General features: G+C 69.8%; 42 protein-coding genes and 4 pseudogenes. 20 read left to right on the plus strand and 26 right to left on the minus strand.

Features of this window, described 5'->3' with window-relative positions; translation table 11 throughout:
* Nucleotides 1-160: 160 nt before the first annotated feature.
* The 3 genes and pseudogenes from ACF1B9_RS35370 to ACF1B9_RS35380 all read right to left on the minus strand — a co-directional run bounded on the left by ACF1B9_RS35370 (nt 161) and on the right by ACF1B9_RS35380 (nt 2,904).
* Nucleotides 161-1,881, minus strand: a pseudogene (locus tag ACF1B9_RS35370) (tyrosine-type recombinase/integrase).
* A gap of 47 nt (nt 1,882-1,928) precedes the next feature.
* Nucleotides 1,929-2,228, minus strand: a complete 300-nt coding sequence (locus ACF1B9_RS35375) for a helix-turn-helix domain-containing protein (RefSeq protein ID WP_391744871.1) — start codon at nt 2,226-2,228, stop codon at nt 1,929-1,931.
* 130 nt (nt 2,229-2,358) lie between these two features.
* On the minus strand, nt 2,359-2,904 hold the full coding sequence (locus tag ACF1B9_RS35380; protein WP_391744873.1) for a helix-turn-helix domain-containing protein: 546 nt from the start codon (nt 2,902-2,904) through the stop codon (nt 2,359-2,361).
* Between the two features lie 398 nt (nt 2,905-3,302).
* On the opposite strand from ACF1B9_RS35380, the pseudogene ACF1B9_RS35385 reads away from it, so the two are divergent.
* Nucleotides 3,303-4,415, plus strand: a pseudogene (locus ACF1B9_RS35385) (DnaB-like helicase N-terminal domain-containing protein); the annotation flags it as partial.
* 288 nt (nt 4,416-4,703) lie between these two features.
* Here the strand turns inward: ACF1B9_RS35385 and ACF1B9_RS35390 are convergent.
* Nucleotides 4,704-5,363, minus strand: coding sequence for an HAD family hydrolase (locus ACF1B9_RS35390; protein WP_391744947.1), 660 nt, complete (start codon nt 5,361-5,363; stop codon nt 4,704-4,706).
* Between the two features lie 524 nt (nt 5,364-5,887).
* On the opposite strand from ACF1B9_RS35390, the gene ACF1B9_RS35395 reads away from it, so the two are divergent.
* Nucleotides 5,888-6,352: a hypothetical protein gene (locus ACF1B9_RS35395; protein WP_391744875.1), complete on the plus strand. Its 465-nt coding sequence runs from the start codon at nt 5,888-5,890 to the stop codon at nt 6,350-6,352.
* Between the two features lies 1 nt (nt 6,353).
* Here the strand turns inward: ACF1B9_RS35395 and ACF1B9_RS35400 are convergent, their stop codons facing one another.
* Nucleotides 6,354-6,797 (minus strand): HIT family protein, encoded by a 444-nt coding sequence (locus tag ACF1B9_RS35400; RefSeq protein WP_391744877.1) that lies wholly within the window; start codon nt 6,795-6,797, stop codon nt 6,354-6,356.
* A gap of 92 nt (nt 6,798-6,889) precedes the next feature.
* Between ACF1B9_RS35400 and ACF1B9_RS35405 the strand changes: the two genes are divergently transcribed.
* A complete protein-coding gene (locus ACF1B9_RS35405; RefSeq protein WP_391744879.1) occupies nt 6,890-8,332 on the plus strand; it encodes a toll/interleukin-1 receptor domain-containing protein in 1,443 nt (480 codons plus the stop codon).
* 293 nt (nt 8,333-8,625) lie between these two features.
* Here the strand turns inward: ACF1B9_RS35405 and ACF1B9_RS35410 are convergent, their stop codons facing one another.
* Entirely contained in the window at nt 8,626-9,135 is a 510-nt protein-coding gene (locus ACF1B9_RS35410; protein ID WP_391744881.1) for a toll/interleukin-1 receptor domain-containing protein, read from the minus strand.
* Nucleotides 9,136-9,645: 510 nt separating this feature from the next.
* Between ACF1B9_RS35410 and ACF1B9_RS35415 the strand changes: the two are divergent.
* From ACF1B9_RS35415 to ACF1B9_RS35425, 3 genes and pseudogenes are all read left to right on the plus strand, one after another.
* Nucleotides 9,646-9,777: pseudogene (locus ACF1B9_RS35415) on the plus strand (VapC toxin family PIN domain ribonuclease); the annotation flags it as partial.
* A gap of 457 nt (nt 9,778-10,234) precedes the next feature.
* Nucleotides 10,235-10,450, plus strand: a complete 216-nt coding sequence (locus ACF1B9_RS35420) for a type II toxin-antitoxin system VapB family antitoxin (protein WP_391744883.1) — start codon at nt 10,235-10,237, stop codon at nt 10,448-10,450.
* Nucleotides 10,447-10,668: pseudogene (locus ACF1B9_RS35425) on the plus strand (VapC toxin family PIN domain ribonuclease); the annotation flags it as partial. The gene ACF1B9_RS35420 and the pseudogene ACF1B9_RS35425, both read left to right, overlap by 4 nt.
* Before the next feature lie 317 nt (nt 10,669-10,985).
* Here ACF1B9_RS35425 and ACF1B9_RS35430 read toward each other — a convergent pair.
* The gene (locus tag ACF1B9_RS35430; RefSeq protein WP_391744885.1) at nt 10,986-11,399 is read right to left on the minus strand and encodes a hypothetical protein; all 414 of its coding nucleotides are present in this window, start codon (nt 11,397-11,399) and stop codon (nt 10,986-10,988) included.
* Nucleotides 11,400-11,763: 364 nt separating this feature from the next.
* Here ACF1B9_RS35430 and ACF1B9_RS35435 point away from each other — a divergent pair, with 364 nt between their 5' ends.
* Nucleotides 11,764-12,657 (plus strand): phosphorothioated DNA-binding restriction endonuclease, encoded by an 894-nt coding sequence (locus ACF1B9_RS35435; RefSeq protein WP_391744887.1) that lies wholly within the window; start codon nt 11,764-11,766, stop codon nt 12,655-12,657.
* Nucleotides 12,658-12,760: 103 nt separating this feature from the next.
* On the opposite strand, the gene ACF1B9_RS35440 is transcribed toward ACF1B9_RS35435, so the two are convergent.
* The 4 genes from ACF1B9_RS35440 to uppS form a co-directional block, all read right to left on the minus strand.
* Nucleotides 12,761-13,120: a hypothetical protein gene (locus ACF1B9_RS35440; protein ID WP_391744889.1), complete on the minus strand. Its 360-nt coding sequence runs from the start codon at nt 13,118-13,120 to the stop codon at nt 12,761-12,763.
* A complete protein-coding gene (locus ACF1B9_RS35445) occupies nt 13,117-13,737 on the minus strand; it encodes a DUF6232 family protein (RefSeq protein ID WP_391744891.1) in 621 nt (206 codons plus the stop codon). Before ACF1B9_RS35445 ends, ACF1B9_RS35440 begins: the two co-directional genes overlap by 4 nt.
* A 135-nt stretch (nt 13,738-13,872) precedes the next feature.
* Nucleotides 13,873-15,288: an oxygenase MpaB family protein gene (locus tag ACF1B9_RS35450; protein WP_391744949.1), complete on the minus strand. Its 1,416-nt coding sequence runs from the start codon at nt 15,286-15,288 to the stop codon at nt 13,873-13,875.
* Nucleotides 15,289-15,386: 98 nt separating this feature from the next.
* Nucleotides 15,387-16,190: a polyprenyl diphosphate synthase gene (uppS, locus tag ACF1B9_RS35455; protein ID WP_391744893.1), complete on the minus strand. Its 804-nt coding sequence runs from the start codon at nt 16,188-16,190 to the stop codon at nt 15,387-15,389.
* A 487-nt stretch (nt 16,191-16,677) separates the two neighbouring features.
* On the opposite strand from uppS, the gene ACF1B9_RS35460 reads away from it, so the two are divergent.
* The 11 genes from ACF1B9_RS35460 to ACF1B9_RS35510 all read left to right on the plus strand — a co-directional run bounded on the left by ACF1B9_RS35460 (nt 16,678) and on the right by ACF1B9_RS35510 (nt 29,924).
* A complete protein-coding gene (locus tag ACF1B9_RS35460; protein WP_391744895.1) occupies nt 16,678-17,595 on the plus strand; it encodes a D-alanyl-D-alanine carboxypeptidase family protein in 918 nt (305 codons plus the stop codon).
* Nucleotides 17,592-18,578, plus strand: coding sequence for an endonuclease/exonuclease/phosphatase family protein (locus ACF1B9_RS35465; RefSeq protein ID WP_391744897.1), 987 nt, complete (start codon nt 17,592-17,594; stop codon nt 18,576-18,578). The genes ACF1B9_RS35460 and ACF1B9_RS35465 overlap by 4 nt, the downstream gene beginning before the upstream one ends.
* 80 nt (nt 18,579-18,658) lie before the next feature.
* The gene (cseB, locus tag ACF1B9_RS35470) at nt 18,659-19,471 is read left to right on the plus strand and encodes a two-component system response regulator CseB (protein ID WP_391744899.1); all 813 of its coding nucleotides are present in this window, start codon (nt 18,659-18,661) and stop codon (nt 19,469-19,471) included.
* Between the two features lie 11 nt (nt 19,472-19,482).
* The gene (locus tag ACF1B9_RS35475) at nt 19,483-20,823 is read left to right on the plus strand and encodes an ATP-binding protein (protein ID WP_391744901.1); all 1,341 of its coding nucleotides are present in this window, start codon (nt 19,483-19,485) and stop codon (nt 20,821-20,823) included.
* Between the two features lie 705 nt (nt 20,824-21,528).
* Nucleotides 21,529-22,497, plus strand: a complete 969-nt coding sequence (locus ACF1B9_RS35480; RefSeq protein WP_391744903.1) for a type II CAAX prenyl endopeptidase Rce1 family protein — start codon at nt 21,529-21,531, stop codon at nt 22,495-22,497.
* Between the two features lie 123 nt (nt 22,498-22,620).
* Nucleotides 22,621-22,899 carry a ferredoxin gene (locus tag ACF1B9_RS35485; protein ID WP_391744905.1) on the plus strand — a complete coding sequence of 93 codons (279 nt, stop codon included), beginning with the start codon at nt 22,621-22,623 and terminating at the stop codon, nt 22,897-22,899.
* Nucleotides 22,889-24,283: an NAD(P)/FAD-dependent oxidoreductase gene (locus ACF1B9_RS35490; protein ID WP_391744907.1), complete on the plus strand. Its 1,395-nt coding sequence runs from the start codon at nt 22,889-22,891 to the stop codon at nt 24,281-24,283. Before ACF1B9_RS35485 ends, ACF1B9_RS35490 begins: the two co-directional genes overlap by 11 nt.
* Nucleotides 24,284-24,329: 46 nt before the next feature.
* Nucleotides 24,330-25,565, plus strand: coding sequence for a cytochrome P450 (locus ACF1B9_RS35495; RefSeq protein WP_391744909.1), 1,236 nt, complete (start codon nt 24,330-24,332; stop codon nt 25,563-25,565).
* 112 nt (nt 25,566-25,677) lie between these two features.
* Nucleotides 25,678-27,381, plus strand: a complete 1,704-nt coding sequence (locus ACF1B9_RS35500) for a PucR family transcriptional regulator (RefSeq protein WP_391744911.1) — start codon at nt 25,678-25,680, stop codon at nt 27,379-27,381.
* 268 nt (nt 27,382-27,649) lie between these two features.
* Nucleotides 27,650-28,996: a diaminopimelate decarboxylase gene (locus ACF1B9_RS35505; protein WP_391744913.1), complete on the plus strand. Its 1,347-nt coding sequence runs from the start codon at nt 27,650-27,652 to the stop codon at nt 28,994-28,996.
* A 178-nt stretch (nt 28,997-29,174) separates the two neighbouring features.
* Nucleotides 29,175-29,924, plus strand: a complete 750-nt coding sequence (locus ACF1B9_RS35510; protein WP_391744915.1) for a TetR/AcrR family transcriptional regulator — start codon at nt 29,175-29,177, stop codon at nt 29,922-29,924.
* Nucleotides 29,925-29,931: 7 nt separating this feature from the next.
* Here the strand turns inward: ACF1B9_RS35510 and ACF1B9_RS35515 are convergent, their stop codons facing one another.
* The 13 genes from ACF1B9_RS35515 to ACF1B9_RS35575 all read right to left on the minus strand — a co-directional run bounded on the left by ACF1B9_RS35515 (nt 29,932) and on the right by ACF1B9_RS35575 (nt 42,274).
* On the minus strand, nt 29,932-30,810 hold the full coding sequence (locus tag ACF1B9_RS35515; protein ID WP_391744917.1) for an NADase-type glycan-binding domain-containing protein: 879 nt from the start codon (nt 30,808-30,810) through the stop codon (nt 29,932-29,934).
* A 305-nt stretch (nt 30,811-31,115) separates the two neighbouring features.
* Nucleotides 31,116-31,649 (minus strand): phage tail protein, encoded by a 534-nt coding sequence (locus ACF1B9_RS35520; protein WP_391744919.1) that lies wholly within the window; start codon nt 31,647-31,649, stop codon nt 31,116-31,118.
* A 5-nt stretch (nt 31,650-31,654) separates the two neighbouring features.
* A complete protein-coding gene (locus ACF1B9_RS35525) occupies nt 31,655-33,613 on the minus strand; it encodes a putative baseplate assembly protein (RefSeq protein ID WP_391744921.1) in 1,959 nt (652 codons plus the stop codon).
* Complete coding sequence (locus tag ACF1B9_RS35530; RefSeq protein WP_351081650.1) at nt 33,610-34,023, minus strand: GPW/gp25 family protein; 414 nt, start codon at nt 34,021-34,023, stop codon at nt 33,610-33,612. Before ACF1B9_RS35530 ends, ACF1B9_RS35525 begins: the two co-directional genes overlap by 4 nt.
* Before the next feature lie 6 nt (nt 34,024-34,029).
* Nucleotides 34,030-34,323, minus strand: coding sequence for a PAAR domain-containing protein (locus tag ACF1B9_RS35535; protein ID WP_351081652.1), 294 nt, complete (start codon nt 34,321-34,323; stop codon nt 34,030-34,032).
* Between the two features lie 37 nt (nt 34,324-34,360).
* On the minus strand, nt 34,361-36,397 hold the full coding sequence (locus ACF1B9_RS35540) for a VgrG-related protein (RefSeq protein WP_391744923.1): 2,037 nt from the start codon (nt 36,395-36,397) through the stop codon (nt 34,361-34,363).
* Nucleotides 36,397-37,203: a peptidase M23 gene (locus ACF1B9_RS35545; protein ID WP_391744925.1), complete on the minus strand. Its 807-nt coding sequence runs from the start codon at nt 37,201-37,203 to the stop codon at nt 36,397-36,399. The genes ACF1B9_RS35540 and ACF1B9_RS35545 overlap by 1 nt, the downstream gene beginning before the upstream one ends.
* Nucleotides 37,204-37,208: 5 nt before the next feature.
* Entirely contained in the window at nt 37,209-37,646 is a 438-nt protein-coding gene (locus tag ACF1B9_RS35550; RefSeq protein WP_351081658.1) for a phage tail protein, read from the minus strand.
* A 41-nt stretch (nt 37,647-37,687) separates the two neighbouring features.
* Nucleotides 37,688-39,523, minus strand: coding sequence for a hypothetical protein (locus ACF1B9_RS35555; RefSeq protein ID WP_391744927.1), 1,836 nt, complete (start codon nt 39,521-39,523; stop codon nt 37,688-37,690).
* Between the two features lie 29 nt (nt 39,524-39,552).
* Nucleotides 39,553-39,696: a DUF6760 family protein gene (locus ACF1B9_RS35560; RefSeq protein WP_093896703.1), complete on the minus strand. Its 144-nt coding sequence runs from the start codon at nt 39,694-39,696 to the stop codon at nt 39,553-39,555.
* Entirely contained in the window at nt 39,693-40,172 is a 480-nt protein-coding gene (locus ACF1B9_RS35565) for a hypothetical protein (protein ID WP_391744929.1), read from the minus strand. Before ACF1B9_RS35565 ends, ACF1B9_RS35560 begins: the two co-directional genes overlap by 4 nt.
* Complete coding sequence (locus ACF1B9_RS35570) at nt 40,172-40,615, minus strand: phage tail protein (protein ID WP_072488539.1); 444 nt, start codon at nt 40,613-40,615, stop codon at nt 40,172-40,174. Before ACF1B9_RS35570 ends, ACF1B9_RS35565 begins: the two co-directional genes overlap by 1 nt.
* Nucleotides 40,616-40,723: 108 nt before the next feature.
* Entirely contained in the window at nt 40,724-42,274 is a 1,551-nt protein-coding gene (locus ACF1B9_RS35575) for a phage tail sheath family protein (RefSeq protein WP_391744931.1), read from the minus strand.
* Nucleotides 42,275-42,606: 332 nt separating this feature from the next.
* Here ACF1B9_RS35575 and ACF1B9_RS35580 point away from each other — a divergent pair, with 332 nt between their 5' ends.
* Nucleotides 42,607-45,933 carry a hypothetical protein gene (locus ACF1B9_RS35580; protein WP_391795970.1) on the plus strand — a complete coding sequence of 1,109 codons (3,327 nt, stop codon included), beginning with the start codon at nt 42,607-42,609 and terminating at the stop codon, nt 45,931-45,933.
* 46 nt (nt 45,934-45,979) lie between these two features.
* The gene (locus ACF1B9_RS35585) at nt 45,980-46,642 is read left to right on the plus strand and encodes a hypothetical protein (RefSeq protein WP_391744935.1); all 663 of its coding nucleotides are present in this window, start codon (nt 45,980-45,982) and stop codon (nt 46,640-46,642) included.
* Nucleotides 46,643-47,334: 692 nt separating this feature from the next.
* Here ACF1B9_RS35585 and ACF1B9_RS35590 read toward each other — a convergent pair.
* Both ACF1B9_RS35590 and ACF1B9_RS35595 read right to left on the minus strand, forming a co-directional pair.
* On the minus strand, nt 47,335-47,571 hold the full coding sequence (locus tag ACF1B9_RS35590) for a DUF397 domain-containing protein (RefSeq protein ID WP_391744939.1): 237 nt from the start codon (nt 47,569-47,571) through the stop codon (nt 47,335-47,337).
* A complete protein-coding gene (locus ACF1B9_RS35595) occupies nt 47,568-47,876 on the minus strand; it encodes a Scr1 family TA system antitoxin-like transcriptional regulator (RefSeq protein WP_391744951.1) in 309 nt (102 codons plus the stop codon). Before ACF1B9_RS35595 ends, ACF1B9_RS35590 begins: the two co-directional genes overlap by 4 nt.
* Nucleotides 47,877-47,894 lie beyond the last annotated feature (18 nt).

Here is a 47,894-nt window from a genome sequence, read left to right on the forward strand (position 1 = left end):
GGGCGTCGGCCTATCCCCCCCCCCCCCCCCCGATGATGTTGGGGTGTATAACACGTGGGGGGTGGGGCCCCCCCCCGGGTACCCGGGGGGGGGGGGGGGGGGGGGGGCCCCCCCCCCCCCCACGCCTGCACTCCTGCCCAGAGGAAGGGCGCCAACGGCACTACCACTCGTCGGTGTCGCCGTACTTCCCTGGGTTCTGGGCGCGGTCCACAGCCTGTGCACACGCCTCAGCGAAGGCGGCCTCCACGGCCACCTCATCCGTACCGCGTGCGTTGGCCTCGACCTCCTGGCCCGTGCCAGGGAGCCGGACCGTACGCCAGACCGACGAGCGGCTGGTGTAGGCATCGGTCTCGAACTCCCAAGCCGGCACCGACCACCGATCGGGGAGTCCGGTCGTCCCGCGCTCCCCACCCGGGAGGAACAAGGCTCGGGCGTGGAAGACAACGGTCCGCTCCGGCATCTGGCAGCGCACTGCGCGCACGCCACCGGGTCCGTGGCGTTCCCAGCGCCCTCGATCCCACTCCTCGACCTCAGCCGTTCGATCCGGCCAGTCCTCGCTCCACTCGGCAACAACCTCGGCCGCGTGCTCGCGCTGCACGAAGGGCACCCTCCGCTCGCCGAGGCGGGCAACGTGGACCATCAGCTCCGCGAGTACTGGGCTGTGGTCGGCAGCGGACACGACTGCTCCGACGGCCTGGTCCAGATCGTTGGCCCAGAGCAGACCGCCGATCTTGTCAGCGGTGTCCTTGAGGACGCGGCTGGTCAGGTGCTGGTAGCGGCGGCGCATTCGGGCGGACTTGCCAGGTTCCCAGCCCATGATCGCGTCCACCACAGCATCGGAGACGCCGAGGATCAGCAGCACCGTCGCCGCGGTGTGGCGGGCGTCGTGGAGGCGGCCGTCGCGGACTCCCGCAGCTTTCAAGAGGTCCTTCCACTTGTGGAAGTCCGTGTTCGGGTTCAAGGGCTCACCTACGGGCGAGGTGAAGACGTACCCCTTCTCCGTCCAGAGGTCGCGAGCGAGAGCGCGCTCTCGGGCCTGCTCCTCCCGGTGCTGGCGGAGGAGTTCCATCAGTTCGTCCGGGGCGCCGATGGGCCGCTGCCCGGCGCGTGACTTCACATTCTTGGTCTCCCGCCGGACGTTGACCTTCTGTGGGCAGAAGCCGGGCTTGCGCCCGCAGCGGTCGCCACATCCGTGCTGGTAGCGGGGTCGCAAACGGCCTCGGCGGACACGGATCACACCGAGCTCGAAGTCCACGTCAGTCCACTGCATGCCGAGGACCTCGCCTTGTCGAAGGCCGAGTGCCAGGGCGATGACCCAGCGGGCTGTGTTGCGGTGCTTTCCGGCTTCCGCCAGGAGGCGCTGGACCTCTTCGACCGAATACGGCTCGACTTCGTCCTCTTCGAGGCGGGGGGCCTTCGCGATCGTGGCTGGGTTGCGGTGAGGTGGCCACGGCGCACGGCCTCGTTGAGGGCAGTGCGAATGGTGCGGTGGGTCTGGTGTGCGGTGCCGGCGGCGCTGCCGGTCTCCTGCATTTTCTTGTAGAAGCGCTCCAGGTGCTCAGGCTCCAGTTTCTCCAGGCGATGGGCACCAAGGCCGGGGATGAGGTGGTGATTCACTGCGACGCGGTAGCCGTCGATGGTGTTCTCGGAGACGTTCGGCGCGGCAATGTTCTCGACCCAGTGGGTGAGCCAGGTCTCCAGCGTCCAGCTCTGTCCGGCCTGGCGGACCGCGCCCTTGTCGCGTTGCCAGTCCAGCTCCCGTACGACTTTGGTGACCTCGGCACGGGTCTTGCGGCTGACGTGGCGGCGGTCAGGCTTGCCGTCGTCCTTGACGCCGACGGTGACGCGGCCGTGCCAGCGTCCGTCTTTGCCGAGATAGATGCTGGAGGCGCCGTTGGGCTGACGGCTTTTCGCCGTCGCGCCCCGGGTCACGCGGCGGCCCCGAAGTCGTTGGCCGTGAGGCGCTGGGCCAAAAACTCGTTCACCGCCTCCGCTGGGATGCGGCGCAAGCTGCCGATCTTGACCGAGGCGATCTCGCCGGAGGTGACGTACTCGTACAGCTTCGTGCGGCCGATGCCGATCCGCCGCGCGGCTTCGGCAACAGTGAGGGCCACGAGGGTGGTGTCGCCTGTGGCTGGATGGCGTTCGGAGAGCAGGTTCCGCAGGTCGTCCTCGGGGACGTGCAGGAGGTCGGCTATCTGGGCAAGCGGAAGTTCGCTTCGGTGCAAGGGAGGGTCCTCTCCTGACAGGCCATGGGACGGCGAATCCCGATTGGCCGGCAAGTCGTTCAGGGATGGGCGTGAAATGAAGGAGCCGGGTACAGCAAGACCCCGCTGTTCGTAGCAGCGAGGGGCCGAGTCAGCTCTGTTCGGGCGGGGCGTCCATGCGCTCACTGAGAAAGCTGCGGAGCCGCGTCGGGGCTCCGCGGTGGTGGTGGAAGTCGCCATTGGAGGCGATGGTCAGCTCGTGGGTCAGCAGAGCCTTGACCATGTCCTCCTGGTTGGGGTTGGCGTCTGTGTACGCCGCGAGTTCGTCCTGGATCCGGCGCATGTCCTTGCCCAGGGCCCGCCATTCCTTCCATCTCGCGACGTACTCGCCGACGAGACGTCGGACCAGCGGATTGGCGAGCTGGCCGGGCGGGCTGGTCAGCTCGTCGAAGGTCAGGTCGAAGACCTTGCAGAAGCCGAGCGCCTCATCGAGATTGACCCGTCGCCGGGGCTTGCCACTCTCGATGCGCCAGATAGCGGACTGATTGACCGGGTGCCCGGCATCAGCCATCCGCTCCGCGAGCGTGACCGTGCTCCACCCGCGCGCCTCGCGTTCGAGTTTGATGCGCTCCGCGACGTGATCCTCGGCCAGCGGCCGGTCCGGCCCCGCACGGGAGGCGCCTTCGTCACTGCTCATCACTGCACCTCCCCATCAGGGCCCGACGGACAGCCGGGGCGATGATGAAAACTAAACACCATTGCGGAGCAGAATGCAACCGTTGCGCTTCCGAAAACGTCAGGTACTGTAGACGTCCGCCCTCGAACGGCGGTGAACGCAAAAAGCCCCCGACGCTACGAACGTCGGGGGCTAAGCACGAACTCTCGTAACCGCCCATCCCTGAACGATTGACCCGCGTGGCCTGGGATTCGCCGTCCCGTACGGCCCGCAAGTTGAGGAACTCAATGTCCAGTATGGACGAACCCCGGCCGAACGCGCCACACCTCGCGGGAACCGGCCGCCAGCCCACGGTGGGCGACCTCACCTCGGTTCCGCCGCACGACGTCGACGCCGAAGCCGCCGTGCTGGGGGCCTGCATGCACAAGGTTGCGGTGATCGACGAAGTACGCCAACTCCTCGACGCGGCCGACTTTTACCGCCCCGCGCACGAGACGGTCTGGCGCGCCATCCTCGCTCTGCATGGCGAGGACAAGCCGACCGACCCCATCGTCCTGTCGCACCAGCTGCGCGCCCAGGGCGACCTGGAGCGGGTCGGCGGTGTGGTGTACGTCCACCAGCTCGCCGACGCCGTGCCCTCAGCCAGCAGCGCCGCCTATTACGCGGGCATCGTGCGCAGGATGGCCGACCTCAGGCGCCTGCGTTCCTCCGGTATCCGGACCGCCCAGCAGACGATGGAGCCGGGCGCCGATCCGGATGCCATCCGCAGCGAGGTGGAGGCAGAGGTCCAGGCAGAGCGCGAGCGTGCACTGGCCTCGGGACAGGGCCGACTCTCCCGGTTCATCACCGACGGATGGCGCTTCGTCACCGAGACCGGCACCGACACCGAACCTCTCTGGGGCACGCGGGAGCAGACGGCCTGGTCGTCGGGCGAGAGCCTGATGATCGTCGGGGCGCCTGGCGTCGGGAAGACCACGCTGGCCCACCAGGTGATCCTCGCCCGCCTGGGCCTGGCGGACAGCGTCCTTGACATGCCGGTCGCACCGAGCCGGCGGGTGCTGTACCTGGCACTGGACCGGTACAAGCAGATCGCCCGCGCCATGGCCCGCAGCATCGGGCCCGAGCACGAGCAGCGCTTGCGAGACGGGCTCGCCGTCTGGCAGGGGCCTCTGCCCGCCACCCTGGACAAGGAGCCCGACCTCCTCGCCGACCTCGCCGCCGCCCACCAGGCCGACACCATCGTGATCGACAGCCTCAAGGACGCGGTGAGCACGCTGATCGACGACGCCCTCGGCGTCGCCTACAACAACGCCCGCCAGCGAGCGATTCGGAACGGCGTCGAGATCATGGAACTGCACCACCAGCGCAAGGCCACCGAGGGCGCCCCACGCGCCCAGAAGCCCACCCTGGACCGCGTCTACGGCTCCACCTGGATCACCTCCGGAGCGGGCAGTGTCCTCTTCATCTCCGGGGAGGCGGGTGACCTCGCCGTCACCCTGCACCACCTCAAAACCCCCACCGGCGAGATCGGCACCTGCCCCAGGCCCGCCAGACCCTTCAGGAGGTTCTCGACGACCTGCCACCCGAGTCGGACAAGCAGCGCACGGTCGTCCTCGGTGATCTCGCCGCGGTCGAGGCCGCGGACAGCCACCCGGAGGCGGCATGTCAGTACGCCGTCCAAGCCCTCGACCAGCTCGCCATCACCTGGTACGCGACAGGCATGGAGCGGATCCGCGAAGTCCGACGCACGCTCGCCCCATGGCAGAACGAGCAGTGCATCCGAGACCTCGACGATCGCCTCTACGACTGGGGCACGACGGTCAGCGCTCTCCAGCGTTGAACTTGGCGATCTTCTCAGGCAGCTCCGCGAGCGAGTCGATGCGCATCGTGGTGATCGAGTCCGCATCCGGGTCACGCTGCTGAATCGTGCCCCATGGCCCACGCCGAATCAGAGCTGTCAGAAGCCCCGCCCGCACGGCCGGGCGAATGTCGTTGTCGAGCCGGTCGCCGACGTACAGGATCTCGCCCGCCTCGGCAGGCGCCGCCTCGATGACGTGGTCGAAGAACTTCACGTCCGGCTTCGACGCCCCCCAGTCATCACTGGTGGCGATCAGGTCGGACGGAAGGTCCAGCCCGCGGAGCAGGCCACCCGCACGCACGGTCTGGTTCCCGGCGATGCCCACCCACAGGCCGGCCTCTCGCAGCGCTGCCAGCGTGGGGCGCACATCGGAGTACAGGTCGTCCTCGCCGAACCATTCCGGCTTCCCGGCCGCCGCGCGCTTCTCGCGCTCTTCGGTCAGGTCGAACCCCGGCCGGAACTCCTGGAACGTCTCGCGGTAGTCGCGCCCCTGCGCGATGACCGCCCCGAACATCGCCGCGAAAGTATGACGCGGCACCCCCAGCCAGTCCGCCCAGGTCCCGTACTCCCGGGTCTCGTCGACAAGACACTCACCCACGTCGAACACCACCGCACGAATCATGCTCCGCAGGTTAGACGGTGCGGCGCGGAGGGGCCCCAGTCCCACCAGGCTGCGGCTGAATCCCCACCCCTGCCCTGACCTGATCACGCGAGAGCCCGCATTTCTCAGGGCAGTGTCTGTCCCCTCCGGCAGAGCGTTCGGATGCTGCCGCCCATGCCCGTGTTCACAGGGCCCCGGGGAGAATCCCGTCGCTCCCGGTTTGACCGGTTGATCATCGATGCCCGGACATGAGACGAGCACGGTTCTTGTGGATCATGGAGCTCTCTACGCTCCCAGATCAGCAAGGCTGCCGTGCTCGTCGCTCCCCTGAAAACCTCAAGGACCCGTTCGCGCTCACTGGGCTCCTGATCACCGTGACCCTAAGCACCGTCGAGTTCGTCCGGCTCAAAGGGCGCGGCCAGTGCCTCACACGGGACGCAGAGTCGGGCGGGGAGCCGGACCCAACTCCCATCGGCGGGACGGAGTCCGGAGCACCGGCCCCGCGATAGTCTCTCGACGTGGGCATGCCCGACGGAGGGGGGACCGTGTCAGTGAGCATCAGCAGCGACGAAGCGGACGTCAGTACCACCGCCACCACCAGCGGCACTCCACTGAGCGCCGACCGGATCAAGCACCTGGAGTTCATCCAGGCCGTCGTCACCAGGCTGGGCAACAACTCGTTCCTACTCAAGGGCTGGGCGATGACGCTCACCGCCGCCATCCTGGCACTCTCAGCAGGGCGGTTCAGCTGGCAGATCGCGCTGAGCGGAATCGTCCCTCTGCTGGGCTTCTGGTTCCTCGACTCGTACTTCCTGCGCCAAGAACGACTCTTCCGGGCCCTGTACGAAGATGCCCGGACGCCCAACAGCACCGTGGAGATGCTGTCGATGAACATCGGACCGTACCTGGCAAGGGTGACGCTGGCAAAGGCCGCCTTCTCTCAGACACTGGTGCTGTTCTACGGTGCCCTGCTGATCGCTCATTTCGTGGTCGTCCTCGTGGCCCGCTGAATCACGCCCTCGGGGGCGCGGGCGGGCGCAGCAGGGCGGCCATCTCATCGGCCAGTACACCGAGCACGGCCGCATCCCGGACCCCCGCCCCGTCTCCCGGCCACAGCGGGCCCATGGCATCATCTCGCCACCGTGGAACGAGATGGACATGGGCGTGGAACACCGTCTGGGAAGCCGCGGAGCCGGCGGAATGGATGACATTCATGCCCTCAGGGGCGAGGTGGTCACGCAGGGCGGCTCCAATGCGGAGCGCGGTCGCAAGCAGCTGCTCTGCCTCTGCCGGCGACATGGCCCAGAGGTCCGGCGCATGGATCCGGGGCACTACAAGCGTGTGGCCGAGGGTCGCCGGGACCAGCGGGAAGAACACCACAGTGTGGTCGTCCTCGAAGATCATCCGAGCCGGGCCGCAGCCGACTGCGATGGAACAGAACGGGCACGGGTGCATGGATGTCCTCGCCTTCGTGGTTCGGAGTTCTTCGAAGCAGTCCCCGGCCACCACCGTGGCAGAAGGAACGGACGAGGAGGGGCGACACCGCCATGGGAGGCGTCTTCATCAACTACCGCAGGAGTCCGCGTGCCACGGACCCGGTGCACCGGCTGCGTGAACGACTCAGCCGTCACTTCGGCGACGCGCAGGTCTTCCTCGACACGTCGTCGATGCTGCCGGGTAACCGCTACCCAGATGACCTCAGACGCCGAGTACATGACTGCGAGGTTCTGCTCGTCACCATTCCGGAGGGCTGGCTGGAAGCGCGGGACCCGTCGGGCGAGAGATGCCTCGACCGAGCGGGCGACTGGGTGCGGCACGAGATCGAGCTGGCGCTCGCCGCTGGGAAGACCGTAATCCCCCTGCTCCTTGACGCCGCGGAGCCGCCGTCGCCCGAGCTGCTTCCCGCGTCGATCCGTGACCTCTCCCTGCGGCAGGCGCATCGCGTTACCGCAGATGGCTGGGACACGGCCGTCGAGGAGCTGATCGCCACGCTGGAGACCCTGGTGGCACCGGAGTGGGTGCCGATCCCCTCCGAAGAGCGGCCACCACGACGGCCCGGCCAGCTGCTCGGCTGGGCCACCGGCCTCCTCGCCACCGCGCTCTGCGTCCTCGTGCCGTGGGCTGCGACGGCCGGAGGGCCGCCCCCAGGACCGGGCGGCGCCCCGGTCGCCCTGCTGCTGGCCCTGGCGTCCCTTGGACTGATGGGCTTCGTCCTGGTCGCCGTGCTGCTGTCCTGCGGCCTGATGCGCCGCCCCATCCAGGCGTGGGAACGCGACCTGCAAGACGCGACGCAGCAGAACTACCTGCGGGCGACCTACCCCGTGCCAGTCTTCCTCCTGCTGTTCGCGACGGTCCTCGTGATCCAGGTGTGGGGGCGGAGCCCCGGCTTCGCCGTCGTGCTGATGCTGGGCATGTGTCTCGCCGTCGGCCCGATGGCAGCCCGCTTCGTGCGCTCCCTCAAGAAAGACCGCGAACGGTGGGTGCAGTGGCCGGAGGCGGTACCCGCGACAGCTCTGATGGCGGTGGTACGGCGAGAGATCGCTCGGCTCGACGTGCGTACGCAAGAGTGGAGCGGACCGATCCGGCGAGAGCAGCGGGACCGAGCACGCTTCGCGCTCGGAGAGCTGGCGGGGGCGGTGGCGGCTCACGGGCGGGCGGCGGAACGCGGGCGGTTGCTATGGCTGCGTGAGGCGCAGCCCTGGGCTTTCAGCGGGTACGTCCTGTGGTTGGCGCTCACCGTCGCCCTCACGCTCGCCTGGACTTTGCCCCTCGGCGTCCAAGGCGGGGGTGGGACGCGGCTGCACGCGGCGCCCGTGGCCGCTGGGGTTGTGGGGTTCTGGCTGGCCTGGACGACCATGGAGTGCGCTTACCGCTACCAGCGGTGGCAGCGCCGGATGTTTCACACAGAGGCGGTGCGCCGGCTCACTCTGATAGGGGTGCGGGTCGACACGCTGAGTTTGCCGTCCCGTACGCGGCTGGCGACCACGTGAACGTCCAGGCCAGGGCGCTCGCCGTGCAGTCGGCTCACCAGTGCGGCGGTCAGCGAGCCGACTTCAGCGCCGGGGTCCAGGACGCGCACGATATTGCCCAGCTCGTCTAGGCGAGGCATCGAGGCGATCAGGTCGGCGGCTGGTGCAGGAGTAAAGAACTGCCCCAGGGCGGCCTGGGTCCGAGGGGCGAGCACACTGAGCGCCTCCACCCGTCGCGCCTCGGTGTTCTCGATCTTCCTCAGCCGCTAACGTCGTCCTGACTAGGACGGATGACCTCGGCGACCTTCCTGCCCTTAGTTCGCCGCGAGTTGGTCGTCCTCAACGGCCACCAGCTCTGCGATCTTGATGGCAACTACTGCCATCGAATCCTCAGCCGTGTCCAACCCGTTTCGGGATGCAAGTAGGGGGCTGATGTCCCGGAGTTCGCCGTAGGTCGTCTCGTGTATGACAGGGAGCAGCAGGTCACGTGCAAGAAGCTCCGAGAGCTCCTTGTCAGAGACGCCACCGCGCTTGAGGCGTGTCAGTAGCGCAGGGGTGACCAGAACGAGACCCGTACGCGACCTCGCCAGCCCCCTGTCGATTTCCCGCATGAACGGTAGGCCGAGCGCGATGTCCTTCTCGCTGAACCAGACCGACACACCCTCTGCTTCCAGCAGGTCGCACAACTCCGCAGCAGCACCGCGCCGGTCATCCCACGCGTGGCAGAGGAAAACATCGCGGAGGTCGGGCTGTTGACGCGCGCGCAACACGGCGGCGTCGCGAACAGGAGCCAGGCCCTTCACCTCGCCAGGCGTATAGATCACGGAGGAGGTGCTCGGCGACCAAGGCGCCCGCATTTTGCCGCTACTGGAGCTGCCGCTACTGGTCGCACCGCCCCCGCTCCGCGGCGTATAGACCGGCGGCGGGTAGTAAGGCCGGGACGATGAGTACCCGTAGCCTCCACTGCTGCACGCGGGGCACGCCGCACGTCCGCTGGCGGTCCGATGACCCTGAACTGGGGCTGTACAACGACTCATAACCATATGGTATTCGTGTGACTACTGTTACGTTGCGTTATCGCAAGGAAAAAACGGCCGAGTACAGTTCAGCCCGTTGGGGTCGCCAACGTTACTGATCCCTACCGCTAACGCTGGAGGCTTCTCGGGCCTTCAGCCGGGCCGCCCGTGGGCCGGCCGAGAACGGCCATCGCCGACAGACGACAGCAGTTGCCAACAGCTCGCTCCCTGTTCAGAGCCCGTGCATCAGGTTCCACCGAAGGCCAATCCATGACTCCGGTGGGTTTACTTGCAACAGCGTGATTCGGTGGCCCCGAACTCGACCTGGTGGTAGCAGCCACCGCCGAGCTCCAGGGCCTCACACTCCTGCACCGCGACCGCGACTTCGAGTGCATCGCCGCAGTCACCGGGCAAGCCCTCCAGTGGTACGGGACTGACGTCGGCAAGTGACCTTCACGGTCTCAGTCCTGGTCTCATTCACCCCTGTCCGGGCCCGTCCGGACGGGTCCACCCCGAGCCCTCCGCCGCAGGTCAGGACGGGTGCGGCCCCCGCCGGACCCCCGTACGAACATTTGGAAAGCGTGTTGGGGGCAACCCCTCACGAGTTCGAATCTCGTATCCTCCGCCAGTGCCTCACCGGGCACGTTGTCGAAGGGCCCCATCGGGAAACCGGTGGGGCCCTTCGATGTATTGCCCGGCCATGTTCCGCGCCTCGGTAGCGCCGCGTGGGCCTGCGCGGCGACTCCTACGTCCCGATGGCCGCGACGATCCAGGGCGAAGCGCCGCATCCACTGCTCTTCCGCCCGGAAGGTCGCGGGCACCGATGCTCCCTGCGGCCCTGACATCAAGATCCGTGACATCTGTTGCGATATTTACTGTCACAGTTGATATCTCAGGAGGTGCCTGGATGAGCCGCACAGTGATCGACCTCGACGACAAACTACTGGCCGCCGTGGCTCAGGCGCTGGCGACCGGTACCAAGAAGGAGACGGTCAACACCGCTCTGCGCGAGGTGCTCGAGAACCGCCGACGGGCCCTCGCTCTCGCTCGACTGCGCGGGGCAGCTAACGACGGGGGCTTCGATCTGGACCTCTTCACGGACAAGAGGGACTACCGGCGATGAGCGCGGCCCAGTTCCTGATCGACACCAGTGCGCTCGCCCGATTCCTTCCTGGCGACGCCGAACAGTACGGATGGGACCAGGCCGCCACGGCGGGACTCATCGCAACCTGCCCGATCACCGAGCTGGAGTTCTTCTACAGCGCCCGCTCCGCCGCAGACCGTACACGCGGCATCGACGACATGCGGCTGCTGTTCGGCTGGGCGCCCGTCGATGACCGCGGAGGCAGGTAAATGAACGAGCGCCCGGTCTCGGTTCCGGTCTCGTTCGCAGGCGTACACCACAGTTCACCGAGCCTGTAGCCGCTGGCTCCGCCACACGTCGGGACGTCCATGGCTGTTCCCGAACGGCCGGGCGTCACCGGGCAATACGTCGAGTCCTCTGTCGCCCGGTGCATGGACCGGTGCGTCACAAGGCGTAGCCACGTCAGAGCTACGGGGGCAGGCTCCGCTCGGGGTAGCCGTCACGGTGCCGACGCCCCGGACCGAGTCGCGGACGCAACCTGAACGACTGCTGGCCGGGCCGGAGGGGCGCAGCGTTAGTCGGTTCTGCGGCGCAGGCTCCGCACGAAGAGCGGCACCGACAGCAGGAGCAGGGCTCCTTCGACAGCCAGGCTGACCAGCCCGAGCGGTTCCGTCCAATTGCCGACATCGTCGCTGTAGTGGGGCAGCCCCGGCCCCCTGGAGAGGATGTAGCCCAGCAAGGGGCCGACGGCGACCAGGGCTGCCAGCAGCCATCCCAGTCGGACGAGGCCGATGAGGAGCAGCATGGCGGCGACCACGGCCGCGATCTCCAGGACGTGGTAGGCGACGCCGATGTAGTAGGGATCCCTCGTTGCCGTGATGCCGCCTTGGTCCACGACATGGATGGCGGCCACCGCGAGGCACAGCAGAGCTCCCGCCCCCCTGGCCACCCAGGTGGCCCCCGGCGCCTTCGCGGTGTGGTGTGACATACGGAGGTGCCTTCCCCTATTTCTTCAGCAGCGTGTGCCTGCCGCGCCGCGATCCCATCTGCCCGGTTGGCTCCTGAACAGGCAGCGCGCCGTACTTGTGTCAGGTCCAAGTCTCAGCGGATGGCTGCTCGCCGTCGCCCCCGACGGTGCAGACGAGTGGCACGGAAGAGGCACCTACACGGACGGCGCCTCACTGCCGGCAGCCCGGCAGGCGGCTGACCCTCCTGCACCGCGACCACGACTTCACATGCCTCGCCGCGGTCACCGGCCAAGCCATGCAGTGGTACGGCCCGGAGGCCGGTGAGTAAAGGCCCGCCTGGGCTCAGCGTCAGGAACCGGCACGGCGCCGCTACGATCGCCGGTCATGGATTGGCTTGAGCGCGCGGCGAAGCTGAGGCAATGGACCGGCAACGGGATGCGGGCTCCGCACAAGCCCCTGCTGCTCCTGTACGCCCTCGGCCGGTTCCAGGAGGATGCCGACGGCGAGTTGCGGTACAGCGCTGTGGAGACGGATCTGAAGCGGCTGTTGGCCGAGTACGGGCCGGCCAACAAGACGACACCCGCCTACCCCTTCCACCACCTGGTCAGCGACGGGGTGTGGGAGGTACGTACCGATCGTGGGCTCGGCAGCCCCGGCAGCGGGGTACTGAAGCTGCGGGCGACAGGCGCGACAGGGCGGTTGGCGCCGGAACTGAGCGCAGCCCTGCGCGGTGAGCCGTCGCTGCTCGGCCGGCTCGCCCGTGTGCTGCTCGATCAGCACTTCCCGCCGTCGCTCCACGGCGAGCTCTGCGAGGCCGTGGGCCTGGAGCTGGAGCCGACGGAGTCCGGACCGCTCCCGGCCGGGCGGCGGCAACGGGACCGGCGGATGCGGGAGATGGTGCTGACCGCCTACGAGTACCAGTGCGCCTTTTGCGGCTACGACGGCAGAATCGGCGCGGTACCGGTCGGGTTGGAGGCCGCACACGTACGCTGGTGGGCTTTCGACGGCCCCGACGACATCGACAACGGTCTGTGCCTGTGCGCACTGCATCACAAGCTGTTCGACAAGGGCGCCCTCGGCGTCGGCGAAAGCCACCGCATCCTCGTCTCGCAACAGTTCGTCGGGCGTAGCCCGACAGCCCGCGAGCACGTCATAGCGCTGGCGGGCCGCCCATTGATCGGCCCCCAGGCGGGTACGAGCCCGGTCGCGGCCTCCCACCGGTCCTGGCACACCCGGCAGGTCTTCCATGGCGCTCCGCGCCCTGCCTCCGTGACGTGATCGCCCGGCTGGAGCCGCCGGTGCGGACGATCACCGTCCAAGAGCGAACCCAGCCCTGAAAGCCAGGCAGCAGGCTTAGGACTGGTTTTTCCGGCGCATCACACTAGTGCGCACCCAGCAGTTCGAGGATCTTGTTGACCGCGTCGAGGACCGGCCGGCCGACCGCGCCGACCGTCGCGGCGACGCCCGCGACGGCCATCAGAGCGCGGTGTCTGTCCTGCGGTGGTGCACCGTCGTCGGCGCTGATGTCCGCCAGGGAGTCATCGATGGCCTGGGCGCTCGCCGGTGGAATCCGGTCGCGGAGCCCCTCGACCAGCTGGAGCAGTTCCTCAACGGCCGAATGCAGGGCGGGAGACACCGCAGCGGCATCGGTGGCCGCCACCTGATTCTTGACGATGCCGGTGTTGCCCCGCCCGCCATGCATGTTCACGTTGTCACCGAAGTAGTAGCTGTCGCCGCTCATGCGCCCGCCATCCCCACGTTGCCGCTGCCGCCGTACATGTTGACGTTGTCCCCGAAGTAATAGTGCTTGGGGCTGACCGTGATGCTCTCCACCTTCACCTGGAACTCGGTCTCGGGGTTCTCGATCGCGTGGGCGATGCGGCCGACGAGCTGGTTCAGGTGTTCCCTGTCGGGGCTGGTCACCACCGCCGTGGACGGGCCGGACGTTTCGACGGTCAGTACGTAGTACGAATGCGCCGACAGTACGGAGATCAGCTCCGCGAGGAAGTAGATCAGCGCCGCCGCGCTGACGATCCAGGTGAAGGTGACGATCCCGCTGCCCGCGTCCTCGCTCCCCAGGGTGGCCGCCGCGCCGAGGATCGTGAGGGCGATCGCGATCGCCAGCGTGATCGCGACGTTCTTGCAGAAGCTGACGACGGCTTCCTTGCGCCTGGGGTGGATGGTGAGTGTGTGCACCCGGGCGATGTTCTGCAGCGGATACGCGGCGCCGCCCACCCACAGCAGCCGCTTGCTGACCCGCAGGTCGAGGGCCGCGCCGCGAAGGAGCGGTGGGGGCATCGGGGGCAAGGGCGGCGGCGGGGTGTTCCACGGCCGCCCCTCCGGATTTGTCGCATCCATGCCGTTCCCCCTGAGGTTGAAGCGTTGTCCGTTGACTACCCCGAGTCAGCAGAACACCATAAACCACGTGACAGGTGTCCCCCGTAAGTCGGCGGGCGTCATCAAGTACCTTACGGCAGGGGCGAGTTGGTCGTCCTACGCGTCGGAGAACAGCGGGTCGTAAGGGGTCGAGCACCGGCGACCCGACATGAAGGACAGGAAGTCGTTCACGAACGCGCTGCGGGAGTACCTCGCATCGGCGTCGGCCACCGTGCGCTCGAATCCGGTCCGGAACAGGGCCCGGTACTCGTCCGCGTCGATGAACTGGTTGCCGTCCGCGTCGGTGACTTCGAAGAGCACTTCGGCGACCCTGATCAGCGCGGGCCCGGCGAGTGAGGGGAGAGCGGCGGCGTACTCCTCCTTGCTGATGCGGCCGTCGCCGTCGATGTCGAGGGCCGCCTGGAGTTCCCTCCACCACTCGGCGTACGCGTTGTAGAGCTTGGTCTCTTCCGGTTCGTCCAGATCGAGACGGGAGGACAACTCCCGTGCCATGGCGGCGAGATCGGGCCAGTCCAGGTAGCCGTCGCCGGTCTGGTCCAGCACCGCGGTGAAGAATTCGCCGGCGCTCCGCTGCGCCCCGGATCCGGTTCCCTCGTCGGGACCGTGCTGCGCGGGAAAGGGCGTGACCAGCCGGAACAGGGCGCCGGCCTGCTTCATCCGGCCACGCAGCGCGGCGAGCGTCGCGGCCTGGGGGGTGTCGCTGTCCGGGGACGAGTAGAGCAGGCCCGTGAGGGTCTCGGTCCGGCGCCAGTCGGCGGGCAGCAGGCGCGCCAGGCCGGCGGCCAGGTAGACGCTCTGCATCAGTGTCCGGGCGCCGGGGACCTCCGGCAGTCCCGCCCGTCGACGGAAGGGCTCGGGGAGGGACGCCACGGTGATCGTTCCCAGGACCGGGCCCGCGATCGCGCGGCCCGCCGCCCATACGGTGGGCAGGCCGTCCAGCAGGGGCGGCGCGGGAAGATGGTCGAAGAGCTTGTAGAGGATGATGCGCAGCGCCTCCGTGTTCTCCAGTTCCTCCTCGACCATGTGGTCGTAGTACGGCCAGAACTCCTGCAACGTGGGCGGCAGATGGCCGGCCACGTCCCCCAGGGCCGCGAGGAATGCCTGGTACTCGGCGTAGAGCTGCTCCATGGTGATCCGGTCGAGCGGTTGCCCGCTCAGTCGGCACATGGTGACGGAGCTCTCGAAGAGCGTCGCGACCACCCAGGCGCGGACCTGCGGGTCCATCGCGTCGTAGGGCCGGTCCTGTGCGTCGGTGCCGCTCAGCCGCGCGTGCATGCGGTTGAGCCTCGCCGCCTCCTTCTGCCGCTGGTGATCGTCGGCGCCGAACATGCGCTGCAGGCTGACGAGGGTGTTGCGCAGCCGTCGCCACGGGTGCGCCACGAACGTCGAGTTGTCGATCAGGGCCGCGCCGATCTGCGGGTGGGCGGCCTCCAGCACCGTGGCCCTGACCACGGCCAGTGCCCAGCGCGGGTCGTCGAAGAACCGGTGGAACTGCGAGTGGGGACCGAACACGGATCCGGGCTGTGCTTCGGGGGTCGGCGGTGCGGGATCGCCGTGGTGATCGGTGGCTCCTGGACGAGGGTGGCCGGGGTGGCTGCTGCCGGTGTCCTTCACGGGTGAGGTTCTCCGTTCGCGTGCGGCGTCACGCCGCCGAAGCGGCGATCGCGTTGCTGGTAGGCGTGCAGACACTCCAAGAAGTGCGGTGCGCGGAAGTCGGGCCAGAGCACCGGTGGGAAGGTCCACTCGGCATAGGCGACCTGCCAGAGCATGAAGTTGGAGATCCGCTGTTCACCGGACGTCCGGATGACGAGGTCCACATCGGGTGTGTCGGAAAAGGGCAGGTGAGCGGCGAAGTGCCGCTCGTCGACGGCATCGGCCGGCACTCCGCTGCGGATGAGGGAACGTGCCGCCTCGACGATGTCCCTGCGTCCGCCGTGATCGAATGCCACGGTCAGCGTCATGCCTCGGTTCGGGGCTGTCAGCGTCATGAGGTCGTCGAAGTCCCGCGCGAGCGGGGCGGGGATCCTCGGGTCCGCCACCCCGAGGAACCGGCAGCGGATGCCACGCGCGTGCAGCAGTGGGGCGTGTTTGCGCACCACGCGGCGCACCAGTCGCATGAGGAAGTCGACCTCGCTGCTCGGGCGCCGCCAGTTCTCGGTGGAGAACGCGTACAGGCTCAGCCACTCCACCCCCGCCGCCCGCGCCGTCTCGATGATGTCGATCACCGTTGTCTCCGCTGCCCGGTGACCCGACGTACGCGGCAGGGACCGCCGTGCCGCCCACCGGCCGTTCCCGTCCATCACGCACGCGACGTGGCGCGGAACGCCCCTGTGCCGGTGCTCACCGGCCGGGCGGCGCGGATCGGCACGGGCCGACGACCAGGGAGGAGTGCCGCCGATTCCTTCAACTGTCATACGTACGCCCCCGGCTGCCGCACCGCAGTCCCCCTCCGCTTCGCACCCATCCGCGGGTGCCGCCCCCCTGGCCCGGCGTGACCGCTGCGGCGCCACTCAGCAGAGTGCCGGTACCCGACCCCGAACATCTCGCAGTCTCCGCATATTCACCTGTAGTACGTCAGTCCGCTTTAACGACCTCATGGCCGGGCCGACCAGTCGACCGGCAGGGCGGCCCCGGCTCCGGGGCCGCCGGTCCGTCCGCTTCGGCGTCGGGACCTGATACCCGGCCGACACAATTCCGCGCGGTGCCGGATGCGCGGCCCTGATCGGCCGGATGCGGTCCTCTCACAGGCTGGGCCACGTACACGGTTCCTCGTGTGTGTCGGGTGGTGAGGGGTGGTTGTCGGTGGAGGCTCGTTGGACACGTGCTGCTGCGCCGGACAGGGAGGAGCACGCCGGTCGGGGCCGTCGGGGCGCGGTGTGGGGCTCGGTCGCGGTGCTCGGGGTGGTGGGTGCCGGCTGCTGGCTGGGGTTCACCGGCGGCGACCGGGACAACGACTCCGCGCCGGTACTGCGGGCTGCGGCCGTGGCGGGGCGGATGGATCTGCCGTGGCCGCGGGAGGGTCAGACGAGCGTCGAGGTGGAGGGCGTCGGCAGCATGGGCAGCAGGGGCGGGCGGGAGCCGGTGCCGATCGCGAGCGTCACCAAGGTGATGACCGCGTACGTGATCCTCAAGGAGCATCCGCTCAAGGGCGGGGCGAAGGGGCCGAAGATCACGGTCGACGCGACCGCCGCGCAGGAGGCCCACTCGCTCAGCGAGTCCAGCGCCCCGGTCCACGAGGGGCAGCGGCTCACCCAGCGCGAACTGCTGGAGCTGCTGCTGCTTCCGTCCGGCAACAACGTGGCCCGGCTGCTGGCCCGTTGGGACGCGGGAAGTCAGGACGCCTTCGTCGTGAAGATGAACCGCGCCGCCGCCGGACTGGGGATGACCCGGACCACGTACACCGGGGCCAGCGGTCTTGAGGCCACCACCCGGAGCACCGCCGACGACCAGCTCAAGCTCGCCCGCCGGGCGATGGAGGAACCGGTGCTGCGCGCGATCGTCGCGATGCGGGACACGACCGTTCCCGGGGTGCCCGGCACGATCACGAACTCCAACCGGCTGCTGGACAAACCCGGGGTGATCGGGCTCAAGACCGGGTCGGGCACCGCCGCGGGCGGCAATCTCATGTGGGCCGCCGAGGTGCGATCCGGCACGACCCGGCATCTCGTGCTCGGTGTCGTGCTGGGGCAGCGCGCCAACACCACGCCCGCCGAGGGCCTCCGGGCCGCCCTGGAGAACAGCGGCCGGCTGATCGACGCCCTGCAGAAGGACCTCCCGGCCGCCCTCGCCGGTCGCGACGGCAAGCCGGTGCGGGCATGACCGCGCTGGTCGAGCGCACGGCTCGCGAGACCGGCACCGGATCGGGAACCGCTCGGGGTGGCAGGGGTCCCTGGCGGCGCGGGTGGCTGATCGCCGCAGCCGCCCTGCTTCCCGCGCTGGTCATGGCCGGGCACTCCTGGTTGCCGAACGGGTTCGGCAACCTCGGCAGCCTCCTTGAGACGTTCCTGCCCTGGCTCGGGTTGAGCGTGCCCGCGCTGCTGGCGTCGGCGGCGGTGCGGCGGTCGGCGACCGCCGGTGTCGCGGCGCTGCTTCCGGCCGTCGTCTGGTGTTCCCTGTTCGGCGGCCTGCTCGTCGACAAACGGTCCGTCGGCCAGGATCTGACCGTGGTCAGCCACAACGTCAACGACGAGAACCGCGACCCGGCCCGGACCGCACGCGAACTGGCCGCTTCCGATGCCGAGCTGCTCGCCCTGGAGGAGCTGAGCGCGCGCACGGCACCCATGTACGAGCGCGCCCTGGCCGGCGCGTATCCGTACCACTCGGTGCAGGGCACGGTCGGGCTGTGGAGCGCATATCCGCTGCGGGACGTGGAGCCGGTCGCGATCATGCCGTGGACCCGTGCCCTGCGGGCCACGGCCGAGACCCCCAAGGGGCCCGTCGCCGTCTATGTCGCCCACCTCGCGTCGGTACGGGTGCTCCCGGGCGTGGGCTTCACCACGGCGAGGCGCAACGAGGCGGCCGCCCGGCTCGCCGACGCCCTACGTTCCGAACGGCTGCCCCGGGTCGTGGTCGTGGGCGACTTCAACGGCACGACCGACGACCGCGCGCTGCGGCCGGTGGCCTCTCGGCTACGGTCGGCCCAGGAGGAAGCCGGTGACGGCTTCGGCTTCAGCTGGCCCGCTTCGTTCCCGGTGGCCCGGATCGACCAGATCCTGGTGAGGGGCGTCACCCCGGTCTCGTCCGGGACCCTGCCGTCCACCGGGAGCGACCACCTGCCGGTCACGGCCGGTCTGCGCCTGTGAGACGTGCGTGCGACGGCCGCCTCCTTGCCCGGCGGGACGCTCTCCGGCAGTCCGGTACCGATCGACCTTCAGGTGACGTGATGCAACAGCACGACCGTGACGCGGCGGGACAGTACGGCGGCGGGCCCACCGGTCCCGCCCCGGCCTCCGTGCCCGACTCCACCCCTGCCCCCACCCCGGCCTCCGTGCCCGACTCCGCCCCGGCCTCCGTCCACGTACTGCTGGTCGAGGACGACGAAGCGATCCGCAGGTCCGTCGGGATGGTGCTGGAACGCTACGGCTATCGGGTCTCGGTGGCGTCCGACGGCCTGACGGGCCTTGAGATGTTCCGGGAGGGACAGCAGGACCTGCTGCTCCTCGACATCATGCTGCCGCACCTCGACGGCATCGGACTGTGCCGCCGGATCCGTGAGACGAGTCAGGCACCCATCCTGATGATGTCGGCCCGCGGCGCCTCGCTCGACGTGGTGGCGGGCCTGGAGGCGGGCGCCGACGACTACATCGTCAAACCGGTCGACACCACCGTCCTGCTGGCGCGGATCCGCACCCTGCTGCGCCGGGCCACCTTCACCCGGCCTCCCGCGGCGGACAGCCGCCCGGCCGACGACGGCCTGCTCACCTTCCGCGACCTCAGCGTCGACACCCGTGGCCTGGAGGTGTGCGTCGACGGCCGTCCGCTCGCGCTCACCCCGACCGAACTGCGCCTGCTCCTGGAGTTCGTGGCCGCGCCGGGCATCGCCCTGCAACGGCAGACCCTGCTGCGCAAGGTGTGGGACTACGGCTGGGACGGTGACAGCCGGGTGGTGGACCTGGCCGTGCAGCGGCTGCGCAAGAAGATCGGCGCCGGTCACATCGAGACCGTCCGCGGTTTCGGCTACAAGTTCCGGCGCTGAGAGGCGCTGAGATGCGACAGACGACCGGCCCCGCCCTCGCCTCCGGCGCCCAGTCCGACCGCACCGCGTCCGCGGACGGCCCCGGCCACGTGCTGCGGCGCCTCATCGACCCGCGGTCCCTGCGCTGGAAGATCGCTGCCGGGGTCGCGGCAGTGGCCTGCGCGATGGCGCTCGGCATCGGGATCCTCGTTCACCGGACCACCGAGGCCCGCGACATGAACGTCGGCCGCGGCGACGCGACGCGCGCGCTGGAGTCGGCCGAAGCCGAGTTCCGGGGCGCGCAGCCGTCCCCGTCCGGGGTTCCCGGCTATCTGCTCGGCGCCGACGTACCGAATGAATTGCTGGACCGGCTCGGCTCCGAGCCCGCGCCCGTGACCTGGTACGACGAGCGGAGGCCGGCTCAGGGGCCGCGGATGTGGGCGGCGGACCACGTCGACGGCACCGTGCTGGCCGTCTGGGTGGACATGGGCGCCAAGCTGCGCAGCCTCCAGGCCCTGGACCGGCACATGAGGTACGCGGCCCTCGCCACGCTCGCCGTCGTCGTCCCCCTCACCCTCCTCGCCGTCGAACTGGCGCTCCGCCGTCTGCGCCGCGTCGTCGGGACCGCCCGCCGCATCAAACACGGTGATCTGGACGCCAGGACCCGGAGCCGCGGCCATGACGAGATCAGCGAGATCTCCTCAGCCGTCGACCTCATGGCGGACGCCCTGCAGGACCGGCTGCGCGACGAGCAGCGCTTCACCGCCGATGTCGCCCACGAACTGCGCACCCCGCTGGCCGGCCTCGTCACCTCCGCCTCCCTCCTCCCGGAGAGCGAGGCCACCGGCCTGGTCCGCGACCGCGTCCAGGTGCTGCGCGCCCTCGTGGACGACCTCCTGGAGATCTCCCGCCTGGACGCGGGGGCGGAAGAGGCCGATGCCCAACCGGTGCCGCTCGGTGAGTTGGTGGCGGAATCCGTGCGACGCACGGGACTGGAGACCCGGGTCACGGTGAGCGGCAGCCCGGTCGCCGAGACCGACCCGCGCCGCCTCGACCGCATCGTCACCAACCTGGTCATCAACGCCCACCGCCACGGCGCGACGCCGGTCGAGGTGACCGTCGGCGAGACGACCGTCGTCGTACGCGACCACGGCCCCGGCTTCCCCCCGGAAGTCCTCGCCCACGGCCCCCAGCGCTTCCGCACCGGAGCCGCCGAGCGGGGCCACGGACACGGCCTCGGCCTCACCATCGCCCTCGGTCAGGCCCACGTCATCGGCGCCCGCCTCACCCTGGCCAACACCGCGGCCGGCGGAGCCGTGGCCACGCTGGAACTGCCGGGCCGCCGCAGCCCGTGTTCCGGCACCCCCGTCTGATCAGGGGCGACCGCCGACCTCTACGTCCACGCGATCGCCTCCGACGGCCGCGGCGGTCTGTGGGTCACCGGCAACGACCAGACCGAACCGGCCTCCGCCGAGCCGGTCTTCTGCCACTACGACGGCACCACCTGGACCAAGGAGCCCGGAGCCGACGGGCCCGACGGCGACACCCGGTGGCCGCCCTACTCCTTCTACGACCTGGCACCGGGCCGCGCCGCCGGGCAGTTCTGTCGAGCGTCGAGCCCGCCCGGGAGACATACAGGAGCCCCCGGGGGGAAGCACCGGGGGCCGCAACATGCAGTCCCCGGTAGTCCATCTCGGTTTCACGAGTTCCAACCGTCGCTGAAAACTCGGAGATCGAGCGGATCCGCCGGGGGCCTGGCCAGAGCCGACGAGTTCGTCACGTCATCAATGAACGTCTTCACCGATGGTGCGGCTCGCTCTGGTTTTCTGGTGTAATAGTGATTTTCCTCCCTGTTTGTCATGAGTCAAGGGGTTCCCGGAATTCTTTCTGACCAATTCGGCGATCGAACGCGATACGCGTACGCGTGACCACAGGGCGTCCGACGACCCGCCCGTGGCCCGTACGGGTACGGGGCCGAAGGCGCGTGCAGTACCCCTGTGGGGGTACGGACGACTCCACCCCGGAGAGGGGAGCGGGCTTCCTTCTCTCCCCCTCCGGGCGCTTCTAGCGTCATTGCCATGACGACTGCAGAACTGCGGGCCCTACCGCAAGAGGCTCGATTCCGTGGACTGTTCACCTATGTGGTGATCGCCTACCTGGGCATGTGGGTGGCGATGTCCCCCTTGCTGCTCGGGGGGTTCCGGCGCACCGACGGCAGGGCCGAGCCCGGCGTTCAGGAACAGCTGTGCATAGCGGGGGCCATGATGGCTCCGGCCCTCGCCGCGATCGTGGTGGTGCGCTGGGTGGAGCGCCGTGACGGCCGACTGCGCGACGTGCTCGCCCTGCGCATGCCGAGGCCGTGGTCCCACGCGGTGCGCTGGATGCTGGCGGCCGTGGCGGTCCCCGCGGGCCTCACCGCCGTCACGCTGGCCATCGGCACGGCGGCGGGTGTCTACCCCTTCGGTGGTGTGAGGTGGGGCGACACGATCGCCTGGGCGGGGACGGCGCTGGTGCAGATGCTGGTGTCCCTCCCGCTGTTCTTCGGTGAGGAACTGGGCTGGCAGGGCTATCTGCTCCCCCGGCTCGCGTACGGAAAGGGCCGCGCGCGTCCGGTGCGGGCCTACCTGGTCACGGGGGCCGCCTTCGCGCTGTGGCACCTGCCGACCCTGCTGATGGGCGGGCAGTATCCGGGGCGGCCCTGGTACGTCTCCGTGCCCGCCATGGTGATCAGCTGCAGCCTCGCTCTGCCGGTCTTCAGCTGGCTGCGGCTGGCCTCGGGATCGGTGATCCCGGCGGTCATCGGCCACGCCTTCGTCAGCACGGCCAGTGTGAGCATGGTCAAGCACTTCGCGGAGCCGGACGCCCCGTTGAACCCGCTGCAGATGAGTCTCGCGGGGTGGCCGGGCTGGATCGCCATGGGCGCCCTGGTGGCCTTCCTCGCCCTTACCGGAAGGCTCGTGCTTCCCGCGCCCCGATCGGCAAAGGGCGAGAAGGCCGGGACGAAGGAGCCGGGGAGCCCGGACCGGACTCCTGACCGTACGCCCTGACCGGAACGTTCCGACCTGCCCGTCCGGCCCCCGCCGATGACCCCTTTGGTCCGCCATTGCTCGCGGAACCGGAGCAGCGCTCACAGGCTGAGGCGGGGGTACTACGGGAAGGGCGGCCCCTTGATGAGGCTTGTCGTCGATCTCAACCGGTGCCAGGGGTACGCGCAGTGCGCGTTCCTCGCACCCGATGTCTTCGCCATGCACGGCGAGGAGTCGCTGCTGTACAACCCGCACGCCGAGGGAGCGCAGCGGGAGCAGGTGCTGCGTGCCGCCACCGCGTGTCCGGTGCAGGCGATCCTGGTGGACGACCTGGACGAGCCGGACGGAGGGGTCGACGTGCGCGAGGCGTCGGCCGCGGCGGGCGAAGGCACCGCGCGGGAGAGGCTGTCCGGTGTCCGGTGACAGATACCTGGAGTGGCTGAGGCGCGAGGGACGGATCGTGATCGTCGGCGCCTCGCTCGCCGGTTTCCGGGCCGCCGAGACGCTGCGGAAGGAAGGCTTCGGCGGTTCGCTCACGCTGATCGGTGACGAGCCCCATGAACCGTACGACCGGCCGCCGCTCTCCAAGCAGGTCCTGCTGGGGCGCGCGACCGCCGACCGCACCGCGCTGCCCCGGCGGCTGGCGCTCGACGCCCGATGGCGCCTCGGTGTCGCCGCCACCGGGCTGGACATGGCGGCCAAGCGGGTGCGCCTGGCCGACGGCAACGAGGTGGACTACGACCGCCTGCTGATCGCCACCGGCGTGCACGCCCGGCCCTGGCCCCACGAGACCGAGGCCGAACTGGACGGGGTCTTCGTCCTGCGTACGCGGGACGACGCCGCCCGGCTGCAGCGGCGGCTGGCGGCGTCACCCCGCCGGGTACTCGTCATCGGCGCCGGATTCACCGGTTCGGAGATCGCGTCGGCCTGCCGCGAGCGGGGACTGCCGGTGACCGTCGCGGAACGCGGTCCGGCGCCTCTTGTGGGCGCGCTCGGCGGAGTGATCGGCCGGGCGGCCGCGGAGCTGCAACGCGAGCGCGGCGTGGACCTGCGCTGCGGAATCATGGTGACGGCTCTGGAGGGCGACCCGGCCGGACGTCTGCGGCGCGCGCATCTGTCCGACGGCAGCACCGTCGACGCGGACGTCGCGGTGGTCTCGCTCGGCGCGACGCGGAACACCGAGTGGCTGGCCGGGTCCGGGCTCGGCGCCGGACCGCGCGGCATCGCCTGCGACGCCGGATGCCGGGCCTTCGACGTCCGCGGCATCGTCACCGACGACGTCTTCGTCGCCGGCGACGTCGCACGGTCCCCGCACGCGCTCTTCGGGTACCAGTTCCTGTCGCTCGAACACTGGGGCAACGCCGTCGCACAGGCCGAGACCGCCGCACACAACATGATCAGCAGCAGCTCGGAGCGCCGACCGCATCTGTGGGTGCCTGCCTTCTGGTCCTCCCAGTTCGGGGTCAACATCAAGTCGGTCGGCGTCCCGTCCCTGGGCGAGGAGGTCATCGTCGCCCAGGGGTCGCTCTCCGACCGCCGCTTCACCTGCGTGTACGGATATCAGGGCCGCGTCATCGCGGCAGTCACCTTCGACCAGACGAAGTGGCTGGAGTTCTATCAGCGGCAGATCGAATCGGCCGCGCCGTTCCCGCCCACGTACTCCTCGGTGGACCGTCGTCCCGAAGGTCTGCGCCCGGTCCCGGCCGAATTCCCGGACCCCTCCCTGCCCACCCACGGGCCGTCCGTCACCGTGAGCGGCTACTCACCGACCGACCAGCGGATCACCTTCATCCCCGCCCGGGCCTGACCGCGGTCCGCGAGCCCCGCTGTCCCACGCCCACAAGGACGCCACCATGACGCATGACACCCTCCTGCGGCAGATCCTCGACTACGCCAACCGCGCCGATCCCTATCCGCTGTATACCGAGCTCCGCAAGACGCCCGTCGTCCAGGGGGGCGACGACCTGTTCGTCGTCAGCACGTACTGGGAGATCAAGAGTCTGCTGCACGACCCTCGGATCAGCTCGGACGTGCGCAACCTCTCCCCCAGTGCCGCCGGAACGCTCCTTCAGGAGGAAGAGGCGTCGAACCTGCCGCCCGCCTTCCTCAGACTCGACCCTCCCGAGCACGACCGGCTGCGCCGGATGACGATGCGACCGTTCGGACCGCCACAATCGCCCCGGCGCGTCCACGACATGCGCGGCGAGCTGGCCCGGATCGTCTCCGGCCTGGTCGACGGTTTCGGGGACCGGAAGCAGATCGACCTGGTCGACGACTTCTCCTACCCCTTCCCCGTCACCGTGATCTGCCGGCTGCTCGGCGTTCCGCGCGAGGACGAGGCACGCTTCCACACCTGGGCCGACACCATCGCCGCCGGCCTCGACCCGGACCCGGACCAGGACCCCGGCGAGCGGCGGCGCGTCACCCAGCAGGCCCGCACGGAACTGGGGCTGTATCTGTCCGGGCTCATCGACGAGCGCACCGAAGCGCCCGGCGACGACATGCTCTCCGCCCTGGTCACCCAGCACGGCGCGGACGGGCGGATGACCCGGATGGAAGTGCTCAGCACGGCCGCGCTGCTCCTGATCGCCGGTCACGAGACCACGGTCAACCTCATCACCAACGGGATGCTCACGCTGCTGCGCAACCCCGACGTCCTGGAGCGGCTGCGCGAGGACCCCGGACTGGCCCTCCCGATCGTGGAAGAGCTCCTGCGCTTCGAGCCCCCCGTGCAGTTGCTTCCGCAGCGCACCACCCTCGCGGACATCGACATCGCGGGCACCACCATCCCCAAGGGCGCTTCCATCTGGCTCGTCCTGGCCTCCGGCAACCGGGACCCGCAGCGGTTCTCCGACCCCGACCGCTTCGACCCCGGCCGGAAGGACAACCAGCACCTCGGCTTCGGCAGCGGCATCCACAACTGCTTCGGCGCACCCCTCGCCCGTCTGGAGGCCCAGCTCGCACTCACCGAGCTCGCCCGCAGGCTCGACGGCCCCCGGCTGGTGGAGGACCCGCCCCCGTACCGCCGAAACGCCGTACTGCGCGGCCCCCGCCACCTGGACATCGCCTTCGACGGACTCCGTGCCTGAGCGGTGCGACGGACCACGTGCCCGACCGGTGCGTGCCCGGCCGTCGGTGGTTTCCATGCCGGAGAAGGTGCGAGCTGTGGCCCGCTCCGGGGGCGGCCGACATCATGGGCTGATGCCGACGCATGAACCGGACCGGCGCGACACCGGACCCTCGCTGGAGCAGATCCTCGGGCTGACGGCTCCCGGGATGCTCGATGTCGTCGTGGCACCGCTCGGCACCGGTGTTCCGGTGGCCGATGTGGTGCTGCACGACCCCGGTGAGGAGCGGGACGGCACCTGGGCGGCGTCCGGGCTGATCCTGCTCGCGGTCGGTGTGGAGGTCGCCTCGCCCGAGGCGGTCGACGTGCTGCGCGAGGCCGACCGGGCCGGGGCCGCGGCCGTGGTGATGCGGAGCGGCTCCCGCGGGCCGCGGGCAGCGCTGCTGGAGGCGGCCGGCCGGGGACGGACGGCGTTGCTGACCCGACGGCCGGAGCAGGGGTGGACCGAGGTGCTCGGCCGGTTGCGGACCGCTCTGGTGCACAGCGCCCCGGCCCGCTACGCCGCGCTGCCGGGCGGCACGGACGGGGTGGACGGGCTGCGGCTCGGCGATCTGCCGGCGCTGGCCAACACGGTGGCCGACCTGGTCGGCGGTGCCATCACGATCGAGGATCCGCAGTCGCGGGTACTCGCGTACTCGCGGATGGACCACGAACCCGACCCGATGCGTCGGCTGACGATCCTCGGGCAGGAGGTCCCCCGCTGGCGGGTCGTCGAACTCCGCGAGAGCGGCTTCTTCCAGGCGCTGTGGAGCACCGACGACGTGGTGCGCCGGCCCGCCGACGACCGGTTCGCCGAGCGGCTGGCCATCGCGGTGCGCCACGGGTCCGAGGTTCTCGGGTCGATCTGGGCCGCCGCCGACGGCCGGCCGCTCGCCGAAGGCGCGGCTGCGGCGCTGCGCACGGCGGCGCGGGCCGCCGTACCGCATCTTTCCCACCATCGGACGTGGGGCCGGGCGGCGGCGATGGCGCGGGAGGAGGCGGTCCACGCGCTGCTGGACGGGGCCGCGCATCCGGTGCGGACCGCGCACGATGCCGGGATCGCGCCGCACCGGCCGTACACGGTGCTGGTCGCGGAGGCGTACGACAGCCGGGCCCTCGGCACCGCTGCCGGGCCGGGCGCCGGGGGCGACGCCGAGCAGCGGGTGCTGGATGTGCTCGCGCTGCAGGCCTCCGCGTACCGGCCGGGGTGCGTGACAGCGCGGTCCGGACGACGGCTGTACGTCCTGGTCCCGGCACGCGACGGTGAGCCCGATCCGGGCCGCACCCTGCTGGCGACGGCACGCGCGGTGCCGCACACCACGGTGTTCGCGGGCGTCGGGCCGGTGGCGGCGGACCTGTCGGCGCTGGCCGCGTCGCGGGAGGCCGCCGAGCTGGTGGTACGGGTGCTGCGGGAGCGGGCCGCGGCGCTGCCGCTCCCGGAGGCGGTGTCGGCGGTGGCGGTGTTCGGCGAGGTGGAGACCGACGCGTCGGTGCTCCGGGTGCTCGACCGGGTCGAGCCGATGTGGGACTCCCTGTCGGGGCCCGTGCACGCGATGGCGGAGCACGACCGGGCACACGGTTCGGAGTACGGCGCGTCGGTCGCCGCGTACCTCGACGCGTTCGGCGACACGGGCACGGCCGCGCGGCGCCTGAACGTGCACCCCAACACCCTGCGCTACCGGCTGCGCCGGGCCCGGGAGCTGTTCGGCGTCGATCTGGCCGACCCCTCCGTGCGGCTCCTGGCGGACCTCGGGCTACGGCTCGCGGCGCGCGGCACCGGTGACCCGAACCGCCTTTGACCGAGCGTCCGTTGTCCGACAGGCCGATCACACGTCCCATCATTCGGCTGATCGTGGGCCGATCATTCGGCTGATCGTGGGCCGATCATTCGGCTGATCGTTCGGCTGTCCGGTGTCACAAAGAAATCGGGCAGGTGTCGTCGTGTCGGTCGAAGACGCGCCTCCCCCCGCGCGCCGAAGCTGTCCGTACGGCCGACAGCCGCACACCCGCACAGGCCGACGGCCGTCCGGCCGACGTGACAGATGGAGGGTTGTTGTTGTGGTTCCCATGACTTCCGGCTCGGCAGCCCGACGGCGCAGCACCAGACGGACGGCGGCGCTGGCGCGTGCCGTCGAGGAGGGACTGATCGGCCCGTCCTCGCCCGTGGTCGGGCTCCTCGACGTGGACGGTGTGCTCGCCGCCGTCGACGCGCTCGACAAGGCGTTCCGGGGGCCCGCCCCGGTACAGCACACGTTCGCGGCCAAGGCGTGCGGCCTGGTGCCCGTGCTGCGGCTGCTCGCCGAGGCGGGCATGGGCTGCGAGGTGGCCTCGCCCGGTGAACTGGAACAGGCACTGGCGGCCGGGTTCACCTACGACCGGCTGGTCTTCGACAGCCCCGCGAAGACGGTCGGGGAGCTGGAGTTCGCCCTCGCCCATGGCATCGCGTTCAACCTGGACAACTTCCAGGAGATGGCCCGCGTCGACCGTCTGCTGGCCGGGCGGTCCGCCGCCGGCCCGATCGGGCTGCGGGTCAACCCCCAGGTGGGGGCGGGCGCCATCGGGGCGATGAGCACCGCGACCGCGACCTCGAAGTTCGGCGTCGCGCTGCGCGATCCGGGAGCCGTCGACGCGGTGATCGACGCCTTCGCGCGCCGGCCGTGGCTCAACCGGCTGCACGCGCACGTCGGTTCCCAGGGCTGCCCGCTGCCGCTCGTCGCCCGGGGCATCCGCGCCGCGTACGAACTGGCCGAGCGCATCAACGAGCGGCTGGGCCACCCCCGGATCACCGGGATCGACATCGGCGGCGGGCTGCCCGTCAACTTCGACGACGAGGACGACCGGCCGACGTACGCCGACCACGTCGCCGGACTCCGTGACGCCGTGCCCGGCCTCTTCGACGGGCGCTACACCCTGATCACGGAGTTCGGCCGCTCCCTGCTGGCCAAGAGCGGAACGATCGCGACGGTCGTCGAGTACACGAAGTCGGCCGGTGGGCGGCGGATCGCGGTCACGCACGCGGGTGTCCAGGTGGCCACCCGTACGGTCTTCATGCCCGATGCCTGGCCGCTGCGCGTCGGGGTGTTCGACGCCTCGGGCCGCCCCAAGGAGGGCCCGACCGAGACCGTCGACATCGCGGGCCCGTGCTGTTTCGCCGGGGACCTGACCGCCACCGGGCGCGAGCTCCCGGTCGTCGAGCCCGGCGATGTGGTGGCGCTCCACGACACCGGCGCGTACTACTTCTCGTCGCACTTCTCGTACAACTCACTGCCCCGGCCCGCCGTGTACGGCTACCGGACGGAAGCGGACGGGCGGGTGCGCTTCGCGCTCGTGCGCGAGGCGCAGAGCGTGCGCGAGGTCGTCGAGGAGAGCGGCCTCGCACAGGCGGACGCGCTGGTGGCCCTGCGCGCGACCTGAACCCGGCTCCCGGGGCGCCCCGCGCGTCCGGCCCGGCGGGACAGCTCGGCGGGACAGCTCGGCGGGACAGCTCGGCGGGACAGCTCGGCGGCACACTGTACGCACGACCGTACGGTGTGCCGCCAGGGCTACTCTGGGTGCGCGAAGGACGCGAAGGACGCGAAGGAGAGGAGGCCGCATGCCGGCCGACAGGCAGCCGTATCCCTCGGTGTGGACGCGTCCGCAGCGGCCGCGGCGGGAACAGCCTGCGCTGAGCCGGGACCAGATCGTGGCCGCGGCCCTGGAACTGCTCGACAGTCAGGGCATCGACGCCCTGAGCATGCGCAAGCTCGGCACCCGGCTGAATGCCGGGGCCACCTCGATGTACTCGCACGTGGCCAACAAGGACGAGCTGATCGAGCTGGTCGTGGACGAGGTCTACGGCGAGGTCGAGCTGCCGTCCGACGACGGCCCCGCCCACTGGCGCGCCGCCACCGTCCTCATCTCCCGGAGCCTGCGTGCGGCGCTGCTGCGTCACCCCTGGATCGTCTCCGTGCTCGGCGAGGCCGGCGTCGCCCATCTCGGTCCGAACATGTTGCGGCTGTCCGAGGGCATGCTCACCGTCTTCGAGGAGGCGGGCTTCTCGCTGGAGCAGGCGGATCGGGCCGTCAACACGGTCATGTCGTACATCATCGGCGTGTCCACCGCCGAGGCCGCCTGGCTGACGATGCTCACCCGCAGCGGCCGGAGCGAGCAGGAGTGGACGGAGCACCTGTGGCCCGCGGCCGAGCGCGCCGTACAGCCGTACCCGCGGCTGCGGCGGCTGTACGCGTCACGACGCGGCGAGGTGGTGGACGGCGCCCGCGACGACAACTTCGGCGACGGGCTCGCCTGCGTGCTCGACGGCCTGGAGGCCCGTCTGCCCGGTGCGGGCCGCTCCGCCGGCTGAGGCGCTCTCAGGACCTGCGGCCGAAGAACTCGACCTCCGCGACGGCCAGTCGGCGGCCGGGTCCCGCCCCGTAGGCGCTGTCCGTCGTCAGACGGGCCCGGACGATCTCCGAGCCGCGCAGGTCGAAGGTCTGCTGACCGGGCTGGTCCTTGACCCTGATCTCCTTGCTGACCCGGCTTCCGTCCGCGGAGGTGAGCAGGACGGTGACCCTGGCCGGGCGGGCCTGGGTGAGGAACTCGTCCAAGTTGGTTGATGTACCGGAGAAGACGACGAGCTTCAGCACCCGTACCGGCTGCTCGAAGTCGCACTCCAGGTACTGGCTCACCCCGGTGTCGGGACCTGCGGCCGCGGGCGCCCAGTAATGGTTGGTGTAGCCGTCGAACGCCGCGCCGGCCGGGTGGCCCGGTGCCGTGCTGGAGGCCCGGAACCGGGCCGGCGGCACCGCCTCCGGCGTCCCGGTCTCGTCCTTGGCGAAGCCGAACCAGCCGGACACGTGCGGAAGGGCGAACCACACACCGCACGCCACCACGATCAGCGCGATCGGAAGCGCCAGGCCGGGGCGGCGCCACAGCCGACGCCGCGGCCGGGTGCCGGCGGTGGGCGCCTGACGCGGCCGGCGCCGGAGGATCCGGCGCCACCAGGGAGGCCGGACCCCGGGCGGCGGGCCCGGGTCCAGAAGCAGTGCGCAACGGATGCACAGGGAACGGTCCGGGGCGTTCTCCGTACGGCAGTTGGGGCAGCGGACCGGGGCGGCGGGGGGCGGGTCCGGCGGTGCGTGCGTGGGGGCCGGCGGCACGTCGGGCAACGCCTCGGGCCCCCGCACCGACGCGTCCGGCTCGTCACCGGGGCGACGTGGGGCCGCCGCCGCGGCAGCACCGGGGGACACGGGGCGCGGCCGAGGCTCGGGTTGCGGCTGAGGTTGGAGTGATGGTTGGGGCTGGGGCGACGGCTGCGGCTGGGGCTGGGGCTGGGGTGTCAGTCGGGGCTCGGGTTGCGGCTGGGGTGCCGGGACCGGAGCTGGGGCCTGGACCGGAGCTGGGGCCTGGACCGGAGCTGGGGCCGGGGCCGGAGCTGGGGCCGGGGCCGGGGAAGCCGAGGAGCCGCCGACGGGCCCCTCCCACTCCAGGAACGCCCGGCACGAGGTGCAGAACTGCGTCCCCGGCGCATTGTTCTGCCCGCACGTCTCACAGATCACGAGACCTCCAGGTCGAAGCCCACATGCGCCGGTATCTCCGTACGGATCAGCTCCTCCAGCCGCACCCGGTCGACCTGGTACGGCTGCGAGGCCCGGACCCGGACCGTCACCCACGGCCGCGGGCCGCCCGGGAACTGCGTGTGCGGTGTCGACGACCACGCCGTGCCGCCGCTCTCGACGATGTCCGGCTCGATCCCGGTCTCCAGGAACACCGCATCCGAGAGGCCGCGCCGGGTGCCGCGCCGGCGGTGCCGTTCGACCGCGCCGCGCACCGTCGCGCGCCGCTGCTCGACCGGGTGGTCCTCGTGCGGCTCGACGGCAACCCACCGGGCCAGCCAGGCCAGGAAGTCCTCCGGCGCACTGCGCGGGTCGAGGTGGGCGGGCAGATTGTCGATGGAGAGCAGGACCGGGGCGAGTACGTCGTCGAGCGCGGCCAGGAACCGACGCAGGAAGTCCTGCTCCAGGTAGACCGCCGGGAGCTGTTCGATCAGCGGGTGCGGTGTCGGCAGGCCGGTCACGGCTGTACGCATGGCGGTCAGGCCTCCCGTACCCGGAGCTGGTGCTCATAGCTGAAGACCAGTGCGTGCCGGTCCAGCGCGATCTTGGCGGTGGGTTCGCCGCGCTCCCCGGTCACGGGGTCCGCGGGGAAGAGACGGACGTCCTCCACGAGGTCCACGCCCGGCACCTGTTGCAGCACGGCGAACGCCTCGCCCGACTGGACCGGTCGCCCGAACGGCCAACCCTCGCCACCCGGCCCGCCGCTCAGCGGGTTGAAGTAGCCGTAGAGGGCCGCCAGCGCCTCCTCCCGTACCCGTTCCGGTACGACGCCCCTGCGGGCCTGCACCGAGGCGACCACCGTCACCCCCTGGTAGAAGGGCGGTTCGACCACCAACCGGGCCCCGATCGGGCGCCGTTCGTCCAGGTACCCCGCGATCAGGGCGAGCGTGTGCTGCGGCGGGACGAGCTCGTTGAACCGGATCCGGCCCTGCTCGTCGCTGCGCCCGGCCGGTACCACGAGCAGCCGCACCCCGCCCGCCTCCACGTCCGAGTCCCCGCCGGCCGGGATGCACTGCACCCTGGACGCGTCGGGGGCCACCTCGCGGGCCAGCAGTTCGTAGTCGTGCGGGACGACGGCCCGGTGCAGCGTCCGCAGCGTCATCGGCCCGCGCACCCGCGCGCTGTCCACCGTCTCGCCGTCGACTCCGCCGAGCGCGGGCCGCCGGTTCTCCACCCGGGCCACGTACGGGACGGCACTGCGCAGCACCCGGAGCGTGGAGCGGGCGACATTGCCGCGCAGACCACCGCCGGTACGGTACGCGCGCACGCGCACGGTGGCGCCCTTCGGCGGTACCGCGCCGTAGTAGCGGATGGAACCGTCCCGCTCCCGTACCGCCGGACCGAATTCCACCCGCCCCGAGTTGGGGTCGAGCGTGATGTGCCGGTCGTCGGGTCCGGAGTGCGCGAAGTCGTCGACGCGGGTCCACTCCGTGCCCTGCGGACCGCCGGCCGGGTCCGCGACCTCGACGACGAAGTCGCCGGGGACGACGGGCGGGCGGCTCACCGTGAAGGTCTGTCCGGGTACCCCCTCGGCCGGGCCGAGCACCTCGTCGGTCACGGTCTCGGCGTGTACGGCCCCGACGGTCGCGCCGATCGTGAACGCCGTGATCCGGCGCACCACGGGAGGCGCCATGTACGTGGGCTGCCCGGGTTCGGCCTCCGCCAGTCGGCAGCGCAGCCAGCCGCCGGTCCGGCGCACGACGACGGCAGGAGTGTGCCCCTGCGGCAGGTGCAGGATCAGTTCCCCGGACCGGTTGAAGCCGCCGGTGTCGTCCTTCTCGACCTCGCAGACCGTCCAGGCGCTGCCGTCCCAGGCCTCCCAGAGCAGCGGCGGCCTCAACGGGTCCACACCGACGCCCTCGACCGCGCAGTCCAGCCGCAGCACGACGACCCCCGCCGGAACGGCGGCCGACAGCCCCACATAGAGCGCGTCGCCGGGCGTGGGCGCGGTGTCGAAGCAGGGGACGGCCCGGCCCAGTGCGAGTTCCTCGGTCCGGTCGACGGCGTCGCCGGCGGTCGGCCAGGTCGCGAGATGGGCGAACTCGCACGGGACGACGGACAGTTCACGGACCGTCGTGAACACGACCGCCTCCTCCGTCTCCGTACGGACGGTCGCCACCTCCGTGCCGGCCCTCACCCGCACCGGTTCGGGCTGCGGCGCGGAGAGCCGGAACGTCACATCGGTGTGGGCGGCCGTGGGCGGGTGGAGCCGGACCCCGATCAGGTCGAGGAAGGTCAGATAGCTCTTCTCCGGAACCCGGTTCACGCGGTAGACGAGCTGGTCGACCATGGTCGCGAAGGCCTCGATGAGGGTCACGCCGGGGTCGGAGACATTGTGGTCGGTCCACTCGGGGCAGCGCTGCTGGACGAGTCGTTTCGCCTCGTCGACCAGGCCCTGGAAGCGGCGGTCGTCCAGATGCGGACTGGGCAGCGTCACGCGCCGTCCACCTCCTCGTGCTGCGGAATCACATAGAACGGAAAGACGAGGTTCCGGGGGTCGTTGGCGCCCCGGACGGTGTAGCCGATGTCGATGTACAGGACCCCGTTGTCCACCTCGTCGAAGCGGACGACGACCTCGGCGACCTCGATCCGGGGCTCCCACCGGTCCAGCGCCAGACGTACCTCGTACGCGAGCTGTCCGGCGGTGCCCGCGTCCGCCGGGGCGAACACGTAGTCGTTGATCGCGCAGCCGAACTCCGGCCGCATCGGCCGCTCGCCCGGTGACGTCGCGAGGATCAGCCGGATCGACTCCTCCAGCTCGTGCTCGCCGCGCACGAGGGCGATGGAGCCGGTGGCGTCGGTGCGCGGCGGAAACGCCCAGCCCGCGCCGATGAACTGCTGCCCCATGGACGCTCAGCCTCCGATCAGCACCGTCGGGCACCCGGACACGACGGGTGAGCCGCAGGCGGCGAGGTCCCCGACGCGTGCGGCGGGCTGCCCGCCGATCAGCACCGTGGCGCTACCAGGCGGCGCGAGCGCGGACGGCGGATGCACCGCGGGCGGCGGCGAGGCGCACAGGTGCGGGGTGCCGACCGTGGCGGCGGGGAGGCCGCCGATGAGCACGGACGGGACGCCGGGCGGCCCGACCGTGCCGGGGTGTCCGGTGGGGTCGCCGACCCGTGCGGCTGCCGCCGCGGCTGCTGACATGGAAGTCCGGTCCTCTCGTTCGGCGCGTCCCGCGCGGTCAATTGATCTTCACCAGCGGCGCGTTGATGGCCAGGGAGCCGCCGCCCTTGATGTCCGTGCGCTGCGTTCCGTCGACCGCGACCCGGGCGCCCCGGACGTCGACCGTGCCGCCGGTGGAGAGCTTGACCTCGCCGTTCCCGCCGTCGACGTTCACTCCGCTGCGGGACGTCAACGTGACGCTGTCACCGCTCAGTTCGAGGGTTCCCTGGCCGCCGTCCAGCGCGATCCCGCGCGCGGCCTTGATGGACACCTGTTGCTTGGCCTCGATGTTCACGCTGCCGTCGCTGTTGATCACGATCACGGTGCCCCTGCGGTCGAGATCGATCTTCAGCTTTCCGTCACCGGTGAGCAGGCGTACGCCCTGTGGTCCGTCCGCGCCGTCCAGGAGTTCCAGCTGGTTCCCGCTCTTGGAGGCGACCGAACGGCGATTGACGGCCCCGCTGGTCGGGTCCACCAGCGGGGAACCACCCACGGAGCCGGATGTGGCGGGGGCGGAGCCGGATGTGGCCGAGGCGGGGCCGGATGTGGCCGGGGCGCCGGTCACCGCGTCGGCCGCCGCACCGGCCGCCCCCGCCGCCCCGCCGCCGCTCGGCCCTCCGCCTGCGCCACCACCACCGCCGCCACCGCTGCCCTGCGACGGCCGGTCCTTCCCGTTGTACAGACCGGCGAGAACGTACGGACGGTCCAGGTGCCCGTGCTCGAATCCCACCAGCACCTCGTCCCCCACCTCGGGGATGAACGCCTCGCCACCGCTCGTCCCGCCCGACTGCGCCGTACGCGCCCAGTCGCTCGCGTACTCGTCCGACAGCCAGGGAAACCGCACCTTGACCCGGCCGGATCCTTCCGGATCGTGGGTGTCCGTGACCGTCCCGTTGACCAGGCCCGCACATCGCGACCCGCCGCCGGACCCCGCTCCGGACCCGCCGGAGCCCGGCCCTCCGCCGGTCAGCCCGAACAGCGAACGCTCCTGCTGTCCGGAGACCGTGAGCCAGGTCTCGTATCCGCGCACCGGGTCGAAGACGTGCCGCGAGGACGTGACCGTGTACCGCCCCTCGAACGGCGCACCCACCGCGTTGAGTGCCACCGCGCTGCCCGCCCGCACCTCCGGATTCCCCCGGATCACCGCCTCCAGCTCCGCGAACGATCCGGCGATCCGTTCCGCCAGGGCCTTCGCCGCCTGGTCCACCTGCGCCTGCGCCCCGTACGCCGCGTCCGTGACCACGAAACGCGCCTCGCCGAACGGCGCGGACACCTCGGCCGCGCTCACCCCGAGCTCCAGCGTCGCCGACTTGCCCGCGGGTGCCCGCCCGACCAGTGGCTGCTTCGTCCTGACGTCCCAGCCGCGCACCTCGACCTCGGAGACCTGCTCCGCGGAGGACACCCCGGCCCGGCAGCGCAGCAGATTGCTGCCCATCTCCAGGACCAGCGGGTCGCGGTCGGCGCGTGCCGAGCCGTCGGGGGCTCCGCTCGCCTCCGCAGGCCGGGTGATGTGCAACTGCCCGTCGAGCACGTACGCCTGGGCGCCCGCCTCCTCCGCGAGACCGCGCACGAACTCCCAGTCGGTGACGTTGGGCTGGGCGATGTGTTCGAGTACGGGCCCGGCGACGTCCACCGTTCCCGGCTTCAGCCCGGCGCGCTGGGCCACCTGGGCGCACACATCGGCGAGCGTCATGTTCTGGTAGCTGGCCACCCGGCGTCCCCGGAACAGCCGGTGCGACTCGTCGAGCCCGCGTACGACGGTGAACGTGCCGGTCTCGTCGAGCTCCACCTCCAGGGCGGTGACCACGCCTTTCAGCAATGGCTTCGGTGCCGTGTCGCCGCCCGCGCGGGCCAGCAGCCGGGCCTCGCTGCCGATCTTCAGCCCGGTCTGCTCCAGCAGGACCCGGTCGGGGTCCCGGAAGCGCAGAAGAAACAGGTCGGGGAGCGTGCGGCTGTCGTCGACGTATCCCTCGACCAGCGTGTTCACGAACCTGGGCGGCAACGGCCGGCCGCCGAACTCCACCACCAGCGCCGACGCGACGCCCGGCTGCGCCATCAGGACCGCCCCCTGTCCCGGGTCTCTTCGAGCCGGTTCAGCTCGTCCAGCGCGGGAAGGAGCAGCTGCCGTCCGGGGGCCAGCCGCATCGGGTCGTCGATCCCGTTCGCCTCGGCGATCACCCGCCAGGCGGCCGGATCGCCGTACTCGCGCTGGGCGAGCGACGGCAGCGAGTCCCCGGCGTCCAGCCGGTGGACCCGTCGGGCCGCGAGGGCGCCCGAGGTCGGGTTCTGCCCCGGAGTGTCCCCGCTGATCTCCTCCATGGTCACCTGGCAGACGGCCCGGATCGGCACACCCGAGGTGGTGAACAGGGTGTACTTCGCCTGTACCTGGCTCACATAGCCCGGGAACCCGGTCAGCCCGCCCCAGTGGAAGACCACCCACGGAGGCGACGAACGCTGCTGCTGACGGGTCTCGTTCGTCGGCACACAGCACGCGAAGAGCTGCTCGACCGAGGTCACCACGCGGGTGTCCTGAGTGTCGCTGGCGTCGAAGAACATCTCCACGGTGAGCTTGCTGGGCTGCGAACCCTGGTACTCCGGCGGACCCGAACTCTTGGCGCCCTTGGCCGGACTCCGCTTCCAGGAGGCGGCCTTGGTGAGGCTCAGCTCCTTCGGGTTGAACTGGAAGTCGATCCGTCCGCACGGGCCACCGGGCGTGAGACCGCCGCCGGTCGGCGGCGTCCGCAGTTCCAGATAGGCGTGCTCCAGCTTGGGCCGGGCCGCACCTCCCCTGCCCGCCTTCGCCGCCGCACCGGCCCCGGACGTACCGGCGGCGCTGAACGCGATGGGGCCCGCACCACTCACGACGGTCAGCCCTCCATCACATAGCCGTGATGGGCGATCTCGATCGTCTCCATCGCGACCTTGGGCGATTCCGGGGTGAAGGACGGGCCGGTCCACCGGACGGGCACGACCTCCAGCAGCCCCCACTGGGCCACCTTCCGCCCGTCCCCGGTCCGCGCCTCGATGTGCGCCGTCTTGCGGCTGAACCCGGTCGTCATGGTGGCGAACCAGCGGGCGACCTTCTCGGTCTCCTTGGTCAGCGGCCTGGACAGCTTCACGTTCGAGTACTTCAGCCGGGTCGGCAGCTGCCACAGATGCCCGTTGTTGCCGCCCTCCTCCCGTGTTTCGAGCACCACCTCACACCCCAGCCCGTCACATGTGTTGAACGACCCGAGCTCGATGTCGTCGATCGTGACGACGAAGCAGACGCTGACGGCGGGATCCTCGTCCTGGGCGGTGGCCATGGCACGTACCTCTCAATTCCCTGTGTTGTCGCTGCTGTTCGTCAGTGCCGGGTGTTGATGAGAAATCCCGCTCGTTCGCGTTCCAGCCGCAGGTCCGCCTTGAAGAGCCGGCTGAGCGGTGTGTACAGGGCGCGTACCAGCTCGTCGGTGACGACGGGTGCCCCGCCAGGGCCGGGGGCAGCTGGGGCGGCGCCCGGTGCACCATGGCCCCCGGCCGTCGGTCCGGGTTCCGGTCCGGATTCCGGTTCCGGATCCTGTCCGGGCTCCGCTTCGGGTTCGGGCGCTGCCTCCCGAGGCGGCTCCGGTGGCGGTGGCTCCTCGGTCTCCGTCTCGCGCTGGATCACGGGTGGCGCGTACGGCGGGGCCGGCGAACCGAACACGACGCTGCCGTCGGCCGCCCGCTGCGCCACCCCGGCGGCCACGGCGACCGAACCGGCCGAGGTGAAGGAGGGCGCGGAGGACACGGAGGACACGGAGGGCGTGTGGGTGGTGGGGGATGCGGCACGGCCACCGGAACCCGGCAATGAGCGAGGCACCGGCGGCCCCCCGGCTGCCTGACGCTGCAGGGCGGGAAGCGGCGCGGAAGGCGCGCCCGTCGTCTGCCCCGGAGCTCTGACGGTACGTTGCAGCGCCGCCGGTACGGACGGTGTCACCGCCGCGATCGACGGCGCACCCGCGCCGCCGGGCGTCCAGCGCACCGGAACAGCATCGGGCAGGGACACCGGCCCGGACCCCGGTCCGGGCCCCGGCACCGGCCCCGCACCGGCCGGCGCAGACGGTGCCACCCCGTCCACCGTGGAACGCTGCACGGCGTCCGTCCCACCGCTCCGCCCGTTCTGGAGCGTCAGGGGCCGGTCGGCGAGCAGCGGCGCGACCGGAGCGGTGGCCGGGGGCGGCGCCAGGGGGGCCTGCGGCACGGCGGGAGTCAATTGCACTGCCGACGTGGGGGCCGGCGGTGTGGCGTCCGACGCGGCGGGAAGCAAGGGGGAGTCGCCGAGCAGCGGCGCGGTGGGTCCGTCGGAGTCGGGGGCCGGCTCCGGGACCGCGGGCACCTGAGCGGCCTCGGGGACCTCACCGACCCCACCACCCCCACCGTCCGCCGCGCTCCGGGCTACCGGAATCGCCCCGGACTCCGGACCCTGACCGTCAACGGCAGCCTGTCGCTGCGCAGTCGGTGGCAGTGCGGACAGGGGAGCACCGAGCCCCGGCGCGCGCCGGGGCGAGCCGGGGGCCGGCGGCATCACCGACCGCTGAACGGGCGGGGCCGGGGACGGGGGCGGGGACGGGCTCGTGGGGGCGGGCGCAGCCGATCCGGAGGAGGCCGATCCGGATGCCGCCACAAGAGGCTGTTCACCCACCAGTTGGCGCACCGGCACCTCCGCCACGGCCGACTCCCCGGCCGACGTCATCGCGGGCGCATCACCCGGAACAACGCGCTGCACGGGCACGGACAGAGGGACGGACAGAGGGATGGACAGAGGAACGGGCCGGGAGACGGACTGAGAAACGGACCTGGTCCCGACCGGCAGTTCCACCGAACGCTCCACGGACCGCTGCACCGGCGACGGACGGTCCACGGTGGCCGGGGAGAGCGGGGCCGTGACCCCGTGCACCAGCCCGGTGGGAGCGTCCGGGCTGACCAGATGCCCGAGGGGTGTCCCGAGCGAGGCGTCCTGCCGGGTGGAGAGCGATCCCTGGAACCCGGAAGGGTCGATGACCAGATCCTGAGCACCCAGCGTCCGCTGTATGGGAGGCAGGTCGGCCAGATCGACCCGTTCGCGCGGCACGGCCGGCGAAGCGGCGCCCGCGCTTCCGGTCTCCGCAGCCGTATCCGTACCCGTGCGCCCGCCACCGCGCAGCCAGGACATCAGGCCCATCGATTCTCCCGCCCTCCCTGCGCTCCTCGCTACTGCCCGTTGAGGCGAGCGATCTGTGCGACGAACCTCAGACGTTCCGGGTGCTCCAGGTCCAGCAGCTCATCGAGCGGCCAGTGGAAGTGGTAGGCGAGGTACGCGACCTCCTCGTAGAGCAGGTCGGCCGCGTACGTCACGATTCCCCCAGGCGGCCACCGGCGAGATCCACCGCGAACTCCTCGTCGCAGGACGGGCAGGTGACGGCTGCGCGGGTGTGGCCCTCGGCGTTGATCCGCCGGTAGAAGTCCTGCAGAAACGCCAGGTCGGAGGCGAAGAGGTCCTCGATGATGCCAGGGTGGATGTCGTCGATCGTGCCGATCCGGGTGACGACCCGGGCGATGAGGACGACCGACAGATACGCGGTGTTCTCGCGCACCCGGTCGTCCCGCAACGGCACGAGTTCATCGCGCGCGGTGGCGAGCCGCATGACTCCGGTACGGTGCACCGCGCCCGTCTCGTCGACGTACCCGCGAGGCAGCTCGAAGGCGAACTCGGTTCGCAGGGCGTCCCGTTGACCGGACCGTCCGCCCCCGGCGACCGGCGACCGTCCGTCCGGTCCTTCGAGGGCCGCGGCCGGGGCCGGAGGCGGCGGGGCCTGTGCCGTACGCCGCATCAGTCGAGTTCCATGCTCTCGTAGGTGATCGCGAGCTTCTCCGTCAGGACCGAGGTGTCACCGGCCTTGAGGGTGCCGATCTCCAGCGACTTCGGCCAGGCGTTGATGAGCTTGTAGCGCTTGATGGCGATGCCCTCGTGGTCATACACGATCACCGCACCGTTGCGGCGGGCCGCGGTCATCCGGCCGAACCGGGAGTCCTTGATCCACCGTTCGAAACTGTTGTCCTCGGTGAGACCCCGGGTCACGGTCACCTCGCCCGCCTTCGGCCGGCCCGGCAGCTTCTTGATGGCGTAGCGGCCGTCGGCGGTGTTCTGCTTCAGCTCGATGACGTCCTGCTCCATCTTCAGACCACTGACCTCGGTGATCTGTTTGATGACGACGCTGTCGAATTCGAGGCCGAAGGAGGCCCCGACGGTGCTGTCGAGATCGGGAAGTGGCACAACAGGCTCCTTTACCGCTCTTGCCGCTTGGAGGACCTCAGAGACGTCCGCGCTGCTCGGCCCGGCTCCCGCCGGTCATTCCCGCCGGTCATTCGTCCTCGCCGTCGGTCATTCGTCCACACCGCCGGTGCCCCCGGTCAGCTGGGAGAGCCGGAAGACGACGAACTCGGCCGGCCGGACCGGTGCCACCCCGATCTCACAGATGACCTGACCTGCTTCGATGCTTTCGGGCGGGTTGGTCTCACGGTCGCACTTGACGTAGAACGCCTCTTCCGGCGTGAGCCCGAACAGGGCGCCCTTGCGCCACTCGTTGACCAGGAACGCCGAGACCGTGCGCCGGATACGGGCCCACAGGGCGTCGTCGTTGGGCTCGAAGACCACCCACTGCGTGCCCGCCAGGATCGACTCCTCCAGGTAATTGAAGAGGCGCCGGACATTCAGATAGCGCCAGGCCGGATCCGATGCCAGCGTGCGCGCGCCCCAGACCCGGATGCCGCGTCCGGGGAAGGACCGGATGCAGTTCAGGCCGATGGGGTTGAGCAGATCGTGCTCGCCCTTGGTCAGCTGGGTCTGCAGGGCCACCGCTCCCCGTACGACCTCGTTGGCCGGGGCCTTGTGCACACCGCGCGACTCGTCGTTGCGGGCCCAGACCCCGGCGATGTGGCCGCTCGGCGGGACCAGCCGCGCGCGCCCCGACGAGGGATCGGCCACACGGATCCAGGGGTAGTAGAGCGTGGCGTACTTCGAGTCGAAGTTGGCGCGGTCGGTGCGCCAGGCGCGGATCTGCTGCGGGCTGAGCCCCGGCGGCGGGTCGAGTACGGCGACGCGGTCGCCCATCAGCTCGCAGTGGCTGATCAGCCCCTGTTGCACGGCGATGACCGACTCCAGGTCCAGCAGCCCGCGTTCGTACGCGCTCATCAGGTCCGGCACGGCGATCGTGGTGACCTCTTCGACGGCCTCCAGCCCGCCCAACCCGGTCCGGCGGTCCGGATCGCCGACGTAGACCTCCGGGGTCAGCGCCCCGGCACCGGGTGACGCGGGCGCCGCCGGGGCCAGGGTCACGGTCTGCGGCTCGGGCCTGGCGGGTGCGGCACCGCGCCCGGACTCCCGGATCTCGATGAGCTCCGACGTGGCGTTGACCCGGGTGGCGACGTTCTCCTTGCTGCGTTTGGTCGTGACGGCCGGGTACGTCTCCGCGACCTGACCGTCCCGCTTCACGACCAGCCGGAAGACGTCGGAGGGCGGATCGTCTCCCTCCGCCTGGGCCACTTCGACGGTGATCTCACCGGCCGCACCGGGTCGGGGTTTCACCGCGTACGGACCGAGCCGCGTCTCCGATCCGGCGGGCAGCTGTCCGGCCGGGGCGTCGTTCCCGTCCTCGGCCGGAGGCTCCGTCCCGTCACCGATGCGCACCACGTAACAGACACCGCCGCCGTTGGTGAAGAAGCCGTGGACGGCGGCGGCGAGATACGTACCGTCGACGAAGTCACCGAACGTGCCGGCGAACTGGCTCCAGTTCGTGATCAGCGTCGGCTCGTCGAACGGGCCCTTCTGCGCGAAGCCGACGAAAGCGGCGACCGAGGTGCCCACCCCTTCGATCGGCCGGGATCCGGACTCGATCTCTTCGACGTAGACGCCCGGGGACAGGTACGACGGCATGTGAGTCTCTCCTTGGCCGGGGAACGCCGGCAATTCTTGCGACAGCCGCGATCACCGGGAACGGACGCACGGCCGCCCGCCCGTGCACGGGCCGCTGCCCGATCAGGCAACGCGCACGCCCTGTACGGCCCAGCGGGCGCTGCCCCCGGCCGCGTCCCCGCGCACTGCGTACGCGATCCACCGCCCCCGCACCCTGGGACGGCGGTCGGGCCCGGTGGCGCCGAGTGCCGACTGTCCGGGGACGTGGTGGGCCGGGAGGGCGGATGAAGGAGCTTCCGGAGAAGGATCCCGCCTCCGTGTCCGTCCGTGGCGGTACCGCCCGGCGCGACGACGTGGCACTCACGCCCGAGGTGTCACGTTCGCAGACGCCCACACCCCACCACCCCGTCGACAGCCGCCCGCCCGGGGACCGCCCCGCCCCCGACCCCCGCAGCCTGCAGCGCCTGCAACGCGCGGCGGGCAACAGCGCGGTCTCCCGTCTGGTGGCCCAGCGCTACACCGCCCCCGTGAAACCGTCCCCCGCGCAGGCCCCCGGCTTCCGCAGGGTCAAGGCCGACGTCGCGGCGAAACGGACCAGGATCGCCGTCCACGCCCCCGCCGCCACCGAGTCGAAATCGGCGCAGGACGCGGCGGTCGCGCCTCCTGACGACAAGGAGGCCCAGGGCAAGGCGGCGAACGCGGAGAAGATGAACGCGGCCAAGCCGGGCGAGTTCAACAAACAGGCGTTCATCGACGCGGTGAACAAGGCGATCGACGCGCAGGCCCCCAAGAACCTCGACCAGGCGGACAAGTTCTCCAAGTCCGGCAAGGCCGACAAGATCAAGGACGAGGTCGACGGCAAGGTCACCGATGGCAAGGAGTCCTCCGCCAAGGACATCGACACGGCGACGAAGGCCCCGCCGGACACCTCGGCGGCGAAGGACAAACCCGTCACGCCTCTGTCCCCCGACCAGCCCCCGCCCAACCCCGGCGCCCCGTCCGCGACCGACGCGATCCCCCCGAAGCAGCCGGCCTCGGTCACGGACTTCTCCCAGGGCCCCGCCGAGAACGACAAGGCCCTGGCGGACGCCGAGGTCACCGAGGACCAGCTCGCCAAGGGCAACGAGCCCGAATTCGACCAGGCCCTGTCCGCGAAGAAGACGGCCGAGGCCGACTCCGCGAAGGCCCCGGCCAAGGGCAGGACGGCCGAAGCCCAGCAACTCTCCACTGCGAAGGCAGGCGCCGCGGCCTCCGGCGCCCAGGCCATGACCGCCCTGACCGCGACCCGCACCGCGGCGGGCAAGCAGGTCGACGGCGGCAAGGGCGAGACGAAGTCCAAGGACGAAAAGAAACGCGCCGAGGTAACGGCCAAGCTCCAGAAGGTCTACGACGGCACGAAGAAGGACGTCGAAACCACCCTCTCGGACCTGGACAAGAAGGTCGACACGGCGTTCACGGCGGGTGAGAAGGCGGCGCGGGACGCGTTCACCGCCGACCACAAGCGCCGGATGAAGGCGTACAAGGACAAGCGCTACTCAGGCATGTTCGGCCCGGCGAAATGGGCCAAGGACAAGCTCATGGGCATGCCGAAGGAGGCCGACGACCTCTTCCAGGAAGCCCGCAAGCTCTACGTGGCGAAGATGCAGACGGTCATCTCGTCGGTGGCCGACATCATCGGCACCGAGCTGGGCAAGGCCAAGGCGCGCATCGCCAAGGGCCGAGCGGAGTTGAAGACCGAGGTCGACAAACTCCCCGCCGACCTGCGTCAGTTCGGCGAGGACGCGGCGAAGGACTTCGCGGGGAAGTTCGACGACCTCGAAGCCACGGTCAACGAGAAGTCCGAACAACTCGTCCAGGACCTCGCCAACAAATACACCGCCGCCCTGAACAAGGTCGACGAGGAGATCAAGAAACTCCAGGAAGCCAACAAGGGCCTGGTCCAGAAAGCGAAGGACGCGATCGTCGGCGTCCTCAAGACGATCAACGAACTCAAGAACCTCCTGCTCGGCATCCTCGCCAAGGCCGCCTCGGCCATCATGAAGATCATCAAGGACCCGATCGGCTTTCTGGGCAACCTCGTACGAGCCGTCGGCGCGGGCCTCAACCTCTTCATCACCAACGTCGCCGAACACCTCAAAACAGGCGTCGTCTCCTGGCTCCTGGGCACCGCGGTCAAGGCCGGCCTCGAACTCCCCCAGAAGTTCGACCTCAAGGGCATCATCCAGCTCATCGCCTCTCTCCTGGGCCTGACCTGGGCCAACATCCGCGCCCGCATCACCCGCAAGGGCATCCCCGACCAGGCCATGAGCGCGGTCGAACAATCCGTCCCGGTCGCCCAGACCCTCGCCCGCGAGGGCCCCGCCGGCGCGGTCAAGGAGATCGAGGCCGAAGCAGGCGACCTCAAGGCCACCATCCTCGAAAAGCTCACCAGTTACCTGATCCCCACGGTCATCATCGCGGGCATCACCTGGATCATCTCCCTCCTCAACCCCGCCTCCGCGTTCGTCCGCGCGGTCAAGGGAATCATCGACATCGTCACGTTCATCGTGAACCAGGGCGCCCAGATCGTCGAATTCGTCAACGCCGTCCTGGACGCGGTGATCGCCATTGCCAACGGCGGCTCAGCAGGCGTCCCCAAGATGGTCGAGGCCGCCCTGGCGGCAAGCGTCCCGCTGCTGATCGGCTTCCTCGCCTCCCTGCTGGGCATCGGCGGCCTGGCCAACAAGGTCAAGTCCGTCTTCCACGCGGTCGCCAGACCCGTGAACAGGGCCATCGACAAGATCGTCACCTTCATCGCCAAAAAGGGAAGGGCGCTCTGGGAAAAGCTCAAATCCAAGAAATCCGACCACAACACAAAGACCGGCACCGACGCATCCCCGCACTCCACTTACGTCGAAAAACAAGCCGCAGTGCATGCAGCCATTCAAGACGTCGAAGCTTTAATGGATGGCCCAAATAATTCAAGGAGCCAGATTCAGAAAAAGCTACCGGCTATCAAATCCAATAGAAAGGTGACATCCCTCTATTTATTCGACAGCGGAGTCGGAAAATTTCGAGCGCATGCCAAGATAAATCCGGACGAGAAAAGCAAGGAGAGCAAAGATCGCGAGGAAGTCCCGGTTCAACGATCGGAAATGCATGCAACAGAACCGAATATCAACGGTCAGACCTGGGATGTAAGCCTTGAGGCACGCCTCAAGGAAGGGACAATAATGTGGGGCACGGCATCGGCCAACCTGGACCCATACGGAAAACCGGGTCCCAAGGGGCCGTCCATGGCGATCTACAAGCACGAACATGCCCTCAACTCAAGGACCGTTTCGCTGAAAACAATCGGCTTCTCCTTGACCGAAGTAGCCCTGGAGCTCGTCAATGCAGCTTTCAGAAAGAGCTACGGAAGCGACCCTCAAGCCTTGTCCGGCTCACTGGCCGACAGGAATTTATTTAATTTCCAGCGCGAATGGCATGCCGCGCGACTGGCGAACCCTAAGGGAAAGTGGACGGATTGGGGCGCAGCGGCGATAAAGAAGGTTTCATTTGGAGAATGGCGCGTGAGATTGGGTTACAGCGAATTTGAAGTGATTATGGGGGAGCAAGTACGGGTAGACCTCGGAGAGCCCTATGGGGAAAAGAACGTCCCCGGATCCGTTGACGTCATGGCAAGAAAACCTCCCACCTGACCGCAAAGGCGCACCAAAACCCTGACCTCCGCATCGAGGACTATTGGTGATCGACAATCTCAATCAGGCATCTGTCGAATTTATCGAAGAAGCGCGCAGAGTTCACGGTCTCGAACGGGTACGCCTGCTTCGGTCCAGTACCACTTCCTCGAATCACCCATTCCTCGACAGGTTCAACCGTGAGGTGATCGACGGATATGAACCACCAGATAAATGGGGACTCGGAGGCGTACTGGTCCCAGATCTTTCACTGCCGGAGTTACTCGATAGGTCGGCATCGGAAATCTTGAAGCCGTTCGGCAACGCGCCGCATGACGGGTGGAGTTACATAGTTTTCGATCAAGCGACCGATCGGTATGACCCCAACGGTGGAGCACCAGCCGCGATACGGGTCGATCTTCATTATTCCTGGATCCCTCCAAAAGACGTAGTTCGAATTGCACCCTCTGCAGTCACTTTGAATCACACAGAGGACGTTCAAATCTCCATCCGGCGTTGGATAGCATTTCGCGTTTCACTTGCATTGGGGCACAATTTTCACCTTCAAGTCAATGCAGAGGAAATCATCCGGTCAGTAGACAGCGACATGAATAACCTCTCCGATGACGCCCTGATGGCCATAAAAGGACTGGCGACCGAAACAGGGATGCCAAATCCTCTGAAACAGATATACGGATTCATCGGTCCAAGTGAAATTTATAGGGGCTAGGCGTCGCCCCGTCCGCTTCATCAGCTTGCCGCCCTGCTCGACGCACTTCCGGTTCTCGGGTCGCGGGCAACATTTAGCCCCGAGATCACTCCTTCTACTGCGGAGCGCAAGTTGCCCCAAGCAAGGTCATGGTGTTCTCGGCCTCCGAGAACACGAAATCGTCGGACAACGCTCCTGCCCGCACTACAGATGCATAGTTCGGCAAGGGGCATATCTCTCTTGTCTTGGCGGCTTCTGCGGCCAAGGTCCGCGTACGTGGTGGAGGAAGGCTTGAGAATCCCGGGCCACAGAACGCTGTCGGGCACCAAGTAGCGGCTTGAGCGCTGCGTCCGCACCTCACCCCAGCAACCCCAGATACGGCCCGAGCTCCGACGCCGACGTCAGGCGGCCCAGTTTCAGGTGCTCGCGCTGGATCGCGTGGATCAGCGTCGGCATCGTCACCGGCTCTCCCGTGTCCGCCGTCAGGTACGCCGCCGTCACCGCGATCGAGCGGATGTTGCCGCCCGCCAGCTCAAATTTCTCGGCGCAGAAGGCGCGGTCCGGGCTCTTACCCCGGGTGCGTACGCGCCCGGAGGTGGCACTCTCACAGGACGGGGCGTTGTTCAGGGTGCTGGACGGGGAAGTCGAGGACCTCGCACTGGGATTCCAGGGCGGGGATGAGACCGCGCACCGCCATAGCCCGCCGTCCACACTCAGCCGCCCAGATCGTCAAACTCTCCCGCCTTCACGCCACGGAGCCAGGCATCCATCTCCCCGCGCGTGAAGAAGACGACGCCCGCTTCGGGGTGGTTGCTGTTACGTACGGCTATCCGTCCGTCGGTCATCGGAGCGGTCTCCACGCACGCGCCCTGGTCGCCGCTAAAACTCGACTTCCGCCACGTTGCCACATCCAACTCAGCCTGCGAGATGGTTGGTTCTGTGCCATTCATGCGCATTCCTCCGCGATCTCCCGCACCATCTCGGCCGACTCGTCCGGGCTCAGCGCGAGTGCCACCAGGTGTTCGAAGGCCACATTATGTGCATGGATTTCATGGGCTCCTTCGAGATAGAGGGCCCCAGCGCGATGCTCCACGTAGGCCACACCGGGATCGGCCGGCCAGGGAAAGCCGAGGATCTGGAACGGGCCTGCGGCCATGCCGGGATGAGCGCCCTGTGAGTAAGCCTTGATCCACCGATTCGGTGTCTGTGGATAACTCTTCTTGGAACGAGGAAGTGCCTTGTGACCTGCGATGATGGGAGTTCTTCAGGCTTC

The sequence above is a fragment of the Streptomyces sp. NPDC014727 genome, assembly GCF_043083485.1.
GTDB lineage: Bacteria > Actinomycetota > Actinomycetes > Streptomycetales > Streptomycetaceae > Streptomyces.

Coding starts and splice junctions, on each gene's coding strand:
- ACF1B9_RS35380 (WP_391744873.1), bottom strand. CDS start 2,904: ATGAGCAGTGACGAAGGCGCCTCCCGTGCGGGGCCGGACCGGCCGCTG.
- ACF1B9_RS35390 (WP_391744947.1), bottom strand. CDS start 5,363: ATGATTCGTGCGGTGGTGTTCGACGTGGGTGAGTGTCTTGTCGACGAG.
- ACF1B9_RS35400 (WP_391744877.1), bottom strand. CDS start 6,797: ATGCACCCGTGCCCGTTCTGTTCCATCGCAGTCGGCTGCGGCCCGGCT.
- ACF1B9_RS35405 (WP_391744879.1), top strand. CDS start 6,890: ATGGGAGGCGTCTTCATCAACTACCGCAGGAGTCCGCGTGCCACGGAC.
- ACF1B9_RS35420 (WP_391744883.1), top strand. CDS start 10,235: ATGAGCCGCACAGTGATCGACCTCGACGACAAACTACTGGCCGCCGTG.
- ACF1B9_RS35430 (WP_391744885.1), bottom strand. CDS start 11,399: ATGTCACACCACACCGCGAAGGCGCCGGGGGCCACCTGGGTGGCCAGG.
- ACF1B9_RS35435 (WP_391744887.1), top strand. CDS start 11,764: ATGGATTGGCTTGAGCGCGCGGCGAAGCTGAGGCAATGGACCGGCAAC.
- ACF1B9_RS35440 (WP_391744889.1), bottom strand. CDS start 13,120: ATGAGCGGCGACAGCTACTACTTCGGTGACAACGTGAACATGCATGGC.
- ACF1B9_RS35445 (WP_391744891.1), bottom strand. CDS start 13,737: ATGGATGCGACAAATCCGGAGGGGCGGCCGTGGAACACCCCGCCGCCG.
- uppS (WP_391744893.1), bottom strand. CDS start 16,190: ATGACAGTTGAAGGAATCGGCGGCACTCCTCCCTGGTCGTCGGCCCGT.
- ACF1B9_RS35465 (WP_391744897.1), top strand. CDS start 17,592: ATGACCGCGCTGGTCGAGCGCACGGCTCGCGAGACCGGCACCGGATCG.
- cseB (WP_391744899.1), top strand. CDS start 18,659: ATGCAACAGCACGACCGTGACGCGGCGGGACAGTACGGCGGCGGGCCC.
- ACF1B9_RS35475 (WP_391744901.1), top strand. CDS start 19,483: ATGCGACAGACGACCGGCCCCGCCCTCGCCTCCGGCGCCCAGTCCGAC.
- ACF1B9_RS35480 (WP_391744903.1), top strand. CDS start 21,529: ATGACGACTGCAGAACTGCGGGCCCTACCGCAAGAGGCTCGATTCCGT.
- ACF1B9_RS35485 (WP_391744905.1), top strand. CDS start 22,621: ATGAGGCTTGTCGTCGATCTCAACCGGTGCCAGGGGTACGCGCAGTGC.
- ACF1B9_RS35495 (WP_391744909.1), top strand. CDS start 24,330: ATGACGCATGACACCCTCCTGCGGCAGATCCTCGACTACGCCAACCGC.
- ACF1B9_RS35500 (WP_391744911.1), top strand. CDS start 25,678: ATGCCGACGCATGAACCGGACCGGCGCGACACCGGACCCTCGCTGGAG.
- ACF1B9_RS35505 (WP_391744913.1), top strand. CDS start 27,650: ATGACTTCCGGCTCGGCAGCCCGACGGCGCAGCACCAGACGGACGGCG.
- ACF1B9_RS35510 (WP_391744915.1), top strand. CDS start 29,175: ATGCCGGCCGACAGGCAGCCGTATCCCTCGGTGTGGACGCGTCCGCAG.
- ACF1B9_RS35520 (WP_391744919.1), bottom strand. CDS start 31,649: ATGCGTACAGCCGTGACCGGCCTGCCGACACCGCACCCGCTGATCGAA.
- ACF1B9_RS35530 (WP_351081650.1), bottom strand. CDS start 34,023: ATGGGGCAGCAGTTCATCGGCGCGGGCTGGGCGTTTCCGCCGCGCACC.
- ACF1B9_RS35535 (WP_351081652.1), bottom strand. CDS start 34,323: ATGTCAGCAGCCGCGGCGGCAGCCGCACGGGTCGGCGACCCCACCGGA.
- ACF1B9_RS35540 (WP_391744923.1), bottom strand. CDS start 36,397: ATGGCGCAGCCGGGCGTCGCGTCGGCGCTGGTGGTGGAGTTCGGCGGC.
- ACF1B9_RS35550 (WP_351081658.1), bottom strand. CDS start 37,646: ATGGCCACCGCCCAGGACGAGGATCCCGCCGTCAGCGTCTGCTTCGTC.
- ACF1B9_RS35555 (WP_391744927.1), bottom strand. CDS start 39,523: ATGGGCCTGATGTCCTGGCTGCGCGGTGGCGGGCGCACGGGTACGGAT.
- ACF1B9_RS35565 (WP_391744929.1), bottom strand. CDS start 40,172: ATGCGGCGTACGGCACAGGCCCCGCCGCCTCCGGCCCCGGCCGCGGCC.
- ACF1B9_RS35575 (WP_391744931.1), bottom strand. CDS start 42,274: ATGCCGTCGTACCTGTCCCCGGGCGTCTACGTCGAAGAGATCGAGTCC.
- ACF1B9_RS35590 (WP_391744939.1), bottom strand. CDS start 47,571: ATGAATGGCACAGAACCAACCATCTCGCAGGCTGAGTTGGATGTGGCA.